Below are 57,671 nucleotides of genomic sequence, written 5' to 3'. Positions count from 1 at the left end.
TTTAAAATATTTGCTGCAATAATTACCATCCCATTATTTGCGATATTTTTATTTGGGTACAGCTTTATTATCTTTATGTATGCTGATGGGTTAAGCAACATTGAGCACTACTTCTTACTTGGTTTAGGTTTTATTGGTATTCTTTTGTGGGCAAAAATGTCCGTGAATATGATTAAAGACATAAGATTGATTAAAGTGTAATTTACATAAAAATATATCAGTCTTAATTATGCTAGGAAGCACGTGTATTTCTTTTACCGCTTTATTCAGTGCGGTCAATTCTAAATCAATAAAAATTCAATTTACTTTGTTTGCCTATGTGGTTATTAAACGAGTTGCATAAGGTAAAAACATTTAGGTGCGCTACATAGTAATCTCATAGTGTGATTCCATCTCAGTCAGGTCCATTGTTAGAGTAATATCGTAGAACCTAAAACTTACTTGAAGTAAATCTATAGCTGCATCTTCGCATTATTAAATATGCCCAACATTTGTTGGGCTTATGATGCACAGGCTTATTATATTAAAAGCGCCTGATTTGTTGCTATTAGTTTTTGCTTAATGCATTTTCATCGGCTCTTGAGTCAGAATGTTTACCTCAAGGTAAATACTTGCTCAACAGAAACAGAAAAATGAGCCGCTATTTTTAGTGCAATAACCACCGACGGTGTAAAACGCCCGGTTTCTACTGTGCTAATGGTTTTTCTAGAAACGCCTATGGCATCTGCCAACTCTTGCTGAGATATTTTATGTTGTAACCTAAGTTTGTGAATATGATTATCTAAATCTTCATTCATAAAGCTCTTCCTTGCCAAGTTTCCAGAAAATCAATGCGCCATGTGTAGCAGCTGCTAAGCAAAGCAATATTTGAAGTGCATCTGTGGGGTTGAAAGGGGCTATTAATTCCACAAACCACTTACTGTCGCCACTATAAGCGAGAAATGCTCCGCCAATTACCATAATATGACAAGTAGCGCGAAGGCTGAGCGAACTAACATAATCCACATACTCGTCGTTAAATTTATATGTCCAGAAACCAAGTTTTGATATGTGCTTAGCAAACTTCATCGATTTAGTACCTAACACAAGAAAATAGATAAAACTCGCAAATAAAGTTAAATCTACTAGTAAATATATAACTGAATCGGTTTTGCTGATTACTGTTGAAAGCAGCTCTGCTAACAAGAAAAACGCTAGAGCAATACTGGCTTTTCCAGTAATTGTTAAATATTGCTGTTCTTGTTCTGGTAGTACTGAGATTGATTTTGCCATTTGTTGTATATCCCTTTTTAGTGGCGACCAAATAATGTCGCGTTTTATTTACTCCACTTAAGGTTTTATGTGATACCTAAATACACCATATGTAACCCTTAGGTATCAATGATACCCAAAGGTTACATAAAGGCAACCTTTTTTTATTCTTTAATTCGCGTTAAGTGAGTACTGAGCCTGTACTAATCTAATACTTGGATAAAAATGAGAAAGAAAATTTAAAAAAAGTGAGAAAATATAATTTAAAAACAATGCTTTACTTTGTTTTTTCTAAATTTAATTAACAAGTTGAACCAAAGTAGGAACTCAGATATGGTTGTTTTATTAATAAAAATAAATTTAAACGAGTTAACCTAAAAGGAGCCTATAGTTACCTATGATCGAGAGCGCGGAGGAATTTAAAAGATTAAGAGAAAGCAATATTCCAGAGGAGTATTGTCGCGCTGCTCATGAAGGAGCCGACATTCAAGTATGGAAATGTGTGCTAGAAAAATACCCAGATATGGCATTTTGGGTGGCACAAAATAAGGCTGTTCCAATCGAAGTTCTCGAAGTGTTATCAAAGCACCCTGATCCAAAAGTTAGAGATATGGTTGCAAGAAAAAGAAAAATAACAGAATCTTTAATGCTAGCCTTTGCGACTGACAGTGACCCGTCAGTAAGAAACGCACTGGTAAATAATGGCAAGGTTACCGAGCGAGTTTTAAAAATATTAGTTAATGATTCGTGGCAAACCGTAAGTGAGCGTGCAGCTGAAAAACTACTAGCTCTAACAAAGTCATAATTTTTAGCGGGGTTAACAAGGAAGGTATGCGTTCAATTCAATTTTTAGGTTTATTGACATCAATAGTATCATTTTTGTGTTTGTTTTGGGCTTTAGCTCCGCTTTCGCCTGACAGTAGCGCTTCAGTAGAAGGTGCTATTGGCTTGTTTTTAATGTTTGGTGTAGCACCACTTTTTGGTTTTTCAGCCTTGTTGTTAATACCTTCATCTATCGCACTATTTAATGCTAAGTTAAGAGCGAACACTTATTTTTATGGTAAGTTTTGGTACGGTGTATGGGGCATTAATAGTTTGATATCTATAGGGTATGTGTTTGTAATTTTATATATTGGTTATATTTACTTAACTTTAAAAGTTAGCAGCTAGCACTAGTATTAAATCTCAGTAAAATGACGTTTACGTTTTGATGCCCGTTTACCCACTACTTTATACTTTAATCGCCGTTTTTCTAATGGTTTGTAATCAGCAGGTATTAAGCTCCTTGGTTTAATTAAGTCTTACAAGTTTCCCCGCTAGGTTAGGCTAAAAACTACTTAACACTAAATAATTTTCAACTAATTTGCTAACGGCAAACTCACTGTAAAAGTGACCCCATTATGTTGTGTGTTATTTTGCGCAGTTACACTGCCTTTATGGTAATCGCACACCAGCCTTACAATATAAAGCCCCAAGCCTAAATGCGGTTGTTGCTGCATGTGCTGGCTGCGCACAGACACCATAGAATCAAATATGTGCTCGCTCAACCCTTCGGGTAATAATGGGCCTGTGTTACTTACACTTAGAACTGCTTGTGTATCTTTGCTTTGTAACGTTACGTTAATCGCGGTATTAGCTTGGCTAAACTCTAATGCGTTATTAATGAGCTTATCAAGCAGCTGCGCTATAAACTCAGGTGCGCCTTGCATAGGTAATTTGTTTTGGCATACATCAAGCGTAAATAACTGGTTTGGGTAAGTAAGCTGATAGCCTTGCATGCAACCATTTATTACTTTTTGTAAATCAAAAGGCTCAGGCTCGTTACTTTGAATACTTTGCTCAAGGCGAGTAGCCTCACTCATGGTGGTAATTATTTTACCTAAGCGCTCTACGCCTTCACTGGCGCGATCGAGGTATTTTTGGCTAAGCTCGGTTTGTTCCAAACTTTGTAAGTTTTCAAGGGATGAACGCACCACGGCAACAGGCGTGCGTAGTTCGTGAGATAAACGCGACGACATGTTTTCTAAATAGTCGGTATAGCCGCCCAATCGGCTCACAATATTAGCAAAGCTACGCGACAGGTCGCCAATTTCATCATTAGAATCACTGTAACTAATACTGCCGGTAACACGCCCTTGTGCATCTATTGCTTGCTCTGCGGTATCGCGAAGGCGCCTAATACGGCTCGATATTCGTGATGCAAAAAAGAATAGAGTCACGGTACCAATCAGCATAACGGCTAAAATAACGTTAAATAACTTTTCGAGCGATTTATTACGAAGCGTACGCACACCATTTGTAGTTTCTTCTGCTATTACTGCACCAATGACTTTGTCTTCAATCCAAATAGGGTAGGCGGCAGATAAAATAACGGCTTTGCTATCGGGGGTAAGCCGCCAAGACGATGCAGGTTGGCCTTTTAATGCATTAGCTAAATGACTGCCTTGCATAGATGCTACATCGTGAAGGGTATCTATAAATTCGTTTTCAGGACGGGTTAAAATTTTATAATAAAGTGGGTGCAAATAGGTTTGCTCAAAGCGTTGCCAGGCATTTTTGGGTGGCTGATTTTTAAGGCCATCGGCCCATACTCCATCAGCGTTTTGAATCGTGCCCGATTGCGCAAGTACGCGGTGATGATTGTCTACAACCCATATACGGCTGCCACTGTGGCCCATCCCTTTTAAAATGCGGCTAATTTCTGGTGAAGGCACAAGCACTGAGCCTAAATCGCTTGGGTTATTTAAATTAGAGGTCGACATAACGTTAGCGTTAGGTAATTCGCTTAAGCTATCGGTATCTACAATAGCAAAACCCAGTTTGTTTCCTAGCATGGCTAACGGAAAGCGCAGTTCAACGGTGTAGCCTGTTTGGGTGCGTTTAAAATAGCCCTGAATTTTTGTAAGTGGTGCTTTGGTGTCTGCATTAAATGCGTTAACCCAGCCGTCTTGCCTAGGGGCGATGATATAGGTATTAAATTGGCCATCAGGGGCTTTTAAACCAATTTTTAAATGGTCGTTATTAGTAATGCTTAAGCTGTTTTTAGCACGATAAATAAGTGTGTTGTCGGTCACATTAAAAACGGCATATAAGTAGTTATCAAATTTGCCTACCATGTGGTCGAATGACAAATCGCTGGCTTGGTGGTTTTTATTGGTTTTTTGTAAATAGCGTTTATCGTAATGCCAAAATAGCGCTTTGTAGGGTTCCCAGTCGGTTAGTTTGCCGTCGAGCTGAATAGGATTTTTTAAGTTGTAGGCGTATAAATCGCGGCCTTTTATTACTTGGTCTAAAAAATTGGTTTGCTCGTCAAATAAGGCAGGGCGTTCGTGCAGAGCAGTGGCAAGTGCACGCGTTGTGCCTACGAGAGTTTTTTCTTGGCCTTGGCGTAAAAACTTTTCCATTTCCCATACGTACTCGTAGCCTAGCCACGGCAGTAAAAATAAAAAACAAGAAAGCACAATAAACTTACTACGTAGGCCAAATCTAAGCATTAATGTTGCTCCCACCTATAACCCATACCATACACGGTATCAATACAATCAAATTGGGAGTCGAGGGCTATAAACTTTTTGCGAATGCGTTTAACGTGAGAGGTGATGGTGCTGTCGTCCACATATATTTTTGCATCGCTCATTAAATCGTTACGGCTTTTTACATGGCCTGGGCGCTGCGCCAGTGAATGTAGCATCCAAAATTCGGTCACGGTTAAATCCACTAATTGCTGTTGCCAAAATACTTGCATGCGCTGTGTGTCGAGCGTTAACTGCCCGCGTGTTATAAGTGCATTGGCATCGGCGGGGTGTTCAAGGGCTTCCATTCTACGAAATAATGCACCTATTCGTGCTGCTAAGTGTGCCAAGCTAATGTCTTTTGTTAAGTAGTCGTCAGCGCCCATACGTAGGCCGCAAACCGTGTCTATTTCGCTATCGCGTGCGGTTAAAAAAATAATAGGGAGCGTTTTAGATAAGGTACGGAGGGTTTGGCACAGTAAAAAGCCGCCATCAATTTCGTGGCCAAGGCCTATATCAACGATGGCTAAATCCGGGAGTGCGTCTTTAAATGCATTTTCTGCCGTTATGCGGTCGCTGTAACCACTCACTTGGTAGCCTTGTGCGCCTAACATTTCCATGTAGTTTTCGCGAATGGCGGTTTCATCTTCAATGATGGCTATTTTTTTCATTCTACACACCCTTATTTATTTTAAAACGCACTATATCGAAGTTTTTCAGCTATGTACGGTTAAAAAGGCAATTGCCTTTTTTTTGCCACAATTGCTCAGCGGTTTGCCATTTTTGCTCCCCTTTGTTGCCACTTGGTGTTGTTTTAATGCACCTATCGAAACAAAACATCACAAAGTTAAATCAATTTTAAGGATCATATTATGAAGAAGACATTAATCGCGCTAACGCTTGTTGCTGGTTTTTCTACTCCGACATTTTCATCGGCATCTGAACATTCGCCCTCAAAAGAAGCAACTCAAGAAACCGCAATAGGTTTAGGAACAGGCGCTATTATTGGTGGTGTGGTTGGTGGACCAATTGGCGCGTTTATAGGCGCATTTGCTGGTGGCTTAATTGGGGGTGCAAAAGTCGCCGACAACAAAATTGACGAACAACAACGCGCTTTGGCTGTAATGAAACAAAAAACCAACGACTATCAACACGTACTTAATCATAACAATCTGTTAGAGCAGCAATTAGAGGTGCTAGCACAGCAAAACGAGCAGTTAACACAATCTCAAATTAATAACCTACTTGCGATGACCGTTCAATTTAAAACGGGTTCAAGCACTATAGCGCCTCACTTTGCTAAACAGCTTGACCAGCTAGTTGTACTTTTAAACAACCAACCTCAATTAGCCCTAGATTTAAGTGGCTTTGCCGATCAACGAGGCGATGAGCAAGCCAACCTTCTGCTCTCTAAAAAGCGTGTAAATGCAGTGCAAAGTTATTTAATAAAACACGGCGTTAGCCACAAACGTTTAAGTACGCAAGCCTTTGGTGAACAACACACATTGGCAAATAGCAATACCACAGAAGATAACTTTTTTGACCGTCGAGTAACGCTGACTACCCGTTCACTAGCGCCTGTAAATGGCCAAACGGCGAGTAACTAATTTTAGCATTCGATGGAGTGATTTTATGTTGAGTAACCCAACCAAAATGCTTGTTAAGGCAAGCATTTTTATATTCATGGCAATAGCGCTATTAGCAAGTAATAGCAGCTATGCGCAATCGCCAAAGCTTGAACTAACCGATACCTTAGGTAAGCCCGTTAGCCCTGCCATAATATTAAAAAGCGACGCTCATATGACAGTAACAGGGTTAATTAACCATGTTGTCGTTAAGCAAACTTATCAAAACGAAAACCCATTTGCGGTGAATGCTCGTTATGTGTTTCCACTACCCGACGAAAGTGCAGTGCACGCCATGACAATGCGTATTGGTGAGCGCGTTATTAAAGGGCACATAGATAAAAAAATTGAGGCCGAAAAAAAATACGCACAAGCTCAAAAGGCAGGAAAGCAGGCTGCATTGGTGCGTCAACAACGGGCAAATATGTTTGTCACTAATGTGGCAAATATTGGCCCTGGTGAACAGGTGGCCATTGAGCTTGAGTATCAAGAAATTATTAATTACCGCAGTGGCACTTTTACCATTCGTTTCCCTACCACAATTACGCCGCGCTACCATGCAATAAATGGCACATTAGAACAGCCTAGTTCAAGCCTTATGGATCAAAACTTAGCGCCCAGTGGTTGGCTAAGACCGGTATATAACGTTCAAAAAAATAATGATGCACCTAGCAGTGAGTTTACTTTAAACATAGACATAGATGTGGGATTAGAGCTTGTTGATATAACCTCTAAACATCACCGTATTAATGTTAATAATCCCGCGTTTGGGCAATATAAAATAGCACTGAACGATACAAATGGGGCTAATCGTGACTTTGTTTTAGCGTTTAAGCCGCTTCAAAAAGAAAACGCGCAAGCTGCCTTTTTTACCCAGCAGTTTGAAAACGCAGACCGCTATGGCCTTGCTATGTTAATGCCGCCTGGAGATCATTTTACGCAAACTCAGCGCTTACCCCGAGAAATGGTATTTGTAGTAGATACATCGGGCTCAATGCATGGGCAGTCTATTGAGCAGGCCAAAAAGGCATTATTTTATGCCCTGTCGTTACTTGAAAGCGACGACAGTTTTAACATTATTGGTTTTGATAATAATGTTACCGCCATGAGTGATAGGCCTCTTATAGCCAGTGATTTTAACTTACGCCGAGCAGAGCGTTTTATTTACAGCCTTGAAGCCGATGGTGGCACCGAAATCCAAGGCGCGCTTGATGCGGTACTTGATGGCAGTACGTTTGATGGCTTTGTACGCCAAGTGGTGTTTTTAACCGACGGCAGTGTAAGTAACGAAGCTACTTTATTTAAAAATATTCAGGCTAAATTAGGTGATAGCCGTTTATTTACGGTAGGAATTGGTAGCGCGCCTAATAGCTTTTTTATGCGCCGTGCAGCCGATATAGGCAAAGGCACATTTACTTTTATTGGCAGCACACAAGAAGTACAGCCTAAAATGCAGCAGTTATTTGATAAGCTCGCCCACCCAGCCATTACAGACCTCGCTTTAAGCGATGAAAACGGTAACAGCTTAGATTTTTGGCCGTCACCACTGCCTGATTTATATTTTGGTGAGCCAGTTATGGTTGCTATAAAGCTTAATGATGCTAAAAGTGTGATACTGACAGGGCAAACAGCACAAGGGCCTTTAAGTATTAAATTAAGCACACAAAATAGCTCTCAAGCCAAAGGCATAGCAAAACTGTGGGCGCGTCAAAAAATTAAATCGTTACTTTTATACAACGAGCAAAGTAGTGTTAAAGACGAGGTGCAAAAATTAGCTTTAACGCATCAGCTTTTAAGTCCATTTACTGCGTTTATTGCCATTGAACACACTCAAATTAAAGACGTTGCAGATCAAACAGCGCAAGCCGCTAACCAAGTACCGCAAGGGATGGAAATGCGTTTGCCGCAAACCGATGGTCAAAGTAGGCTGCATATAATGTTGGGTAGTATGTTACTTATAACGTTTGGTGCTCTTAAATTAAAAAGACGCGTTAAAACATGAAAAAGTGGTTAAGTGCAGGGCTATTAATTGCTGGGCTCAGCTTGTTTGGCCACGGTGTGTATATGCAAGCAAAGGCATGGCTTGCACAAGTGTTGATTGAGCATGCGTGGCAGCAAGCGCTTGCAGAGCCTGGTAAAAAAGTAAAACCGTGGTTTTATGCTGACAGTTTTGTAACCGCGCAGCTTCACTTTCCATCGCATAATAAAACGTTAAGTGTGCTTGGTGGTGCGAGTGGTCGAAATTTAGCATTTGCACCAAGCCATTTTTTGCCCGCGGGGGAATTGGGCAATCGCCAGAAGGGAGCGCTAATAGCAGGTCATAACGACACCCACTTTGCGTTTTTACAGCACGCCAAAGTAGGGGAGCAGTTTACTATGCAGTTACAAAGCGGGGAGTTACAGCAGTATAAAGTCACGGCGGTTGATATAATTCATCAATCGCAGCATGACTTTTTACGCACACCGGGGCTTTATTTACTTACCTGTTATCCCTTTGATGCATTAGCATCGGGCACCGATTTGAGGTTATTGGTATCGGCAGAAATATCTTCACCAGATTCACTAAGTGGTATATCAACAACAAGCTCTTGATGGCGCTGACTAACCATAACGCCAATAAATACCACAAAAATACTAAGCCACTGCCAAAGTGTAAGTACTTCTCCCAAAATAATGGCCGATAAGATAAGTGTAAAAATAGGAATTAAATTTGAATACGCCGCCGCAGTAAGCACCGATACCTTGCTAATTGCATAGTTGTACATACCGTAACCGCCTAAAGTAACGCAAGAGCCTAAATATAAAATACTCATAAGTGCCGTTAGGTCGTGTTGATTTTCGCTGGGTAGGTCAATAAAAAATAAAAAGGGGGCAAAAAACAAACTCCCGCTAATGCCTTGTAATGCAATTAAAGTCAGTGGTGAATACCGGTTTGCTAAGTGCTTAATACTAACAGTATAAAATGCAGCGCACACCATAGCCATTAACTCTAAAAAGTTACCCAAAATAGGATTAGGTGCTTGTTCTGAACTTGGCGAGAGTAGCGTAAGTAAAATACTGCCGCCAATACATAGCGTAAAGCCCACTACAATGGCTTTACTTATGTATTCTTTGAGCATAAAAAATGCTAAAAACGCCACTATTATTGGCAAGCACGACACAATAACACCCGCCTGAGATGCCGATGTATATTCCATTGCGTGCCCTTCAAATAAAAAGTACAAGCACGGCTCAGCAAGTGACATGCCCACTAAATACTTCCAATCACCTTTTTGATATTCAAAGCGAATAACATAACGCCATAAACACAATGAAATAACGAGCGTAGTAAGCATACGTAAAAATATCACTAACGCTGGATCGTAAATGGCAATGGCGTATTTAAGCGCTATAAACGAACTGCCCCATAAAAAAGTGGCAATAATTAAACATAAACTGGCAGGCATAAGACGTAATTTAAACAATAAAATATAGCGCGATCCTAGCATGAATATTTTTAACTTGTTCAAAAATACCGAGCTGGTATAAGTTAAATCATAATAAAATTTTAATAGCTAAAAACAATGCAAAGGGAACAGATAATAGTTGTAAAGTTAGGTACAAGCGTACTAACTGGTGGCACCGATAAACTAGATAAAGCTCATATGGTTGAGTTAGTTCGCCAATGCTGCGAGCTTAAAAAGCAGGGGCATCAGGTTGTTATAGTATCGAGCGGCGCCGTAGCTGCAGGCCGTGAGCAACTATTAAAATCCTGTGGTACGAGCTTAGCGGATAAACAAATGTTAGCCGCCATTGGGCAGGGCCAACTTATTCATATATGGCAAAGTTTGTTTGCCTTGTATGGTGTAAACGTAGGGCAAATGCTGCTAACACGCGCTGATGTTGATGACAGGGAGCGCTACTTAAACGCACGCGATACATTAACGGCCTTACTTAGTTACAACGTGGTGCCTATTATAAATGAAAACGATGCGGTGGCGACGAGCGAAATAAAAGTGGGTGATAACGATAACCTATCGGCCTTGGTGGCTATATTAGCTAATGCAGACAAATTACTATTACTTACCGATCAAGACGGCTTGTTTACCAGCGATCCGCGCACCAATGCCGATGCAAAACTTATTGACGAAGTAACTCACATAAACGATGAACTGCGTCAACTTGCTGGTGGCAGTGGTACTAACTTAGGCACTGGCGGTATGGCAACAAAGCTGCAAGCGGCTGATATAGCAAGGCGTGCAGGCGTTGAAGTTATTATTGCCAAAGGCGCTGGCAGCAACGTTATTTTAAAATGCATGAGCGAGCAATTACCGGGTACTCGCTTTTTAAAGTTGACAGCGCCTAAAGATGGTCGCAAAAAATGGTTATTAGCCGGGCCTAAAAGTAATGGGCAAATAGCAATAGACGCAGGCGCTATTCGTGCGCTGCAAAATAATGGGGCAAGTTTATTGGCCAAAGGAGTCACTTGTGCCTTTGGGGATTTTGAGCGTGGTGATTTAATAGATTTGATTGATACAAATAACCAAGTAATTGCGCGTGGTTTAACCCGCTTTAGTCGCTCGGAGGTTAATAAAATTAAAGGCGCACATTCAAAAAATATTGCACAGTTACTTAGTTATGACGCTGGGGCAGAAGTATTGCATAGGGATGATTTGGTACTACTTTAATGCTTAGCTAAAAAGCATGTATTTTAATTAACTGTCTAATTATTTAGTAAAGTTATAGATTACGTCTACAATGGTTAAAAATTATTCAAATTGGGTGTGGCAATGCAAGCCAATTCATGTGGCCACGAGTGGGTAGTCGAACTCACTTGTCAGGAAGACGAAAGCCATTTAGATTCGGCTTTAATAGACGTGCTAGGTGACTTACTAAGCGTAAATAATTTTGCGATTTACATAAACAAGCACGTTACCTTGCAAGCCCCACCAATACTGATAAACACACACAGCAACTTAACATACTTAGAGCCCAGTCAAGCCCAATTAATACTCAATAAAGCAACACCTAGTAAAACAAGGGTTATTCATACGACTGATGATGTAACAACATACATCCCGGTTAATCATAGCGATACCATTCTGGGTGTTTTAATAATTAAAACCAAGCAGTTAATAACCGATAGAATAAGTGCATTAGCGATGTACATTTTAAATGTGTATGCGAATCAATTATGGATTTTGCATAAGTCGCGGCTTGATCCTTTAACGGGGCTTTTAAATCGGCAAACCTTTGACAAAAAAGTAATGGAAATAGTCACCGGTAATGGCTTTTTATTACCCCGAGAGAAAGCAGATACAAAACGCTGTTGGTATTTAGCCATTGTTGACATTGATTTATTTAAAAATGTTAACGATACATTTGGCCATGTAGTTGGTGACGGTGTAATTGCACAAGTTGCTAAACTCATAAAAAATAATTTTAGAATTGAAGATTATGCTTTTAGATACGGAGGGGAAGAGTTTGCAATAGTGTTTCAGTCGCAAACAAATACGGATGCACTTAATGCACTCTCCCGTTTACGACAGCGAGTAGCCAGTCATGATTTTGAGCACATACAGCAGTTAACAATTAGCATTGGCTTTTTAGAACTACAAAGCGCTGATACCGTTTCAAGCATAGTAAACCAAGCCGACATAGCGTTATATCACTCAAAAAAAACAGGACGGAATAAGGTGACATCATGTCACGAACTTACGCTCAGCAAAGAAGTCAGGATTTCTCAATAGTATTGAGCTTTTTTGATTGTAAATTTGTGCTAAAATCTGGCTCCTTAAATTGTTGTAGTCAGAGTATTAAGCATGAAATTCGTTCGTTGGTTTTTAGGTTGTATAATTTTATTCTTTAATTTTATATTTACTCCTCGTAGTAAAAAGCGTGCAAGCGAAGAGCAAGCCAAGCTTGATCTGCAAACCTCTCATTTTAAACTTTACCAATTTAAAGCATGCCCGTTTTGTGTGAAAGTACGCCGTGCTATTAAGCGCGAAGGCTTAAACATAGAAACACGCGATGCAAAAGACAATGAGCAATATCGTCAAGAGCTACTAGAACAAGGTGGCAAAATAAAAGTGCCTTGTTTACGTATAGAGCAAAATGGCCAAACTCAATGGCTTTACGAATCTAACGATATTATTGCGTACTTAAATAAAGTAGCTGCTTAAACGATTCATTTAATTTTTATCTCACTTATTTAAAGAGACATTATCATGACAATCCGTACTCGTGTTGCCCCGTCACCTACTGGTGACCCGCATCTTGGCACCGCTTATATTGCATTATTTAACTACTGTTTTGCTAAGCAGCAAGGCGGCGAATTTGTTCTTCGTATCGAAGATACAGACCAAGTACGAAGCACACCTGAGTCGGAACAAGCGATAATGGATAGCCTACGTTGGTTAGGTCTTGAGTGGGATCATGGCCCTGATGTAGGCGGTGAATTTGGCCCTTACCGTCAGTCTGAACGTAGCGATTTATATAAAAAATACGCACACCAACTTGTTGAGCAAGGCAAAGCATTTTACTGTTTTGCAACAAGCGAAGAGCTTGACCAAATGCGCGAAGAGCAAATGGCTGAAGGTCTGCGTCCTAAATACGACGGTCGTGGTTTAAACCACACAGAAGACGAAATTAAAGCTAACCTAGCTGCAGGTAAGCCTTACGTTATACGTATGAAAATTCCAAGCGAAGGGACCTTTAAGTTCAACGACTACCTACGCGACGAGATTGAGATTCCGTGGGAAAACGTAGACATGCAAGTGCTATTAAAAGCCGATGGCTTCCCAACGTATTTCTTAGCAAATGTGGTAGACGATCACCACATGCAAATTAGCCATATTTTCCGTGGTGAAGAATGGATTAACTCAGCACCTAAATTATTAAAGCTTTACGAAGATTTTGGTTGGGAAGCGCCAGTTCTTGGGCACCTGCCATTATTACGTAACCCAGATAAGTCAAAGCTTTCTAAGCGTAAAAACCCTACAAGTATCAATTACTACAAAGAAATGGGTTACCTACCAGAAGCGGTACTTAACTACTTAGGCCGCATGGGCTGGTCAATGCCAGACGAGCGTGAAAAGTTCACACTTGATGAAATGATTGAACACTTTGACATGAAACGTGTATCGCTTGGTGGCCCAGTATTTGACGTAGATAAGTTAAGCTGGTTAAACGGGACGTGGATCCGCGAAAACTTGACTGACGAAGAGCTTGTGCAGCGCTTTGTTGATTGGAAGTTTAACGGCGAAATGCTAGCTAAAGTATTACCAGAAGCTAAAACGCGTATTAATACGCTGTCGGATATGGTTGATTTAGCAGGTCATTTTGTAGGTGGTATTCCAACTTACGACCCAGCACTGTTAACGGCGGGCAAAGCCGACGAAAATGTAATACGCCAAGCACTACAATTTTTTGTATGGCAATTAGAAGGCTTACGTAGTTTTGATAAGCCAGCTATTTTTGCCATTGCAAAAGAGGTTGCCACATTCCACGAGCTTAAAATTAAAGACTTTTTAGAGCCAATATTTGTAGCAATCACGGGTAAAACGTCATCAACGTCGGTACTTGATGCAATGGAAATTTTAGGCTCTGACCTATCACGTGCGCGTTTACGTGTAGCACTCGCTCATTTAGGTATTTCTAAAAAGCAGGCTAAAAATATTGAGCGTGCGTACCGCACATACCCAAGCGCATAATCTTTAGTCATACTTTTTAAAAAGCCGATCTTATTAAATAAGCTCGGCTTTTTTGTTTTAGGGAGCCAGTGTTAATTAGTTCTGGTATTACTGCATTTATTTCAAGTCGTAAGCTTGACCAGTACAAGTAACCGAAATGTCGCAATAAGATTGAGGAGTTTCTCTACAAGAATTAATAGTAAAGGCATTACCGCCTCTGCGCATTGCATCCGCTTTAAGTGAATCTATGGCACTTGATTTAGCGCGATTGTAACTAACGTTACTGTTTGCACCTCGGCCATCTCCATTACAGCTCTCGCCTTTAATTCGGCCTAATAATGAAGCACCGCTTTCATGGGCTTGTTGGTCACTATAAAATTGATGCAGATCTCTTTTCTTTACATAAGTACCAATTTCATCACCTAAAACATCGTTGTTTATATTGGTATGGTAAGTAACGCCAGAACACCCAGTTAGTGCAGTTAGCACACAGGTTACAGCAAAAATACGAAGCATAATGATTAATCCCTTAGTTATTGTTGGCTTAAGAGCAAATTATCAATAAAAACAAAAGCAAGCAAAACAAAAACAAAAGTAAGTTGTATCATTTTGTAAGTGATTCGACCTCTCTTTAAATTTTTTCTGGTAGTATGGGTAAGTTATAAGCAGTTTAAGCAGTGAACAAACTATGTTAAGTCCTTACTTTCAGCAGCACGCTGACTATGTTTCTATCTCTCGTGAGCAAGGGTGTCGTTTCGCAAAGTGCGTTGCAGATGATTACAATCCACTTCATGATAAAGATGCCAAAAAGTTTTGCGCGCCAGGAGACTTACTTTTTTCTTTAGTGTTAGACCGCTACGGTATAAGTGAGCGAATGGAGTTTACCTTTGCTGGCATGGTTGACGAAAATACCAAACTTAATTTTCCACAAGGGGATGATGAGTTTGATGTAACCAACGGCGATAAGGTAATTTTAAAGGTAAAACGCGAAGGCAAAACCAGCAAATGCCCAACACTTACAAATAGCCTAATAAAAAACTATGTTGAGTTTTCTGGTGCGGCATTCCCACATGTCATTATTCCGCTAATGGGTAAGCAAGATGTAATGATTAACCCAGCGCGCCCTATGGTTATTTACGAATCGATGATTATTAACCTTGATAACATTGAGATTAAAGCACCAACGCTTGAATTTGCAGAGCCAAGCTTTGAATATACAGGTAAGCGCGGCAAAATTACCCTGCGTTTTAACCTGTTAGAAAACGGCGAAAAAGTTGGTTTTGGTGAAAAGCACATGGTGGTTTCGGGTATTCGTGAATACTGCCAAGCAACGGTTGATGACTTAATCGCATTTTATAATGAGCGAAAAGCGACCTTAAAACCAGTTTAAAATCAGCATTTAAATGAGGCGCTATTGATAGCGCCTTTTTTATTGCTAAAGCTCAGGTATAATGGCGCTCTTTGTTATTTTAAAGCTAAGCCTATGTCTGCTACATCATTTTCATCACTTAATCTCGACCCGTTATTATTAACAGCGATTGAGCAAAATAATTACACTACGCCAACCGCAATTCAGATTAAAACTATTCCGCCAATTCTCGCGGGCAACGATGTAATGGGCAGCGCGCAAACTGGCACAGGTAAAACAGCCGCCTTTGTATTGCCACTACTACATAAGCTTTTAAATACACCAAAAAAAGATGAGCAAGGCATTGCCCGAGTGGTCATTTTAACGCCTACGCGAGAGCTTGCTCAGCAAGTGTTTGCAAGCTTTGAAAAATACGCTCAAGGCAGTAATGTTCAGGGTGCTTTAGCGTATGGCGGCGCAAGTATTGGCCCGCAAATTAAAGCACTTAAAACGGCGCAAGTGATAGTGGCAACACCAGGTCGTTTGCTCGATCATATAGTCAAAGGCAGTGTGGTGCTTTCTAGTGTTGATTCATTAGTATTTGATGAAGCCGACCGCATGCTCGACATGGGCTTTATTGATGAAATAAAACGTATTTTGCGCCATATTCCAGGCGATCGCCAAACGTTATTGTTCTCAGCCACATTCGATGACAGCGTGTTTGAGCTAAGTAAAAAACTACTTAAAAACCCCGAGCTGATTGAAGTTGATAAACGTAACTCAGCCGCCGTTGAAGTAGAGCAAATTATTTACGCTGTTGATGAAGACCGTAAGCGCGAACTTGTATCGCATATGATCGGCATGAAAAATTGGCGCCAAGTACTTATATTTACGCGCACCAAACAAATGGCCGATAAGCTTGCCAAAGAAATGTGTAAAGACGGTTTAAAAACAGAATCCATTCATGGCGATAAATCGCAAGGCGCGCGAGACCGTGCACTACAAAACTTTAAAGAAGGTACTACTCGCGTATTAGTTGCCACCGATGTAGCTGCCCGTGGTTTAGATATTCCGGCGCTTAAATACGTAATTAACTTTGAATTGCCATACATAGCTGAAGACTATGTCCACCGCATAGGCCGTACGGGTCGCGCAGGCGAGCAAGGCCTTGCAATGTCGCTTGTAAGTATTGACGAGCAATGGTTACTTGAAGAAATTGAAGTACTGCTTGATACGCGTTTAGCACCGCAATGGTTAGAAGGTTATGAGCCTGACTTAAACAAAGCCCCTAAAGATAACCGAAAAAACACCAACAAAGCGCGTAAAGATCGCGATAAAAAACGTATTACAGGAAAAAGGGCTCCAAGCAGGCGCCGTAAATAATAGCCAATAGCATGGGGCAGTTAATCGCCCCATTTAGTTAATAAAAAATGAGTTTTAAATAGTATTTAGCAATTTTATACACATCAGCTGCGCTTATTTTAATGGTCACTTTTACATAAAGCGGCAAAATAAATAATCCCCCCTTTAAATCGCAATACTTTGTAAGTGTTTTTTCTTCTTACAAATGTGCATTATTACAGTTTAAATCTATACTTAATCTACGACTAATAGATTGGTAGAGCGATGAAAGGTATTATTTTTACTGAATTTTTAGAAATGGTCGAAAGCACATTTTCACCTGCCGTTGCCGATCAAATTATTGAACAAAACGAACTTGATTCCAATGGGATTTACACCAGCGTTGGTAACTATAACAAGCAAGAGCTTTTAAAATTAGTGACTTCGTTGAGCAACATCGTCGATGTTCCAGTAGATGTACTGGTTAAAGAGTACGGAAAATATCTGTTAACGCGCTTCTTGGTTTACTATCCACAGTTTTTTGAAAACCTCACTACCACGTTTGATTTTTTAGATACCATAGATAGACACGTGCATATAGAAGTGGAAAAATTGTACACCGACGTTGAGTTACCTAGTTTTCAAACCAAGCGATTAAGTGATACTCAAATGCAGATGGTTTACCATTCGAGTAATCCCTTTGCAGTGCTCGCTGAGGGGTTAATAGAAGGTGCAGCCGAGCATTTTAAGGAAAATATCAGCATACGCAGCGATATCAGTGACGATCATCAAGTTGCTACATTTAACTTAACTCTGGTCGGTTAAATATGGATGTAGCTCTTTTACAGCGCAGATTAGAACGAGAGCGTTTGGCACGAAAAGAAGCTGAAAAACTACTTGAAGCCAAATCGTTACAGCTTTACGAAGCCAATAAGGTACTCAAAGGTGCGGCTGAAAATTTGGAGAAGGAGGTTGCTAACAGAACTCACGACCTTGAACTGGCTAAACAAGATGCAGAAGCTGCGAATGAGGCTAAATCAGACTTTCTAGCAAACATGAGCCATGAGATTCGCACCCCGATGAACGCCATAATAGGCATGGCTTATTTGGCTTTAGATACTGAGCTTTCGGAAAAACAGCGCGACTATGTTGAAAAAATTCATTATTCGGCAGAGTCTTTATTAGGAATAATTAATGATATTTTAGACTTTTCAAAGGTTGAAGCGGGTAAAATAGAGCTAGAACAAAAAGAATTCAATTTTAATACCTTCCTAGAAAATCTTGTAAATATTATTAGCACGCTAGCATCACAAAGAAAAATTGAAGTGGTGTTTGATATTGACCCCTTACTGCCTGACTTTTTTATTGGTGATGCATTAAGACTCAACCAAGTACTATTAAATCTGTTAAATAATGCACTTAAATTTTCAACACGGGGTAAGGTCATATTAGCTGTAAAACTAGTTCAGAAAGTAGATAGTTATTGCAGTGTTGCTTTTTCTATTTCAGATAACGGCATTGGGATGACCCAAACACAAGTTGACTCACTATTTAAACCTTTTACTCAGGCTGATGTATCGACAACCCGAAAGTTTGGTGGAACGGGACTTGGTTTGGTAATAAGCAAAACATTGGTCGAACTAATGCAGGGCGATATTACAGTAAACAGCAAATTAAATAAGGGAAGCTGCTTTAGTTTTACTATTCCACTCAATTATTCGACTAAGCAAAATGAGTTTGAAATATCACAAATTAGAGCCAAGCGAGCACTTGTTATTGAGAGTTCAGATAGTCAGTTAACATCATTACAAACGCTGCTTTTAGGTTTTGAAGTAAAATTTGACACTGTAAATAACATCAACCAAGTATTAGACCGGCTAGGCATGCCACATGATTACGATTTTATATTTATAGATTGGCGAACTTTAAATTTAAATCATGATAGTGCTGCGCAGTCTTTGCGCAATAAGCTTAAATTAAATGCAAAAAAGCTAATTGTAATAGCGCCTTGTGAAAATAAAGCGCTAAACGAAAGCCTACTAGGGTTTGGTAATAACACTTATAAAGTACTCATAAAACCAATAATTAAAAGTACTTTGCATAACGTACTTTTACAAATTATGCATATAAAAACACTAAAAAAACCAGAATCACAAGAGAGCTTAAATACACAAAACAACACTACAAAACTGCAAGGCATTCATATTTTATTGGTTGAAGATAACCCGCTTAATCAACAAGTAGCAACACAAATACTGCGTAAAAATGGCTTAATTGTTGATATTGCTAACGATGGCCTTGAGGCATTAGATGCGCTAAAACATAAAACTTACGATGGTGTGTTAATGGACTGCCAAATGCCTAGAATGGATGGTTATACGGCAGCCATAGAAATAAAAAAACAAGCAAAGTTTAAAAATTTACCCATTATTGCAATGACTGCTAATACAAGAGAAACGGATTTATTAAAGGCGCAAGACTGCGGTATGAATGGCTATATTTCAAAGCCCATTAAGGTTGAAAGTATGTTTGAAGTAATAGCAAAGTGGGTGTGTATTTAATTTTTTTGAGTTGTTTACTTAATAAGCTGGTGAGGTAAAAAAGGCAAGCATTAGCTTGCCAAGAAGGGTGTAAATTAGTTTAACTTTACGCTATTTGTTTCTCAGCTAGGTTGAGCTCCATAGTTGCTTTTAATAAACGGTATAGGTTAATTGATGCGTCAATTTCTTCTTTACGGTTTGTTAAGCTTTCAATGTTTAAACCTAGTGGCACGTCTAGGTGTGCACAGCTTTTTAAAATTGAATCGAGATTTTCGCGGCAAATACGCACCGATTCACTCAAGGTGTTGTCTGCGTCAAGCATGCGCCATTTGGTCGCCTCTGGTACTGAAATACCCAACCACTGCATAAACTCTAGGGTTTTTTCACCGCCACATGGTGTAAACGTGAGTATAATACGTTTTGGTATAACGCCTTGTGCCTTGCAGGTACGCGCGTAACTTGTTATTAAATCAATAGTAGCTTGAGCATTATAAACCGCTTGCGATATAAAAAATTGGCAACCTTGTGTTGTTTTTTCTATTAAGCGTTCGTGTTCATTGCGTTTGCTTGCATGTCGCTCTGCAATGGTTACGCCTCCTAAAAAGAAGTCATCACTTTGCTCAGCTAATGTTTTATAAGCGTCAGGCAGGCTTAGTTTAATATCACCTTCCGACGATGGGCTACCTACTAAAACGACATTTTTTAAATCAAACTCGTTTTTAGTTTCATCTAGCCACTCTTTAAATTCAGCCTCACCGCGTTGCGCTACGCTTTTGTAGGTAATTACATCTAGGCGTGATAAGTCTTTTAACAACTTACTGTATTCACGCGGATCAACAGTTTGCTTAAATGGAAACGGACGAGCCTGATTAGTACGGCTACTCTCATCTTGAATATCGTAAATAACAACACCGTCGTATTCAATTTCGTGTAAGCGGCCTAATAGTTTTTCTGCAATGGTTTTTAACTGCGCTTTATCAGTGCCTATTTTGGGTGGCGTTGTGCCAATAAGATAAACACCTTGATTAGTGTCCTCAATTTTCTCTTGAAGTGATAAAGCCATAATCCTCATTCCAGCTCAATGGTTGATGGATTAAATATAGCAGCCATTTAGACGTCTAGATAGATTTTTTAAGTGAAAGTTTTTCAAGCAACGTGAGGATTATTCATACAAAGGAGTTCCTAAATTAAGTGCATGACACAGTTGTTTACATAATAAAGCGACTGAGGGCTCTTATATTCATTGGCTTTGGGGCATAATTAGTAGTGAAATTGTAAATATTTTGACAACAACTTTGCTCAATTTACTAAAGGACAATTATGAAATTTAAACTATTAGCAACAAGCCTTGCGGTATCACTCGCTTTAACTGGCTGTGCAATGCAAAAAAATGAAACAACGCAAACAGCAAAACAAGAACAAATAAAAAAAGCTGATGACCGTGTTTTTTCACAAGATTACCTAATTGAAGAGCTTGAGAATGGCTTACGTGTAATGGTTGTAAAAACGGATTACCCTGATGTCGTTTCGCTGCAAATACCGGTTTCTGTTGGCTCGCGCAATGAAGTGGAAGCGGGTAAAACTGGTTTTGCTCATTTTTTTGAACATATGGTATTTAAAGGCTCTAAAAAATTTCCACAAGACGAATACACCGCCATATTCAAAAATGCAGGGGTTGATAACCGTGCATACACTACCAACGATTACACTAACTACCATTTAAACTTTTCAAAGCAGCACCTTGATAAAGTACTTGAGATTGAAGCTGATATTTTCCAAAACTTAACCTACACCGAAGAGCAATTTAGAACCGAAGCATTGACGGTAAAAGGTGAGTACTTAAAAAATAACGCCAGTCCAATTCGTAAGTTGTTAAGTGCTGTGCGTGCAGAGGCTTTTGAAAAGCACACTTATAAACACACCACAATGGGCTTTTTTGAAGACATAGAAGCCATGCCAGACCAAATGGCTTACGGTAAAGAGTTTTTTGATAAGTTTTATAAGCCAGAATATGTATCGCTAGTTATTGTGGGTGATGTTGACCCAAAAGCCACAATGGCAATGGTTAAAAAACACTGGGGTGGTTGGGAAAAAGGCAATTACGTTGCCGATATTAAAGCTGAGCCAAAACAGCAAGCTCCTAAATATTTGCATGAACAAAATAAAGCCTTGCCGGGGCATTGGCTATTGGTATCGTATAAAGGTGCTGCGTGGGAACCCGCAAAAAAAGACAGAGCTGCACTTGATTTAATCTCGCAGCTTTATTTTTCAAGTAACTCAGATTTATATCAAGAGCTCGTTGTTGATAAACAAATAGCGAGTCAAATGTTTACTTATAATCCAGAAACCAAAGATCCAGGCTTACTGCATGTATTTGTAAAAGTAGAAAACGCAGATGATTTAGCAAAAGCGCGTGATGCAATTAACCGCACTTATGCAAAAGCCAGAACAGAGTTGGTCGATGCACAAAAATTAAGTGACTTAAAGTCCAACCTTAAATATGGCTTTATTAATGGTTTAGATTCTTCGCAAGCAATTGCATCAACGCTTGCAAGTTACATGCATTTTGAGCGCGACCCTGAGGTTATTAACCAGCTTTATAAATCAGCCGACAACATCACAGCAGAAGATATTAAAGCGGTTGCTAATAAATACTTTGTAGATAACACGCGTACTACTGTAACTATGTCGGCACTTGATAAAGCACCGGGGTTTGCAGAAGAGGCGAGTTTAAGTGCAGTAGTTGCAAAACTTGAACAAGCCCCAGAGGCACCTGTATTTAAAGTGCTTGATAAAACCAATAGCTCGCCGCTGATTGATGTAAACTTTTTATTTAATACAGGGGCAGCTGCTGATCCTCAAGGTAAAAAAGGTGTAGCTGCGCTTACCGCCGCAATGCTTGCTCAAGGTGGGTCGCAAAGTACCAGCTACAAAGAAATTCAAAAAGCGCTTTATCCACTTGCAGGCAGTTTTAGTTATCAGATTGACAAAGAAATGCTGTCGTTCCAAGGGCGTATTCATAAAGATAACGCTGAAACTTGGTATGCACTTGTAAGCGAACAATTACTTAACCCAGGCTTTAGAGACGATGACTTTAAACGCCTTAAAAAAGAAATGATCGACGGTATTAAGTCGGGATTAAAAGCATCTAACGATGAAGAGCTAGGTAAAGAAGTACTCTACAGCACGCTTTACAAAGGCCACCCATATGAAAGCTACAACTACGGTGATATTTCTGATTTAGAAGGATTAACGCTTGATGATGTAAAAGCATTTTACAATTCAGAGCTTACTCAATCTAAACTAACACTGGGTTTAATTGGCGCCGTGCCAAAAACGCTTAAAGCAAATATTATGAGCGATTTAGCAACCTTACCTAAAGGCGAGCAAAGCCGTTTAAGTATTCCTGATGCACCAGTACTTAAAGGCCATCATGCAACGATTGTAGAAAAATCAGCGCAATCGACGGCAGTGTCGTTTGGCTTCCCAATTGATACTATTCGCAGCAGCGAAGATTGGACTGCCCTTTGGCTTGTGCGTTCGTATTTTGGTGAGCATCGTAGCTCTAACTCATACTTATATGAGCGAATTCGTCAAACGCGCGGTATGAACTACGGCGATTACGCATATATTGAATACTTCCCACGTGGTATGTTTCAAACTAAGCCTGATGCAAATTTAGGGCGTTCTGAGCAAATATTCCAAGTATGGTTGCGCCCACTTCGCTCTAACAACGACGCGCACTTTGCAACGCGTACCGCATTATTTGAGCTGGATAAGCTTATTAAAAACGGCTTAACCGAAAAAGACTTTGAGGCAACACGTAACTTTTTAATTAACTACGTGCCGCAGCTTGTAGCAAGTCAAAACCGCCAGTTAGGTTATGCACTTGATAGCGAATTTTATAACACAGAATCGTTTGTAAAATATGTAACAAGTAAACTTGAAAAGCTAACGCTTGCTGATGTGAATCGTGTGATTAAAGATAATCTACAAACCGATAACGTGCAGTACGTGTTTATTACCGGTGACGGTGAAGACATGAAAAAACGTTTAGTGTCAGAGCAAACATCGCCAATGGTTTACAACACAGAAAAACCAGCGGCGCTTGTTGCAGAGGATAAAGTTATTGCCGATTACGCATTAGCTATTCCGGCTAACAATATTGAAGTAGTGAAAGTTGACAGTGTTTTTAAATAAACCTTAAACAAAACGACTTGTAGATAATGAAAAGCCCCACGTTTGGGGCTTTTTTATAGCATTGAGCCAACGTTTATCCCTAACCCTAAAATTATTACTGCGCTTATTATGGCTATTAATGTGATATGGCCTCGTAATTCTTTTTCTTTACGTTCTGACATTTTTTAGCGCCTCAACTCATTATAAAAAATACAGTGATCATCCCCAATATAAAGCTGACTACTGACGATAGTGCTAAAATTGAGGTTATATTACGCGTCTTTAAAACTGGACTAACATCGCAAGAGTTAGTGTTATCTTCAAGTTTAATTAATTCACCTTGGCGTACTTCCAATACAGCACATAAAGCCATTGTTGTTTCTTTTGATGCTGCACCTTCTTTCTCTATCCGTTGAATTGTTCTTAAACTAACATCGCAGGCGTCAGCAAGTTGCTGCTGAGTCCAATTTAACTGGCCTCTGAGTGATTTAACAGTTGTAGGATTTAATTGCACGTTAAAGCTTCCCTACAAATAGTTCAACAATGGTTGCAGTTGCATAGCCAAACACTGCACCGCCTAATGCGCAACCAGCAATAAAAAAGAAAGCCTTTTTAGGATCGTCAGGAAGACTGCATTGAATTTGTTTGGCAACGACTTTTGTATCTTTATAAAGTGTGCACTCCATTCGGCCTGTGAGTATGTTGAGCATGTCAAACTTTACTTGGTACTGTGAGCTCTCAAAATCAAAAGAGTGGGTGCTTGTGCAATTTACATTGCGCTTTTTACTAAATAAATCATCATTTATGTACACCTCTTCTTTACCAGTAAAGTAACTTCCAAAACAGGCTATTTGATTGTCGCCATCTTGAAAATAAAATTTATAGCCGAGTTTTTTAGTATTTAATATGTCGTTTTTCATCATCGTTATCCTTGTTGAGTTGATGATGCTAATTTAGCGTTTATTATTATTTTTTACGCCGTCATGAATATGCCAGTGAGCAGTTTGGCATATGACACTGTGTATGTCATGTGTGTTTAACTACTGATTTTAATGTGTTTTATTTAATTTTCGTTCAGGTTTAAAATGAGTGTTGCTGTCGTATCATTTTTATTCTTTGATTGGGTAAATAATAAATTTAAAGAAAAGTACGCATTTATTTTTGTCAAAAAAACGCTAAGTACATATACTTTCAGACAATTATTCTTATAAGTCTGAAGGTAAGCGTGCTAGATGATAAATTATTTTTAAAGTTAGTTTTGGACACTATGCCAGAGCAGGTTGTTGTAATTAATAAAGAAGGAGAAATGGTTTTTATAAATAAAGGATGGCAAAACTTTGGTGAAGAAAATGACTGCTCATGCGGTGCTTGGGAAAAAGAAAATTATTTACCTGTAAAAAAGCAGCAGACAATGGTGACGAAATAGGCGAAAGAGCATTGAAGGGAATTAATGCTGTTATTAATGCAGAGCAAGAAGCGTTTTATTTAGAATACCCATGCCATAGTGATGATGAAAAACGCTGGTTTATGATGCGCGTAGTACCATTTAAGTACAGTACTGATTTTTATTATGTAATTACGCATCAAAATATTACAGAGCGAAAGCTCGCTGAAGAAGAAGTCCAGAAACTGGCAAGTATTGATGGGCTTACTGATATATTTAATCGTGGTTATTTTGATAGCTTTTTAGAGCAAGAATGGAATAGGTGCAAGCGTTTAAACATGCCTCTTTCATTGGCATTAATTGATTTAGATGACTTTAAGCTACTTAACGACACTTATGGTCATCAACAAGGTGATGAGTGTTTAAAACAAGTTGCGGCAGTCCTTAAGCAATATACAAAAAGACCCAGTGATATTTGCGCACGTTTTGGCGGGGAGGAGTTTGTACTTGTTTATGGCAACACAAACTCTGAGCAAGCAACAATAATTATTAATGCTATTGTTGAGCAGCTAAAGCAGCTTAATATTTGTAATGAGCTGTCATTACCAAGTAAAACACTTACTGTTAGTGTTGGGCTGGCAAGTGTTATTCCTTGTAACAGTTATAAAATACAAAATATGGTTAAAGAAGCCGATGACTTATTATACAAAGCAAAAACTGCGGGTAAAAATTTAGTATGTGCAGCCGATTTAACCGTGGTTGACTAAATTTTAAATACTTAGTTGTTAAATGTGCTTTGTTATACCTAATAACCAGAACAAATAACTAAGGCGTTAACACCTTGAGCTTTAAATCCGTTAGACTTAGCAAAAGGCTCTTTTTTATATCAATTTAAGGCAGTTCAGTATTATGCGTCATGAAATTTGGCAACAGCTTCGAAGTGAAGCAAATGAAGTCGTCACTCGCGAACCACTTTTAGCAAGTCATGTGTATTCATGTATTTTGAACCATGAGTGTTTAGGTTCGGCGTTAAGCTTTATTGTTGCTAACAAATTGGCCGATGCTGTTGTATCTGCATTTACTATTCGTGAATTATTCGATCAATCATTTGTAAAATGCGATCGCATGCTGTCTTTTGTCGCAGAAGACATTAAAGCTGTAAAAGATAGAGACCCAGCCGCAGAAACCTACCTGACTGTTATTTTAAATTTAAAGGGGTTTCATGCTATTCAGGCTCACCGTTTAGCTAATTGCCTATGGCAACAAAACCGTAAAGAACTGGCGCGTTTTATTCAAAGCCGTACCTCTGAGGTGTTTGGCGTAGATATTCACCCGGCGTGTCAGGTTGGTAAAGGCATCATGTTTGACCACGCAACGGGTATTGTTATTGGTGAAACGGCAGTCATTGAAGATAACGTATCGATACTGCAATCGGTTACGCTTGGCGGTACAGGTAATGAGCAAGGTGATCGTCATCCTAAAATCAGAGCGGGTGTGTTAATTGGCGCAGGTGCAAAAGTGCTGGGTAATATTGAAGTAGGTGAGGGCGCACGTATTGGTGCAGGGTCGGTGGTATTAACTGCTGTGCCACCTCATACAACGGCCGTTGGCGTACCGGCCAAAATTATTGGCAGGCCTGAATGCCCGTGTCCTGCGCAAAGTATGAACCAAAACTTTTTAGCTACACCAGAGCCAGAAAACGAATCGCATACCAGCGCTATGCTGTGACATAGAATAAAAAATAAAACTTAAAAGGAATTAATATGAACAAAAATAACGTTTTAACACTTGGAGTTGGTTTTATTGCTGGTGTGGGTTTAACTTGGGGATATTTTAGTTTGGCTTCAAGTGACTCAACTCCCGCAAAGGTACAGCATGCTGATACAAAGCAGCAGACCCCTCTTGTTCAGCCAGCTAAAATAAGTGAAGCAACAGCAAAGCGTGTTGTACCAGCTGCGCCTGAGCAAAGTGCTCGCTTAGAGCAAAAAGATATTTCCCCTAAACCAGATCCACAACCCCTTGATGAGCTTCCCCTAGAAGAGCAAGTTACACAGCTTAAGCTGCAATTAGCTCAGCAAAAGTCGGTAATGGAAAGTGTGGTCAAGCAGTTGCGAGCTCCAAATGATGTGCAAGCCGCTTTACAGGCACAGTTTGATGAACAACAACGTGATGAAGAGTGGGCTTATCAAACTGAAACCGCATTACAGGATTTTTTACTTACCGCAGATTTAGCATCGATACCTGATATTGTCAGCGCAGAATGTAAAACATCGGTTTGTAAATTTAAACTTGCAGCGCCAACGGATAACGATTCATTCGATCATACCCAATGGCGAGAGCTAAACGATAAGTTAATGAAGCAAAAGCTTTGGTTGCAATTTAAAAGAACAACCTCGACTTCAAGCGACACCGAACTAACGTTACTAATGGCAACAGAGCTTTAAAGCGCTGTTGACTTTATAGAGCCATCGACCAGCTCTGTAACTAAAACATCACCGGCTTTAATTTGACCCACAGATTTAACCACCTTCCCTTGTTGTGTTTTAGTGATGCTATAACCGCGTGCTAAAACATTAAGCGGGCTTACCGAATCTAGCTTACTTGCTTGTAATGCCAGGCTATTATTGGCTTGTTGTAATTGTTGTTGTATAGCTTGGTTTAATCTTGCTTGTAACTGCGAGAGCTGATGAGAAGCTTGTGCTAGCTTTTTGTCGGGAGATTGACGCATTAAACGTGGCGTTAAATTATTAAGCGTGCGCTCTTGTTGGTACAACCGGCTTTGCATAGCTTGTTGTAAGGCAATACTTAACTCATCTAATCGCTGCGCTTTTTGATTGAGCTGATTGCGCGGGTGGCATAGATTTAAACGATGCTGCAATTGGGTTGCGAGTGCTCGCTTATCTGCAATGCTATGTTTAAATGCATTATTTAAGCGGCTAATAAGCTGGGTTACTTTGCTATGCAACTCTTGCGTGTTAGGACTGACAAGCTCAGCCGCCGCAGAGGGGGTAGGGGCCCGCATATCGGCAACATAATCACTGATTGTGGTGTCTATTTCATGGCCTACGGCACTTATAATAGGTAAATCACTGTTATAAACAGCACGGGCAAGTTGTTCGTGGTTAAAACACCACATATCTTCAAGTGAGCCACCACCACGGCCCAAAATAAGCACATCAACCTCATTGCGCACATTGGCTAGCTCTATTTGGTTAATTAAATGTACGTGGGCTTCTTTACCTTGCACCATGGCTGGGTAAATAATGACTTCTAATTGCGGTGCGCGGCGTTTAAGTACGGTTAATATATCTTTTATAGCTGCGCCCGTTGCAGAGGTGATTACACCAATACGGTTTATATTTTGCGGCAGTGGTTTTTTGTATGCAGAGCTAAACAGTCCTTCAGCAGCAAGACGCATTTTTAGCGCATCGAACTCTTGCTTGAGTTGACCTTCGCCTGCCGGTTCCATATGTTCAACAATAAGCTGGTAATCGCCGCGGGGCTCATAAAGTGATACGCGTGCTTTTACTGTTACTTGTGCGCCGTTTTCTGGGCGGTAACTTTGGCTTCGGTTATTACCTCGCCACATAGCCGCTTTAATTTGTGCTTTGTCATCTTTTAACGAAAAATACCAATGCCCAGAAGCTGGCGCAATAAAATTAGAAATTTCACCAGTAAGCACTAATGAAGCAAAGCCTTGCTCAAGTACTGTTCTGATCTCTCTATTAAGACGCGAGACGGTATAAACCGTTTGCGAAGGCTTTGAAAACATAAAAAACAACCTAAAACTATTTATGAGGCAAGTTATAAGGGAAGTTTATCATAAATATTTGCGAAATATTATTTACGAATGCCTATAACGCTGTTAAAATTTGGCCGCAATTCCTTATCTTAGATCCACATGTGAGAAGTTGCCAAAATGCTTAGAATTGCTAAAGAAGCTCTTACCTTTGATGACGTACTTTTAGTACCAGGTCATTCTACTGTTTTGCCACACACGGCAAATATTTCAACTCGCTTAACGCGTGGTATCAAACTTAACTTGCCGCTTATTTCAGCATCTATGGATACTGTTACAGAAGCTCGTTTAGCTATTGCCCTTGCGCAAGAAGGTGGTCTTGGTTTTATTCATAAAAACATGACTATTGAAGAACAAGCGAAAAACGTACGAAAAGTTAAAACCTACGAAGCGGGTATTGTGTCTTACCCGGTAACAGTGACTGCTGATTTAACAATTGCAGATGCTATGGACCTTGCTGAAGAAAAAGGGTTCTCAGGCTTTCCTGTTACCGACCCAGAAAACACTTTAGTAGGTATTGTTACAAGCCGCGATATGCGTTTTGAGACAAAACTTGAACAGCCAATTTCGACTGTTATGACTAAAAAAGAAAAGCTAGTTACCGTTAAGGAAGGCGCAGCTCGCGAAGAAATTTTAGGTTTAATGCACGAACACCGCATTGAGAAGATTTTAGTTGTTGATGATGCGTTTAAACTTAAAGGCATGATCACCGTAAAAGATTACCAAAAAGCGCAAGATAAACCACATGCATGTAAAGACGAGTTAGGTCGTTTACGTGTAGGTGCTGCGGTAGGCGTTGGTGCGGGTACTGATGAGCGTATTGCTGCATTAGTTGAAGCGGGTGTTGATGTTCTACTTATCGATACTTCTCATGGCCACTCTCAAGGTGTTATTGACCGTGTATCTGCAACTCGTCAGGCTTATCCAGATCTTCAAATTGTAGCGGGTAACGTTGCAACTGCTGAGGGAGCAATAGCGCTAGCTGATGCCGGTGTTGATGCAGTAAAAGTAGGGATCGGCCCTGGTTCTATTTGTACAACCCGTATTGTTACCGGTTGTGGTGTTCCACAAATCACGGCTATTTCAGATGCAGTTGATGGCTTAAAAGGCCGCGACATTCCAGTGATTGCCGATGGTGGTATTCGTTTTTCAGGCGACATTGTGAAAGCGCTTGTTGCGGGTGCATCGTGTGTAATGGTGGGCTCAATGCTCGCAGGTACCGAAGAAGCGCCTGGCGAAGTAGAACTATACCAAGGGCGTTACTACAAATCATACCGTGGTATGGGCAGCTTAGGCGCGATGGACCAAAAAGAAGGTTCATCAGATCGTTACTTCCAAAAATCAAACGAAGCTGACAAGTTAGTACCTGAAGGTATTGAAGGTCGCGTAGCGTATAAAGGGCCAATAGCGACTATTATTCACCAGCAGGTAGGTGGCCTTCGCAGCGCAATGGGCTTAACGGGTTGTGCAACAATTGAAGAGCTAAACACTAAGCCTCAGTTTGTGCGTGTTACATCTGCAGGTATGGGTGAGTCGCATGTTCATGATGTGCAAATTACCAAAGAAGCACCAAATTACCGCTTAGGTTAAACAACGACTTGAAATTACGGGGCTGGCTTTACCAGCCCTCTTTAATAGCCACTAAGCAAATTAGTGGAATTTAGCATCTACTTTACGAGATACTCCATGAGCAAAGATATTCACGATTCACGAATTCTCATTTTAGACTTTGGTTCACAATACACTCAGCTAATCGCTCGCCGTATACGCGAAATTGGTGTTTACTGTGAGCTGTGGGCATGGGATGTGACTGAAGAGCAAATTCGCGAGTTTAACCCACAAGGTATTATTCTTTCTGGTGGCCCAGAGTCAACCACACTTGAAAACAGCCCGCGCGCTCCTGAGTATGTGTTTAATGCAGGCGTTCCTGTATTAGGCATTTGTTATGGCATGCAAACAATGGCTACTCAGCTTGGTGGTCGTGTTCACAGCTCTGATAAAAAAGAGTTTGGTTACGCGCAAGTTGAAAAGGTAGGCAACTGTGCATTGTTTGATGCAATTGAAGATCATATTACCGATGGCGGCAATGGCGTTTTAGACGTATGGATGAGCCACGGCGATAAAGTAATGGAAGTACCAGCAAGCTTTAGCACTACAGCTAAAACACCAACGTGTCCGCATGCTGCTATGTCTAACGAAGAAAAACGTTTTTACGGCGTACAGTTTCACCCAGAAGTAACGCACACTCACCAAGGTCAGCGTTTATTAGAGCGCTTTGCTATTGATATTTGTGGTTGTGAAAAACTGTGGACTCCAGCAAAAATTATTGATGATGCCATTGAGCGCATTAAAGAAACCGTTGGCGACGACGAAGTTATTTTAGGCCTATCAGGCGGTGTTGATTCATCGGTTGTAGCTATGCTTATTCATCGTGCCATTGGTGATAGATTAACATGTGTATTTGTTGATAACGGTTTACTTCGTTTAAACGAAGGTCAGCAAGTAATGGACATGTTTGGCAACAAGTTTGGTTTAAACATTGTTAAGGTTGATGCTGAAGATCAATTTTTAGCTGACCTTGCCGGTAAGTCAGATCCAGAAGATAAGCGTAAAGCTATTGGCCACACGTTCATTAATGTATTTGACGAGCAAGCTAAAAAACTTAAGAACGCTAAATGGTTAGGCCAAGGTACTATTTACCCAGACGTTATTGAGTCAGCAGCATCTGCTACAGGTAAAGCACACGTTATTAAATCTCACCACAATGTGGGCGGATTACCAGATGACATGAAAATGGGCCTAGTTGAGCCACTACGTGAGTTATTTAAAGATGAAGTACGTAAAATTGGTTTAGAGCTAGGTTTACCGTACGACATGCTTTACCGCCACCCATTCCCGGGCCCTGGTTTAGGTGTACGTGTACTTGGTGAAATTAAAAAAGAGTACTGTGATTTACTTCGCCGTGCAGATGCTATTTTCATTGAAGAGCTGCACAAAGCCGAGCTTTACCATAAAGTTAGCCAAGCGTTTACTGTGTTCTTACCAGTTAAATCGGTAGGTGTTATGGGCGATGCACGTAAGTACGATTGGGTTGTTTCACTTCGTTGTGTTGAAACTATCGACTTTATGACGGCGCGTTGGTCACATTTACCGTATGAGTTTTTGGGTGTGGTTTCTAACCGTATCATTAACGAAATTGATGGTATTTCACGCGTTGTTTACGATATTTCTGGTAAGCCACCGGCAACTATTGAGTGGGAATAATTTACCCTGCATTTAGTTTTGTAAATTAAAGTGATAAAAAACGGCGAATTAGCATGCTAATTCGCCGTTTTGTTTATTTAAAAAGCAGTTAAACTAAATGTGTGATTTTTCTCTTTACCTTTAGCGAAACTTCTCTATAATTCGTCGTCATTGCAGGGGCGTAGTTCCAATTGGTAGAACAGCGGTCTCCAAAACCGACGGTTGGGAGTTCGAATCTCTCCGCCCCTGCCATTTCTTCTTTACATCGTATTTATTAATTCTTATATTATCTTACTTCCTCATTTCATCGAGTCGTTATGCATTCACGGTACGCAGCTGTTTTTGATATTGAAAATCTCGAATTAAATACTCATTTTCGACCAGCAAATGCTGAACCTCTTACAAATAATGTTGAAAAAGAATTAACGCCTGCTTCATTTGAATCCCTCGAGCTTTCTAGCCAATTACTTGCAGATATTAATCGTGCAGCAGTGCCTGTAGCTATAAATAGCGTGGTGAAAAGCAAGCACATACAATTAACGGGTGATCAGCTTGAATTGCCATCCCCACAGCTAAATGCAACCGATAAACGTGCTTTGTGGGCTTTAATAAGTGAACACCTTGATAAACTTTAAACCTGTAAATAACGATGCCGTAGAAGCGCTTATGGCTATTGAAAACGCGTGCCATAGTCACCCTTGGACTTTAAAAACGATGAGTTCATGTATTGGTGGGCGTTATTTTAATTTAGCGGCTTTTGATAGTGACATACTCGTTGGTTTTTACATTGGTGAAAAAGCAGGGCCAGATTTTACGCTTATGGATATATGCGTGACGCCCAAGCACCAAGGTAAGGGGATTGCTAAGCAGCTATTGAGTAAATTTATAGAGCACGGTGAACAGCAAAATGCCGAAAATTTATTTTTAGAAGTTCGAGAGTCAAATACGCGTGCAATTAAACTTTATGAGCAAGCTGGGTTTATAGAGATGTCGGTACGAAAGAATTATTACCCAAGTGATGATGCAACTAAAAACGGTTTTGAAGATGCTATTTTAATGGGTATGGCATTAAGCTTAGGGTTTATGTAATTCTTTTTAGTTGCAGGCAGCCAACTGTTTTATTTTGATTCAATTGCCTGCTTTATTGCCACCATTACTGAGTTTATAATTTCATCTCTTTGTGATTTATCGCTACTTTTTAGGTTTTCTTCAAGGTTGCCTGCGCTTTTGTAAATAGCATCAAAGTTAAAACATCCTGCACTGCCTTTAACACTATGCGCAACTGCTTTTAGGCTTTCCCAATCTTGTGCATGGTGAAATGTTTTTATTTGTTCCAAATAACTGGGTAAGTTTGCTAAGTAATTATCAGATATCTGTTGAAACTTTTCACTTTTTAACAAGTCATCCCACTTATTTTGATTATCTTTTTCAAGGTGCAAGTAGCTAACAAGTACGTTTTCGAGGGCATCTTTATCTATTGGTTTTCCAAGTGCTTTGTCGCAGCCAGCTTCTATATAGGTACCAATATCGTGATTCATTACGTTTGCGGTAAGTGCAATAATGGGACCGTCGTAAGCAGCATGTCGTAGCATTTTGGTGGCTTCAAGCCCACCCATGACGGGCATTTGCATATCCATAATAATGAGTTGATAGTCGTTTACTAGCGCCATTTCTACGGCTTGTGCACCATTATTAGCTATGTCAGGCTCAAGCCCCCAAGTTTGCAACAGCAACTTAATCAGTAGCTGATTATCTGGGTTATCTTCAGCAACCAAAATATTTGCGTCAAAGCTGTTAGTCGCAAATGATAAAAGAGGGTCTTTTTCAGGGGTTAATTGTGCATGATCGACAAGCAACTCAAGCTCAGGTGTTTTGCCTTTTAAGTGGCAAGCAGCACTAATTGAAAATTCACTTCCTTCGCCCACTTCGCTTTCTAGTTTTATGTCGCCACCCAGTAATTGTGCCAGATTTTTGGATATACATAATCCTAACCCAGTACCACCAAAGCGACGTGTAGTTGTCGCATCTGCTTGTTCAAATGGTTTAAATACACGAGAAATTTGATGCTCAGACATACCAATACCGGTGTCGGTTATTACAAACTCAATGAGGTTGCTTTTAGCATGATAATGCACACAAATAGAGACATGCCCTTGCTCTGTAAATTTAACGGCGTTGTTGGCCACATTAATTAAAATTTGTTTTAAGCGTGTTACATCCGTGTATATAGTTTGCGGTATTGGTAAGTCAAAAATAATATTAAGTTCTAAACGCTTTTCTTGCGCCAGTGGCGTTATGATTGACTCAATATCATGGATTAACTGCACAACGTTCACAGAGACTTGCTCTACAGCTAATTTTTCAGCTTCAATTTTAGATAAATCCAAAATATTGTTAATGAGTTCAAGTAAGTGCTTTGAGTTTCGTAAAATAGTACTTAAATGTTGTTTGTCGTTTACTATTTTATCGTTATGTAGCAACTGCTCTGTAAAGCCCATAATAGCGGTGAGAGGGGTTCGTATTTCATGGCTCATGTTTGCTAAAAAACGACTTTTAAGTTGGTTAGCTTGCTCTGCTTGAGTAATAGCGAGTTCAAGTTGGCTATTCATAGACTCAAGCGCTTGAGTTCGGCTTTCCACCTTGTCTTCTAGGTGATGTTTGTACTCTTCGAGTTGTTGTTGATAGTGCCTAATTTGATTAACCATGTGGTTAAAGTCGTTAAACAGTATGCCTACTTCGTCATCGGTATGAGCGGGTAAGCTTACAGCTAAGTCACCGTCACCTACTCGGTGACTGGCCGCACCTAATAGCTCTATCGGATTTAACAATAAGTTACGTACAACAACAAATATTAAGATAGGTAATGAGATCACTGAAATAATAACAATCAGACCTGTAATTAAGCTAATGGCTTTGCCCGACTGGTGAAGCACCGCTTTGGGAATTGTTGATACGTAATAATAGCCTCCGCTCATTTGTACGGCAAAAATCATACGTTCGATTTTATCAATGCTCGATAACTCAATAGTAGAAAGTGAGCCTATGTCGGCCAAATCGTGAACCTTATTAAGTTCATATTCGCTAATGTATTGGCCTCGTAAATTATAATTAGAGCTAAATAGTATTTTACCGTCTTTGGTCAACAATAAATTGAGCGTATTGTTATAAGGCGCTTCTAAAATACTAGTATTTAAAATTGAAGGCTCAACATTTACAACAATAAACCCCAGTTGTTGTGGACGTTTTAGGTAATAACCCACGCTGTCTATTCGTTGCACAAAATACAGGCTGGTTGTGCCGTCGGGTTTTTGAACCATAAACTGTTGTTGGCTCAAATTGCTTTGTATAACCTGATTAAAAAAGGGGTAGTTTTTTGGCGCTATGGTTAAATTATTTGAATGATAGGCGTCACTTTTACCACTAGCCGACACTAGATTTATACTAATAATGTCAGGGTAGGCTTCGCTGTAACTGGCAAATACATCCATTAGAGCGCCAAGCCTGCGTGTATAATTTCCGTCTAAAAGGGCGTCATTGGCCAAAAAGTCGTTAAGTACCGGAGAGCGAGAAAGTAGCTTAGTGGTAGAGTGGAATGAGTCTATATAGTTAAACGCTTTTTGTTGTTGCTGCTCAACAAAGCGGCTCATGATTAGATCGGCTTGTTTTTGCGTAGAGTTAGTTACATTAGTTAACGTAAACCCACCTAAAAATAGCAGGGGCAATATAACAAGCGGAGTTATATACCATAATAATCTAATGCTTAACTTACTGGTTTTCATTAACTAACTAATATCCTTGACGCAATCTTTTTATAGTATGCGTTACAAGTTTATTAAACAAGCCTGCGTTTTACTCATCGCTAAAATATAAACTTTAGTTAGAGATAACTTCTCCTTTATGCATAGGTTTTAATTACCTAATTAGTTAAAAATTTTTATTTAGCTTGAGTCAAATTACAAACTAAACGGCCTGAGCTTAAATATTAATAAAAAAGATCAGTTAATAACTAACCATTGATTGTTTAAAGGGTCAAGATCAGCGAAAATAGTCTTTAATTACGATTAACATAACGGATCGCAAACTAGGAGCTAATTTACTCTTGGTTTTGGTGTGTTGAGGTTTCGGGGTTTAGCAGTTTTAGCCTTTAAACGTCTGCACACTTTATGGTGATATTATCCGTATTCAAACTATAAGAACTTTTTAATGGCAGACCAAAATCTCCTTAGCGAAATAAATAAACGACGTACTTTTGCAATTATATCTCACCCGGATGCAGGTAAAACCACCATCACCGAAAAAGTACTTTTGTTCGGACAAGCGATTCAAAAAGCCGGAACGGTAAAAGGCCGTGGCTCTAATCAGCATGCAAAGTCTGACTGGATGGAAATGGAAAAAGAGCGTGGTATATCGGTTACTACCTCTGTAATGCAATTTCCGTATAACAATGCGCTGGTGAATTTACTTGATACCCCTGGACACGAAGACTTCTCAGAAGATACGTACCGTACATTGACCGCGGTAGATTCGTGTTTAATGGTTATTGATGCCGCAAAAGGTGTAGAAGAACGTACCCGTAAGCTAATGGAAGTTACGCGCCTACGTACCACGCCAATTGTGACCTTTATGAATAAGTGTGACCGTGATATTCGTGACCCAATGGAACTACTTGATGAAGTAGAAACAGAGCTCAGTATTGCCTGTGCACCTATTACCTGGCCAATTGGTTGTGGTAAAGAGTTTAAAGGTGTTTACCACATTCATAACGACGAAGCGGTTTTATACAAAACAGGCCAAGGTCATACAATTCAAGAAGTTCGCACTGTTAAAGGCCTTGATAACCCAGAGCTAGATATCGCCATTGGTGAAGAACTCGCTGAACAACTACGTGAAGAACTAGAGCTTGTTATAGGGGCTTCAAACGAGTTTGACCTTGAACTATTTTTAGCGGGTGAGCTTTCGCCAGTATACTTTGGTACCGCCCTTGGTAACTTTGGTGTAGACCATGTACTTGATGGTTTAACACAGTGGGCGCCAACGCCACTACCGCGTGAAACAGAAGACCGCCAAGTAATCGCAACGGAAGAGAACTTTACTGGTTTTGTATTTAAAATACAGGCTAACATGGATCCAAAACACCGTGACCGTATTGCCTTTATGCGTATTGTGTCGGGTAAATACAGTCAAGGCATGAAGATGAATCATGTACGCCTTGGTAAACAGGTGAGTATTTCAGATGCAGTAACCTTTATGGCAGGCGATCGTGAGCGTGCAGCAGATGCATTCGCAGGCGATATTATAGGCCTACATAACCACGGTACTATTCAAATTGGTGATACCTTTACACAAGGCGAAAAGCTTAAATTTAGCGGTATTCCAAACTTTGCGCCTGAGCTATTTCGTCGTATTCGTTTGCGCGATCCGCTTAAACAAAAGCAGCTATTAAAAGGCTTAGTACAGCTTTCTGAAGAAGGTGCAGTACAAGTATTTAGACCGCTCATTAATAACGACTTAATTGTAGGCGCGGTAGGTGTACTTCAGTTTGACGTAGTTGTAGCGCGCTTAAAAGCTGAGTACAACGTAGATGCAATTTACGAAGGCGTAAACGTAAATACAGCACGTTGGGTAAGCTCAACTGATGTTAAAAAGTTTGAAGAGTTTAAACGTAAGTGCGAAAGCAACTTAGCACTCGATGGTGGCGATAACTTAACTTACATAGCACCGAGCCGTGTAAACCTTAATTTATCGACAGAGCGTTACCCAGAAGTAACCTTTAACCACACGCGCGAAAACTAGAATCGACTGACTAAAGTTAACTGAAAGCCTGCTATGGCGGGCTTACAAAGGTAAATAATATAATGAACATTCGTACTATTTTAGTAGAAAAAGCCATTGCCGCCATGACCGCAGCAGGCCTACCAGAAGACACAAACCCAGCTGTTACACAAAGCACACGCCCACAATTTGGTGACTACCAAATTAATGGTGCAATGGGCGCCGCTAAAAAAATGAAAAGCAACCCACGTGAGCTTGCGCAAAAAATTATTGATAACCTAGATGTAACCGACATCGCTGAAAAAACAGAAATTGCAGGCCCAGGTTTTATTAATATTCATTTAAAGCCTGAGTTTTTAGCCAACAGTGTAAAAGCAGCAAACAGCGATGCAAAACTGGCTGTAAACGAGCACGCAAATCCGCAAACTGTCGTGGTAGATTACTCATCACCTAACCTTGCAAAAGAAATGCACGTAGGCCATTTACGTTCAACCATTATTGGTGATGCCATTGTACGCGCCCTTGAATTTAGAGGCGACAAAGTAATTCGTCAAAACCACATGGGCGATTGGGGCACACAATTTGGTATGCTAATTGCCCATTTAGAAGATCAAATTAGCCAAGGCGTAGACTTAGAGTCGGTAGCGCTTGCTGATTTAGAAACGTTTTACCGCGATGCTAAAAAACGTTTTGACGATGAAGAGGGCTTTGCCGATAAAGCCCGTGACTATGTAGTTAAACTACAAGGTGGCGACGCGCACTGTGAAAAGCTATGGAAGCTATTTATAGCGACCTCTGTTAAGCACTCTGAAGAAGTTTACAAACGTCTAAATGTAACGCTTACTCAAGCTGACATTATGGCTGAAAGTGCTTATAACAGTGAGCTTAACGACATTATTAGCTTATTAAAAGATAAAAACATAGCGGTAGAGTCGCAAGGCGCACAGGTTGTGTTTTTAGATGAACTTGCAAATAAAGATGGCGAGCCTTCGGCGTTTATCGTGCAAAAATCTGGCGGCGGCTTTTTGTATGCAACCACCGATTTAGCCGCGTGTGATTACCGCTCAAATAAATTGGGTGCTGAGCGTATTTTAATATTTGTTGATGCGCGCCAAAGTCTTCACTTCAATCAAGTGGAGCTTACTGCACGAAAAGCTGGCCTTTTACGCGATGAAACAAGCTACGAGTTTTGCCCGTTTGGCACCATGATGGGCGCCGATGGTAAACCATTTAAAACCCGTACTGGTGGTACTGTTAAGCTTGCCGACTTACTTGAAGAGTCGATTAGTCGTGCAGCAACAAAACTTGCTGAGCGTGAATCTGATTTATCGGATCATGATCGCAGCGAAATTGCCCGTAAAGTAGGTATTGGCGCCGTTAAATATGCTGATCTTTCTAAACATCGTACCAGCGATTACATATTCAACTGGGACAGCATGTTAAGCTTTGAAGGCGCGACAGCACCTTACTTACAATATGCTTATACCCGTGTACGCAGCATTTTCCGTAAATCAGGTGTCGATGCCGCTTCGCTAAATGCTGATGTAGCCATAGCCGAGCCGCAAGAAAAAGCACTCGCGCTTAAACTACTTCAGCTTGAAGAAGTGCTTGATTTAATGATCTCAGAGGCCACTCCGCACGTATTATGTGGTTACTTATACGAGTTAGCTAGCTTATACATGACATTCTACGAAGCCTGCCCAGTACTTAAAGAAGGCGTAGAGCCAAACGTACGTGACAGCCGTTTAGTGTTGTGTAATTTAGTGGCAGATACGCTAAAAATAGGATTGGATTTGTTAGGCATTGAAGTCATGGAGCAAATGTAATCACCGTCGTATTTTAACCTAATACTGCGTTATCCACCCCGACTTACCCTAATCACATACAAACCGTATGCTCATAGGGATAAGTAGGGGTGAATGCCTTGTCTTAGGCTAAACTACTTAGGTGAACCTTCTGTTTCGTGTAGTTCGCTTTGGCTGCGTTGTCGTGCTTTTTTAGCCTAAGTCGCATACTAACTGTATGCTCCTTGGCATAAATAGTTTTACCGCCTTGCTAGCACTTCTACACTTGCAGATGGTAGGTTTGACCGTAGGTTGGGTTGAGTGAAACGAAACCCAACATTAACCAAGCACTAACCCAAAATATAAAATTGTTCTTATTACTGATTACTATTGATTGCCTGACCTTAACTTACCCACATACGCTTTAATAAACAGAGAAGGATTTGTTTATGAAACTCGAAGACATCCGCCGTGAATACCTGCAAGACGCGCTAAGCGAAGATAACTTGCAAGATGATCCATTCAAACAATTTGAAACGTGGCTTGAGCATGCTGTGGGCAGTAATATCCCAGACCCAACGGCCATGGTGGTCGCTACGGTTGATGAAACCGGGCAACCTTCACAGCGTATTGTATTGTTAAAACATTTAGATGATAACGGGTTTGTATTTTTTACTAATACCGGCTCACGCAAAGCGCAAGAGCTAAAAGGCAATAACAAAATATCGCTGCACTTTCCGTGGCACCATATGGAGCGCCAAGTGATTGTATACGGCGAGGCAAAACCATTACCTACATCAGCCGTGGCAAAATACTTTTTATCGCGTCCTAAAGAAAGCCAATTAGCAGCATGGGCGTCGCAACAAAGTAGGCCAGTGTCGTCGCGAAAAGTACTTATGGAAACCTTTGCTAATATGAAAAGCAAGTTTGCTAAAGGTGAAATTCCACTGCCTGATTTTTGGGGCGGTTACTGTGTTGTGCCTGCTAAAATTGAGTTTTGGCAGGGTGGTGCACACCGCTTACATGACCGTTTTATGTACCAGCGCCAAGCAGATAACAGCTGGCAAGTTACACGCTTAAACCCTTAATAAATTGATGATTGAGTAACCGTGCAATTTATTGACTCTCATTGCCATCTCGACTTTAGCGAGTTTGATTCAATTCGTGAATCGCTCATAAACGAGTGTATAGCAAAGGGAGTCAATCAGTTTGTTGTACCGGGTATTACGCTCGCCCAATCGCATACTCTTATCAAACTCAAAGCTACTTTTCCAAGTATAAAAATAGCTGCAGGGTTACATCCATATTTTTTAGATCAACATAAAGAATCGCACATAGAAGCACTTTTTGAGTTCGGGGTTGCAAATAAGCATCATTTAATAGCTATAGGTGAGTGTGGGCTTGATAGAAGTATCGAAGACCTTGCAAAACAAACGAGTTTGTTTGAGCAGCAAATAACGATTGCTAATGAGCTAAATTTGCCGCTTATTGTCCATCATCGGCAAAGTCATGATTTAATTGCGCAATCGTTTAAACGCTGTAAGCCAAAATATGGTGGAGTGATACATGCGTTTTCTGGCTCACTACAGCAAGCACAGTATTATATTAAACAGGGTTTTAAATTAGGCGTGGGTGGGGTTATAACTTACGAGCGCGCAGCTAAAACCCGTAATGTAATTACTCAAATTGAACCTCAGCACTTAGTGCTCGAAACCGATTCGCCCTCAATGCCACTAAATGGTCATCAAGGTGAGATTAATACGCCGATTCATATCCCTGATGTGTTCAACGCTCTGTGTAGTTTAAAACAAAGTAGCGATAAAGAGGTGCTAGCTAAAATGCTCTACGACTCTTGCTCTGAGGTTTTTCGTATATAGCGGTTTACTTGCCAACGCTTTAAGCCACGCCCCAATTGCCATGTAAAAATACATGCAATAACTAGCATTAATAAAACCTGACGACCCAAATCATGAAAATGGCTGTGGCTGTCTGAAATAGCAGCTCGTGTTAAATAGGTTACCGAAACAAACCCTAGAGGGCGATCATCATCGCTTATAACGGGTTCAACAAATGGTGTTTTGAGTTTACTTATTCCTGGAGTCGATTCTGGAAGTTGACCTAAAATATGGTGTGACTGCCAATTATCACTGCTGGCGACTAGAATCCCCTGATGATCATAAATGGTAGCCGACAGTACAAATTCGTCTTTAGCTATGTCGTTACAAATAGTGTTTAACTGAGGTTTGTTTTTTTCTATCAGTGGTGTTTTAACATTTAAAGCCATAAATTGAGTTAAGCTTTGTGCTGTGTTGTCGGCGCTATCATATAATAACTGATGGCTTTGAAAGCTACTATTTACACCTACCCAACTAAGCAATACAAAACAGCCAGCAGCTAATAATAACCGTAAAAGTCGTTTCTTTTGTGATGCCGATATTGGATTTTTAAGATGGTTATTTTTCATAGTCACCGTATATGCTACTGACAGAATTTTGATTTGATGTTACAACTACTACTATAACCTTAAATTAACCCCGATGGCGAATTTAGCATTAATATTACCGCTTCAATTCGTTTTATATCAGTGGAATAAAAATAAACACGGAGATCCTATGTCGCAAATCAGCATGGCACAGCTTACTTCTCAGCAATCATTGTCAATGTTAACGCTCAACCAATGGTTTGCTCATAACAACGGGATTTTTACACTATTTGATGGTGTTCCAAATACACAAGAAGGGTTGTTTAGTATTGCATTTGCAGGTGACTTTAATGCGACAAGTATAGATACGTTTATTCAGTTTTTAGCTCACCACGGGCAAACGGTCACAGCATTATGCCAATACCAGCCTGATTTAGGCTTATCTCCAGCACTGTGTTTTTATACTCAAAATACAACGCAATCTATTAATCCATTAACGCTTAAAGCGTTTTCAGAAACACTAGAGTGCCAATTAGTACAAATTAATACACCGCCTAACCTTTACGAGCCGGGTTTGTTAGTGATGGATATGGATTCAACAGCGATTACTATTGAATGTATTGATGAAATAGCACGCTTAGCAAATGTGTACGATGATGTGGCATCTGTAACTGCCCTCGCAATGGCAGGTAAACTCGATTTTAGTGAAAGCTTAAATCAACGCGTAGGTAAGCTTAAAGGCATTGAAAAAAGCCTTATTGAAGAGTTAAAAAATACTTTGCCACTTATGCCTGGCATAAAAGCCTTGTGCCAAGTACTTAAGCATCACAATTGGTATTTAGCAATTGCATCGGGCGGTTTTGTACCCTTTGCAGAGCGTGTTAAGCAGCTAATTAATTTAGATGAAGTACATGCAAATGTGCTTGAATTTAAAGATGATAAATTAACTGGTAAGGTACTTGGTACGATTGTGGATGCACAGCAAAAAGCGGTTATTTTAGAGTCTTTGCAAGCTAAGCTCGGACTTGAAAAAATACAAACAGTGGCGATTGGCGATGGTGCAAATGATCTCGTTATGATGGCAAAGGCTGGGCTTGGGGTTGCTGTTCATGGTAAACCAAAAGTAGTTGAGCAAGCGCAAGCAGCTATTTGTAAAGGCTCGTTATTACAGTTACTTTATATGCTCGCTATTCCGTTAAACAAAAAATAACGATGGTATATTAGCGTTAAACCGCTTAGCGAGAGCGGTTTAACCAAAGCAGTTTACGACGGCCCATTTGGTCAACCTTTTGTTGATCTAACTCAAAATGACTTAAAGCTTCTTCTGTAATATCAACAACATCACCCACACCCGTTACTGACCATAAAGCCTCTTCCAACTCTTTAGCTTTATGTAACGCGTATTGACTCACATAGCTAAGCTCGTTGGACAGATAATCTGTATCTGGGCGACCAGTACGCGAAATATATAATCGCATAACAAATATAATTTGAGACTTAATCCCCTTGCTAATTTGTTCATTAAAGCTGCTGTAATCTTCACCTAATATACACTGGCTTTGAATAGCTTCGGTGACTTTATCTTGTCGGGGGTCAAAATTGATTGCCAGTGTAAACGCAAGTGGCGGATCTTGTCTGCTGCGATCTTTTATATTTGGAGTGATCACATTTAAAATTTGCTCGTTAGTTATTATACTAGACACGTCCGTTTTATTGCTCAGTAAACCAAAGTTTTGTAAAAGTACATGCAGCGGACTTGAATATAAACCATAACCAATTGCACCCACTTTAAAATGTGCCGCTTCTTTGTGTAAATACAGCGGAAATTGGCAAACGCTTTTTGTTACCATGTTTCTAAGTGCTGTAGAAAGCCCTTCAATTTTAGGAGCCTCTTCACTTACCTTTAATTTGTCTTTGTTATTTTCAATCAATTGTGTGAAAAAACTAACGCCAGCATGGGGTAAGTCAGCCACTCTATTGGCTTTTAAGTTAACAGTGGTCAGTGACTTACTGATAGCCATAACCTCGTACTTGAGTTCGTTTAATGCATGCTTTTTAGTTATTTTTTGTAAATCAGGGAATGTTAAAAAGACAATGTCGCCTTTTTTAAAGCTAACAGGCTGATCGCACTCTAGTTGTAGTCCCATGACTGAAAAATCGCGTGTATGTCCACTCAATACCGTATCATTTTTATGTAATTTAACGTCGGTTTTATATAAATAGCGTTTATGCGAGCGTAAATTTACATACTCAAGCGCAACAATGTCTAAATAGGGAGCCGTTTTATGTTTGGCATGCCCAAAAAGTTTAAGCTGATTGACCAAAGCTTTATCGTAAGTTATTTGTTTATAACGCGATTGCTCAACGCTATTACCTACACTAGTTAGTACAACAATATATTTTACGTCTTTAACTAATCCTTCAACGCGAGGCGAAGGAGGTTTGTTAAGTTTTTCAATCTTACTACCAGCAGAATTTGGCAGTGAAAGTGGTATGTAAGCATCGTCAGGATGACTCGGCATTATTTGAATTTTAAAGCATTGCCAGCTTTCTTTTTGACTACCAAACCCTAAAAATAAATCACGTAGTTTGGCATTATTGTTTAATTCAGTGCGGGTTGCTGAATAGTAATAAATCTTTCCAGAGGACACATGTGTAAAGGTGTACAGGTAATCTTCTTTAACTGCTGTTGGTTGTGTTAATAACCCACTGACCCGTTTATGGTTAAGCACGTTGTATAAGCAAGGTACACTTCTTTCATCGGTAAAGTAGCGCTGAATAAAAATATTATTTTCGGTTGTTAGGCTTAGGCTGGGGTAATATTGCTCGTCTTTTTTGCTTAAAAATACATACAACGAAGTAACACGAGGTATGTAATATTGCTCATAACCTTTTGATACAACCGCATCGAGTGTGTTATCTAAATTAACTTTGTAGCGGCGTTTATTTCCGTGAATAAAGCTTTCTAAAAAGTTATCAAATGCTTCATTATTTTCAACGTAAGTTCGCTTTAAACGAATATGATTAAATTCACGTGAGATATTCTCAACGGCAACTACTTCATATTGAATGCCATTTTTTAAACCCAGTTCAAAGTCTTGCTCTAGACCCACCAAACGCATTGCTATTAGTTGGCCTTTTCTGATTATGTTGCGCTTTGCCAACTTTATTTTACAGCCACTCAAAGAAATATCAGAGGTACTTGCTTTAATATTTTTCTTATCGTTATATTCAATAGTAACTTTTATTGAATAATTCATCCTTTCTTCTGCACGGCTTTCGTAAGATGCAAATTTAATAACACTGGTATTTAGTAAATCTTCTTGCTCTTGCTTATTCCCTTTTTCGGCGGCTTCTTTTTGCATTACGCGGTGATTATTTTCCGTATTCATAACCGCTTCGTAAACAGCAAGTGTGTATTTACCATGCTGTTTTAATGCGCTTTCAAACACTTCAATGGCCGTTTCATCCATAAAGTGCTGTTTACCATTATGCTCGTAAGGTTTTACTTGTCCTGTAACTAAACCGCGTAGATCAATAAAGCGCTCGACAGGCTGAGAAAGGCGCGACATTTCCATTTTAATTAAAAACTGTTCAGGCTTCGTAAGCTCTGCTGTTTTTGATTTAAAAATTAGGTCAAACTTGGCGTTGCCTAAATATTGTTTTAGCTCATTAACGAGGGACTCGTGTTTGAGCATGATGTCATCAGCCATTTATAAAACCATCACCGTCTCTTTGAAAAAGTAGGTATACTATTAAATCCATTTATTAGAAATTCAATAAACGTAAAGCGTGCTATGTTGTTAATATAGGTACGATTTTTAGAGCAACTACCATTTAGTTTTTGTTATTATGTGTTATGTGCCATTTTATTGGCAAGTTACTTTTATTCAATTTTAAAGCAAAAACTATGCCCTAAGATATATAAAGGTAAAACAGTTAATTAGGTAATGATTGTGGCTTAAGAAATTTGCACAGGCAAGCTATGTTGCTATGTAAATAGATGAAATGGCAAAATAACAACAAAACAGTACGCATTTTTAAATTCAATGATTAATAAATAAGGTTATTAATGGCTAAAGCGGCAAAAGTAGAGTTTGTTTGTACAGAGTGTGGCATGAACTATCAACGTTGGCAGGGGCAGTGTCGTTGCGGTGCGTGGAATACATTAGCTGAATTTAAACCTTCAGCAGGGCAAAGTAAAAAAGCAACTGCACGCTCAAGTGTTGGCGGTTATGCCGGAGGTATTGGTGGTGGTTCTAAAAAAATTAATGACATAGCGACCGTCGAAGCCGAAAAACAACTCACAGAAATAGGCGAGCTTGACCGTGTTTTAAGTGGTGGTGTTACTACGGGTTCTGTAAATATTATTTCGGGCGATCCTGGTGCGGGTAAAACAACGCTTTTATCTGACTTGGTGGCAAGAATGTCAAAGCGTATGCCGTCTCTTTACTGTACCGCTGAGGAGTCTTTGTCGCAGTTTAAAAATCGTGTTAATCGCTTAAAGTTAGACTATAACGCCGATGAGCTTTATTTGCTTTCAGAAACCAGCGTTGAGACCATTATTGAAGAGCTTGATAAAAATAAAATAAAGTTTGCAGTCATCGACTCCATTCAAGCCGTTGTTACAGATACTGCAAATGGCAGCCCAGGTTCGCCTTCGCAAGTTAAAAGTGCAGCTCAAGCATTAACTCAATATTGTAAGCAAAATGACGTGACCATGTTTATTATTGCTCACGTGAATAAAAATAACGAAATTGCAGGCCCGCAAACCTTGGTGCACATTGTTGATGCGCTATTACACATAGACACCAATGATGGACAAATTCGTACCTTACGTGCCAATAAAAACCGCTTTGGTGACATTGATACTGTGGGTATTTTTAAAATGTGTGAGCGTGGAATGTTAAGCGTAGACAACCCGAGTGAGATATTTTTATCGGGCTCGACGACTGAATCCCCGGGGTCGTCTATTACCTGTATCCGTAAAGGTAATCGGAATCTATTGCTTGAAATACAATGTTTAACAACAGAAACCGAGGCTGAATTTCCACAGCGTGTTTGTGTAGGTTTAAATATGAACCGCATAAAAATGCTCACAGGTATTTTACGCAAACATACAAAAACAAAAATATTTCACGATACCTTTTTTAATATTGTGGGTGGTTTAAAAATTGATGAATCAGAAACCTGTATAGATTTAGCCCTTGTTACTGCGTTACTAAGTAGCTTGAACGAATTTGTTGTGCCTCGAACCACTTGTATTATGGGGGAGTTGAGTTTAAACGGTGATGTGCGACCAATAGACAGCGGCGTACCACGAGTTAAAGAAGCTGCACAGCATGGTTTTACAGAAATATTTATCCCATTTCGTAACTACCATAAATCAATGGAAGGCCTAGGCGCTAAAATAACTCCAGTAAAAACGGTACATGAGTTATTGAGCCTGATTAATTAACGCTTACAGCGACTGGTATGCAATGTTACTCTTGGGTTAATACAATTTTTATAAAAATAGAATAAGGAAATAATATGAAAAAATTAATTATAGCCGCAGCGATTATTGCCGCAGGTGTTGGCGGCGTTAGCTACGTTAACTATGTTGCAACCCAAGAGGTTCGTGCTGAAGTAGACAAGCAGCTGGCCATGGTGAGTGAGCAAACGGGTGCAACATTTAAATATGCTGGCTTATCTGCAAGTGTTATTTCAAAAAGTGTTGAAATTACAAGTATGGAAGTAATAAGCCCTGAGGGCGAGAGCGTAGCCAACGTTCAAAGTATTGAAGTTAAAGGCTACGAAACCGATAAAATTTCGCCGCATACATCGCTTGATGTAAAAAATCTGACGCTCAGTAAAGACTTTATTGCCACACTGCCTGCTGACACAAATGCCATATTAGCATCAGCAAGTTACAATCTGCATTCATCTTTAGATTATAATGAAGAGTCGGGTGAAAGCGATATGGTTGTAAAGCTCAATGCTAAAGATGTAATCAGTTTTAATATGGACTTAGGGCTAGCTAATTCTAAACCGCTTATGGATACGTCGCTTGCGATGAGCAAAGAACAAAAGCAAGCGGGTGATACCCCATTAACTTATGAGCAGCAACTGCAACAGCAAACACGTATGATGCAAGCAATGAGCAAGCTTGAACCCCGTAACGCAAGCTTTGTTATAAATAATCAAGGTAAACTTAAAGATTTATTAGAAAGTGAGCTTTCAAAGCAAGGTATGACTATTGAGCAAATGCAAGCAATGTTAGCCCAGCAGTTAGAGCAAGCGCCTGTAACTGAAGAAATAGCGAATGCGTTAACCAGCTTTGCCAGCGGTTTAAATTCGTTAACTGTTTCAGCAAAATTGCCTGAAGGCCAAACTATGATGGAAGTTAACCAGCAATTAATGATGCTAGCTGGTAAGCCAGAAGAACTGGTAAAGTTTATAAATTTAGAAGTTAAAGGCGAGTAAATAACTCGAGTTTTGAACCGTTAAAGCGTGATTAGTACTCGCGCTTTTTCACTTGCATTGGTTAGTTTTTAGATTTCAAATATTTAACAGAGTAATTGATAATTTGATTTAAGTTTTATTCGGTTACTTCAATATAATTAAACCAGCAGTGCTTTGTTTACAATTTGCTCTTTTTTATTGTATATTATTTAAAATACATACGGAAATGGAGCTAGTAATGCGCTTATTGCTAATTATCACTCAGGTCATCATATTATTTATTTCTTATACTTCGTCAGCCAAAACTAACTTTGAGCAAAATATTAATGTCGAATCATGCTCTACAGATAAGTGTAAACAAGAATTTCAAAAGTTAAGAGGTTATGTTCGTTTGGATGTGCCTCTTGCACATGAAATGATTGGCACTTTTTATTACAATGGCTATGGTACAGAACAAAACTTAGAGAAAGCGCGCCGATACTTTTATAATGGATCACGCTATGGCTTGCCAAATAGTAAATTCAAGCTTGGAATTATGATGCTTGAGGGACAAGGTGGTGAGGTGAATACTACTCTTGGACTTACAAACCTTCGCCATGCTGCCAAGACTCTACCAAAAGCTAATTACTTTATTGCTTTATACTTACTAACTAATAACCCATCACAAGCGGAAATTTTAGAGGCTAAAGAAAAGCTCGAACTAGCAGCACATAAAGGGCATCCAAGGGCAAACTACTTATTAGCTAAAATTTATGAATCGGCAATTCTGGGTGAGGCTGATAAAGAAAAAGCGATTGAACTTTATAAAGTGGCTGCAATTAAAGACCCAAGAGCAAAACAAAAGCTTATAAATTTAGGTGTTGATTTACTCAGAGAACCCGATAATAAAGACATCGAACGCATAGCTGTCGTTAGAAAAAAACAAACGATTGATCTATTCATATCCGGTTTAAAAAACATGCCAAATGTGAGGCACGGAACATCAAGCCGAATAAAAGGTGCAGCGTGCAATGTTTCTATGAATTGTGAAAGCGTTAGTGGAGATGAAGATATAAAACGGTTTATTCAAGGCGCTTCTAAAGGTTTATAAATTTAAGTGGTACATGATTTTTTGACAAATCAAAATTTGTGTTGGAGATAGACAACTCGCTTATCATAGTAAGTCTGTAAAAGCGCTTTATTGATAAAAATCAATAGAGCGTATTTTTCTAATTCTCCCAATAATACTAATCTAAAACTTTCTTTAAGTAGTTGTTAACCAGCATAATTAAGCTTTAAAGGCACACCCCAGTCCTATATTAAATATTAATTTTGCTTGTTTAATTGATCTATAAAGCTATTTAGGTGATAAATAGCTAAGCATTTAAATATACTTAAAATTTAACCGTACCCAGAGGGCACGGCTAAATAATGTTTAGTGAAGAATACGCGCTCTAATTGTTCCTTCAACTGCACTTAGCTCTTTAAGCGCTACTTCAGAGTGGTCGGTATCAACGTCAATAACCACATAACCAATTGCTTCATCAGTTTGTAAGTACTGAGCCGCTATATTGATACCGTGCTGCGCAAACGCTTGGTTAATTTGCGTTAACACACCTGGGCGGTTGTGGTGAACATGCAATAAGCGACTACGGTTAGCAAGCTCTGGCAGTGATACCTCAGGGAAGTTAACGGCGGTAATTGTAGAGCCGTTATCTGAATATTTAGCCAATTTACCTGCCACTTCAATGCCAATATTTTCTTGAGCTTCTTGAGTTGAACCACCAATATGCGGCGTTAAAATAACGTTATCGAAGTCGCGTAGTGGCGATACAAACTCTTCATCGTTAGATTTAGGTTCAACAGGGAACACATCAATTGCTGCACCACTTAGCTTTTTCTCGCTAAGTGATTCTGCAAGGGCATCAATATCAACAACGGTGCCGCGAGAGGCGTTAATTAAAATAGCGCCTTGTTTCATTACCGCAAGCTCTGCCGAACCGATTAAGTTTTTGGTTTGTGGTGTTTCTGGCACATGCAAACTAATTACATCAGAGCGCTGAAGTAGCTGAGTCAAGTTATGCACTTGTTTTGCATTACCCAGTGTTAGCTTATCTTCAATATCGTAAAATTCGACGTTCATACCAATATTTTCAGCCATAATACCTAGCTGAGTACCAATGTGGCCATAGCCAATAATACCCAACGTTTTACCACGTGCTTCAAATGAACCCGTTGCTGTTTTTAGCCACTCACCACGGTGAGCCGCAGCATTTCGCTCAGGTATACCGCGAAGTAAAAGTAGTATTTCACCAAGTACTAGCTCTGCAACAGAGCGTGTATTTGAAAATGGCGCATTAAATACAGCAATACCACGCTGGCGAGCGTTACTTAAGTCAACTTGGTTTGTGCCAATACAAAAACAACCAATGGCAATCAGCTTCTCTGCAGCATCTAAAACAGCTTCGTTAATATGAGTACGAGAACGCAGACCTACAAAGTGAGCGTCTTTAATACGTTCTTTAAGCTCGTCTTCAGGTAGCGATGTTTTAACGTAGTCTATATTGCTGTAACCATTTCGTTTTAGCGTTTCAACTGCGCTTTGGTGCACACCTTCAAGCAAGAGAATTTTAATTTTGTCTTTTGCTAACGATACCTTACTCATAACCTCATCCTATTTAATTTGAGGCCCATTTTTAGTGCCGATAATTACTTTATCAGCACCACGCATCGCAAATAGGCCATTGGTAACTACGCCAACAATTTGATTTATATCTGTCTCAAGTTGCTTAGCATTGGTAATATTTAAATTATATACGTCTAAAATAACGTTACCGTTATCGGTAACCACACCTTGGCGGTAGACTGGGTCGCCGCCTAACTTTAATAACTCACGTGCTACGTAGCTGCGCGCCATTGGAATAACTTCAACTGGAAGCGGAAATTCCCCCAATGTGTCCACTAGTTTGGTGTCATCAACAATACACACAAACTGCTTAGCAACTGCAGCCACAATTTTTTCACGGGTAAGTGCAGCACCACCGCCTTTAATCATTTCGTTTTGAGCGTTAATTTCATCCGCGCCGTCGATATAAACATCGAGTACATCGATATCGTTTAGCTCAAATACTTCAATACCGAGCTCTTTTAAACGCGCTGTAGAAGCTTCAGAGCTTGATACTGCACCTACTAAAGTGTCTTTAACTGTGCCAAGGGCATCAATAAAGTGATTAACGGTTGAGCCTGTGCCTACACCTACTATCGTGTTTTCTTTTACAAACTCGAGTGCAGCCCATGCTGCTGCTTTTTTTAATTCGTCTTGTGTCATTATTTTGTGCTCATGTATGTCAAACGTGTGCTGCAAGTATGCGAATAATCACATCACCAGCAGTAATTTTTGTTGGGTGTTATTATGGTTTTAAGCGGTACGTCCCAAGACTCTATTGGCAATACATCAACTTTTTGGCACTCATGTGCAAGGCCTATAAGTCGTGGTTTTTGCCAGTTTTCATCGTGTAAACGAGCCAGTGTTCTATCGTAAAACCCACCTCCCATTCCTAAGCGATTACCTTGATTATCGAATGCAACTAATGGCATAAGTAAGTAGTCCAGCTCGGGTAAAGGGCATATTTGACTGCAATTTAGCTTAGGTTCAAAGATACCATAGCGATTTGCCTTCATGGGTGAGTTTTTCTCATAGCGCTGAAACAGCAAAGTGGCGCCATTAAATGGGTGTATTATTGGTAGGTAAATAACGTGATTTAAGTTCCATAATTCTTTAATTAACAAGGAGGTATCAAGCTCTCCGTCGTTACTTAAATAAATGGCGATATGTTGGTTTTTAGCTGTTTTTTTTGTTTTTAAGTATTGAATAAAATTCATACTTAAAGATTGAGATGCTAAATTTTGCTGTTCATTAGACAAATTATTACGTAATTCGCGAATAGATTTTCTTATTTGGGCGCGTGAATCGCTCATTTTTCAAACTTACCAACTAATTAAAAAGCAAATAAAGCAGGAAACGCCAAGTACACCGCAAGTATAATAAGCAACGTAACAACCGTAGCTATTAACGAATAAAGCAATGCATTACTGCGTTTTTTAGGCTGAGTTATTAGGTCTTCTTCAAGTAATAGCTCTTCGTTTTGCCATTCGTCTTCATCTACTTCAGGGTTTTTTGTTTGGTTTTCAGGTAAGCGCTGCTCAAGGTCTTCGAGTTTTTCTTCTAGCCTGATTAAACTGCTGGTTATGTAGTCTAATGCGTCAAAAATACGCTCATCTCGCTGGCTATCACTTACCGTTTGAGTGGTTTTTTCAGTATTTGTCGATACAGCTTGAAGCTTACTTTTAATACCCATTCCAACAAGTAGCTTAGCTTGTTTTAATGCTTTGTTTTTATCGCTAGGCGCAAATAAAGGCTTACCTTTAAAAAATAAGGCTACTTTTTCTTCTGAGATCTTTAGTTTTGCCGCCAGTGTTGTACACGCTGTTTTTGAGTCAACGTTATCAGCGAGTCCAGCAAACATAACGCGAAAGTTATCGGTCATTTAAATATCCCTAAAGCTTTATAATTAAATGAGTATATACCTAAAGTATAAAAAAGTTCGAGGACCAATTAATAGTTATTTTTTAAACTATGAATTAGCGTTGCGTTACATAATTGCTAGCTATAAAAAAGGCCCTTAAAAGGGCCGTTTTTTTGCTTTAGTCTTAAAGACCCGCTGCTGCTCGAAGTGCGTCAGCTTTATCTGTGCGTTCCCATGGGAATTCGTCACGGCCAAAGTGGCCGTAAGCTGCAGTAGGAAGGTAGATAGGGCGCTCTAAATCAAGCATTTGAATTAAGCCGTAAGGGCGTAGGTCAAAATGTTCACGAATTAATTCGATTAAACGTGCTTCTTCTAATTTACCAGTACCAAACGTTTCAACACTAATAGAAGTTGGCTCTGCAACACCTATTGCGTAAGATACTTGTAATTCACACTTATCAGCAAGGCCAGCAGCCACTACGTTTTTAGCCACGTAACGTGCAGCGTATGCAGCTGAGCGGTCAACTTTTGATGGATCTTTACCAGAGAAAGCACCACCACCGTGACGTGCCATACCGCCGTATGTATCAACAATGATTTTACGACCTGTTAAACCACAATCACCCATTGGACCACCAATTACAAATCGGCCTGTTGGGTTAATAAAAAACTTAGTTGCGCTTGTGATTAGTTCAGCAGGAAGTACTGGCTTGATGATGGTTTCCATCACAGCTTCTACTAAATCGTTTTGAGAGATGTCTTCGCTGTGCTGAGTTGACAGAACAACCGCATCAATACCTACTGGCTTACCGTTTTCGTATGCAAAAGTAACTTGAGATTTTGCATCTGGACGTAACCAGTTAAGCTCGCCGCTTTTACGTACTTGTGCTTGACGTTGAACTAAACGGTGAGAATACGTGATAGGTGCAGGCATTAACACTTCAGTTTCGTTACATGCGTAACCAAACATTAAACCTTGGTCGCCAGCGCCTTGCTCTTCTGGGCTAGTACGGTCAACACCTTGGTTAATGTCTGGAGACTGTTTACCAATGGTGTTCAAAATTGCACACGAGTCAGCATCAAAACCCATATCTGAGTGAGTGTAGCCAATTTCACGTACTGTTTTACGCGTAATCTCTTCTATATCAACCCATGCGCTAGTAGTGATTTCACCACCAACCATAACCATACCTGTTTTCACGTATGTTTCGCACGCAACGCGGGCATGAGAGTCTTGCTCTAGGATAGCATCAAGAACCGCATCAGAGATTTGGTCGGCGATTTTATCCGGATGACCTTCAGAAACAGATTCAGAAGTAAATAAATGTTTTGCCATTGTAATTATGCTCACAAATATTGCGCTTCACAAACGTCGGTATTAGCGCTAAAAAATTAAGGGGCGTATTTTATCTAAAACGAAACACCTTGCATAGTGTTTTTACGCCTAGACGTCTAAATTAAATTAGTTATGACATTATGGTCTTAAAAAATATTCATAATACCTCATTTTTATAGGGTTTTTAATTGCACACAGCCCCCACAATAAGTAAGAATGGTCGCAATAAAAGTGCTCTTGTAACTTGAGTACATAAACGAACACATAAATACCCGCGCAAATACATATATAAGGTAGGAGAATTCATGCCATCTCGCAAAGAACTTGCAAATGCTATTCGCGTCTTGTCAATGGACGCAGTACAAAAGGCCAAATCTGGTCACCCTGGAGCCCCTATGGGCATGGCTGATATCGCAGAAGTATTATGGCGCGATTATCTAAAACATAATCCATCAAATCCAGAGTGGGCAGACCGAGATCGATTTATACTGTCAAACGGCCACGGTTCAATGCTTATCTATTCTTTATTGCACTTAAGTGGTTATGATTTACCGTTGGACGAAATTAAAAACTTCCGTCAAATGCACTCTAAAACACCAGGCCACCCAGAATACGGTTATGCGCCAGGTATCGAGACCACTACGGGCCCACTAGGCCAAGGGATCACAAATGCGGTAGGCATGGCAATTGCTGAAAAAGCGCTTGCGGCACAATTTAACCGTGAAGGTCACGACATTGTTGATCACCATACCTATGCATTCATGGGCGACGGTTGTTTAATGGAAGGCATTTCGCATGAAGCCTGTTCGCTTGCCGGCACATTAGGCCTAGGCAAGCTGGTTGCTTTTTGGGATGACAACGGCATTTCTATTGATGGTGAAGTTGAAGGTTGGTTTAGCGATGACACACCTGCACGTTTTAAAGCGTACGGCTGGCACGTAATTAGTGACGTTGATGGCCACGACAGCGATGCAGTAAGTGCTGCAATTAGCGAAGCAAAAAGCGTGACTGATAAACCAACACTAATTTGTTGTAAAACAATTATTGGTTACGGTTCACCTAATAAATCGGGTAGCCACGACTGTCACGGTGCACCACTTGGCGATGACGAAATTAAAGCATCGCGTGAGTTTTTAGGTTGGACGGGCGATGCCTTTGAAATCCCTGAAGACATTTACGCACAGTGGGATGGAAAAGCTAAAGGCCAAGAGCTTGAATCAAGCTGGGACGAAAAGTTTGCAGCCTATGCAAAAGCATTCCCAGAGCTTGCAGCTGAGTACAAACGCCGTACAAATTCAGATCTACCTGCCGATTGGGCTGAAAAGTCACAAGCGTATATTGAGCAGTTACAAGCAAACCCGGCAAATCCAGCATCTCGTAAAGCGTCACAAAATGCATTAAATGCATTTGGTCCATTATTACCAGAATTTATGGGTGGCTCTGCCGATTTAGCGGGTTCAAACTTAACAATTTGGGAAGGCTCTAAAGGCCTAACAGCTGACGATGCAAGTGGTAACTACGTTTACTACGGTGTGCGTGAGTTTGGTATGTCGGCAATTATGAACGGTATTGCACTTCATAAAGGCTTTATTCCTTACGGTGCAACGTTCTTAATGTTTATGGAATATGCACGCAACGCGGTTCGTATGGCTGCATTAATGAAGCAACCAAGCATTTTTGTATACACGCACGATTCGATTGGTTTAGGTGAAGATGGTCCAACTCACCAACCAGTAGAGCAAATTGCCAGCATGCGTTTAACGCCTAACCTTTATAACTGGCGCCCGTGTGACCAAGTTGAGTCAGCAATTGCATGGCAACAAGCTATTGAACGTAAAGACGGTCCTACATCGTTAATATTCACACGCCAAGGTCTTGAGCAACAGCCGCGTGACGCACAACAGTTAAGCGACGTCAAAAAGGGTGGTTACATCCTTAGCTGTGACGGCAACCCAGAGCTAATTATTATTGCAACCGGTTCTGAGGTGCAATTAGCACAAGATTCAGCTACTGAATTACGCAGCCAAGGTAAAAAGGTACGTGTTGTATCTATGCCATGTACTGATGCATTTGAAGATCAATCGCCTGAGTACAAAGAAAGCGTATTACCAGCAAGCGTTTCTCGTCGCGTAGCGGTAGAGGCAGGTATTGCTGATTACTGGTACAAGTATGTAGGCCTAAATGGCGCCGTAGTCGGTATGACCACCTTTGGTGAGTCTGCACCAGCTAACGAGTTGTTTGAGCACTTTGGCTTTACGGTTGAAAACATTGTAAGTAAAGCAAACGCACTTTTTTAATCGTTTTTGATTAAATAAGTTAAGTAACTTAAAAACCCGCCAATGTGCGGGTTTTTTTATGCCCATATATGAAACAACTTCATCTTATACCAATCCGCTTAATTAAGTGATCTATTTTGAGGATAGATAAACGTGTTGATAGCTAGGCAAAAAATTCGTTATTTAGTTGTTCTAAATGAGGGTTTTTAACGCAGATAGCGACACTTTTAGCCCCTAAAAATGATTAAGTATTATTGCGAATTGGTATTAAGCGTTACTGCTTTTCTTGCAAGAAAGTAAGCTATCAGGCAAGGTAGTGCGATAAAATTTATAAATAAAGATCTTTAAATTAATAGCAGGAGCTAAAATGTCTCAGTTTGAAAATGTAAGCGTAGTTAAAAAGGCCAACGTGTATTTTGACGGTAAAGTGTCAAGCCGTACGGTTGTATTTAGCGATGGAACTACCAAAACATTAGGCTTTATGCAGCCGGGTGAGTTTGTATTCGATACCAGTAAAAAAGAACTCATGGAGCTTTTAGGTGGCCAGTGGGATATTTTATTACCAGGGGCAAGCGAGTGGAAAACATTTAATGCGGGCGAGTCGTTTAATGTAGACGCTAACGTAAGCTTTAAAGTAAAAGTAAGTGATTTTGCCGACTACTGTTGCTCGTACACAGATTAATAGCTAGCACAGCTAGACGTCTGAAAGCCCATGGTTTATGGGCTTTGCATAAACTTTGCGCAACACATGATTTAAATCACCAAAAACCGCAAATAAACCTCAAATATCTCTCTTTTTTCCTTGTGTTAATCTAAATAGCCCCCAATACTATTTATGAGGTAACAAATAAAAGGATACCCTATGAAAATTAATCTTTCTGGTCACCATGTTGAAGTTACTGACTCTATTAGAGAGCACATCAACGAAAAATTTTCTAAAATTGAGAGCCACTTTCCATCACTTATTTCTCTCGATATGATCTTGTCTAAAGAGCATCATAAAATCCAAGCCGAAATTAGCACTAATTACGAAGGTGCGCGAATATCAGTAAAAGGGGAAAACGAAGTAATGTACCCAGCTATTGCAAGCGCAGCTAAAAAACTCGATGCAGCACTAAAACATCGAAAAGGGCAAATAAAAGCAAATTTACACGAAAAGCCTGTAAGTACAACGCCAGAAATAGCGCACGAAATCATCCAAGAGATGGAACTAAAATAATATTTAGTCCCAAAGTACTAT

Annotated in this window: 52 protein-coding genes and 1 tRNA gene (1 of these 53 running past the window's edge); 35 read left to right on the top strand and 18 right to left on the bottom strand. The window is 39.9% G+C overall.

Features of this window, described 5'->3' with window-relative positions:
• On the top strand, window positions 1-201 hold the 3' portion of the coding sequence (locus P20480_RS07275; RefSeq protein ID WP_008130428.1) for a hypothetical protein. Its footprint begins 21 nt before the window's first position; the window shows 201 of its 222 coding nt (coding positions 22-222); its start codon lies beyond the left edge, outside the window; its stop codon occupies window positions 199-201.
• A 392-nt stretch (window positions 202-593) separates the two neighbouring features.
• Here the strand turns inward: P20480_RS07275 and P20480_RS07280 are convergent, their stop codons facing one another.
• Window positions 594-797 carry a helix-turn-helix transcriptional regulator gene (locus P20480_RS07280; RefSeq protein WP_008130424.1) on the bottom strand — a complete coding sequence of 68 codons (204 nt, stop codon included), beginning with the start codon at window positions 795-797 and terminating at the stop codon, window positions 594-596.
• Window positions 790-1,272: a hypothetical protein gene (locus tag P20480_RS07285; protein WP_008130422.1), complete on the bottom strand. Its 483-nt coding sequence runs from the start codon at window positions 1,270-1,272 to the stop codon at window positions 790-792. Before P20480_RS07285 ends, P20480_RS07280 begins: the two co-directional genes overlap by 8 nt.
• 376 nt (window positions 1,273-1,648) lie before the next feature.
• Between P20480_RS07285 and P20480_RS18245 the strand changes: the two genes are divergently transcribed.
• Together P20480_RS18245 and P20480_RS07290 are read left to right on the top strand one after the other, a co-directional pair.
• The gene (locus P20480_RS18245; protein WP_033025552.1) at window positions 1,649-2,056 is read left to right on the top strand and encodes a HEAT repeat domain-containing protein; all 408 of its coding nucleotides are present in this window, start codon (window positions 1,649-1,651) and stop codon (window positions 2,054-2,056) included.
• 26 nt (window positions 2,057-2,082) lie between these two features.
• On the top strand, window positions 2,083-2,421 hold the full coding sequence (locus P20480_RS07290; RefSeq protein ID WP_008130418.1) for a hypothetical protein: 339 nt from the start codon (window positions 2,083-2,085) through the stop codon (window positions 2,419-2,421).
• Window positions 2,422-2,609: 188 nt separating this feature from the next.
• Here P20480_RS07290 and pdsS read toward each other — a convergent pair whose 3' ends face one another.
• Together pdsS and pdsR are read right to left on the bottom strand one after the other, a co-directional pair.
• Complete coding sequence (pdsS, locus tag P20480_RS07295) at window positions 2,610-4,745, bottom strand: proteobacterial dedicated sortase system histidine kinase (RefSeq protein ID WP_008130417.1); 2,136 nt, start codon at window positions 4,743-4,745, stop codon at window positions 2,610-2,612.
• Complete coding sequence (pdsR, locus tag P20480_RS07300; RefSeq protein ID WP_006791901.1) at window positions 4,745-5,434, bottom strand: proteobacterial dedicated sortase system response regulator; 690 nt, start codon at window positions 5,432-5,434, stop codon at window positions 4,745-4,747. Before pdsR ends, pdsS begins: the two co-directional genes overlap by 1 nt.
• Window positions 5,435-5,635: 201 nt before the next feature.
• On the opposite strand from pdsR, the gene pdsO reads away from it, so the two are divergent.
• Genes pdsO through P20480_RS18235 form a run of 3 tightly spaced genes read left to right on the top strand, consistent with a single transcriptional unit; the run spans window position 5,636 to window position 8,980 of the window.
• Entirely contained in the window at window positions 5,636-6,370 is a 735-nt protein-coding gene (gene pdsO, locus P20480_RS07305; RefSeq protein WP_008130413.1) for a sortase-associated OmpA-like protein PdsO, read from the top strand.
• Window positions 6,371-6,395: 25 nt separating this feature from the next.
• Window positions 6,396-8,390 carry a marine proteobacterial sortase target protein gene (locus P20480_RS07310; RefSeq protein ID WP_008130412.1) on the top strand — a complete coding sequence of 665 codons (1,995 nt, stop codon included), beginning with the start codon at window positions 6,396-6,398 and terminating at the stop codon, window positions 8,388-8,390.
• Window positions 8,387-8,980, top strand: a complete 594-nt coding sequence (locus tag P20480_RS18235; protein ID WP_033025547.1) for a class GN sortase — start codon at window positions 8,387-8,389, stop codon at window positions 8,978-8,980. Before P20480_RS07310 ends, P20480_RS18235 begins: the two co-directional genes overlap by 4 nt.
• Here the strand turns inward: P20480_RS18235 and P20480_RS07315 are convergent.
• Window positions 8,875-9,834, bottom strand: a complete 960-nt coding sequence (locus tag P20480_RS07315; RefSeq protein ID WP_008130411.1) for a DMT family transporter — start codon at window positions 9,832-9,834, stop codon at window positions 8,875-8,877. The genes P20480_RS18235 and P20480_RS07315 overlap by 106 nt on opposite strands.
• A gap of 117 nt (window positions 9,835-9,951) precedes the next feature.
• Between P20480_RS07315 and proB the strand changes: the two genes are divergently transcribed.
• The 4 genes from proB (at window position 9,952) to gltX (ending at window position 14,079) form a co-directional block, all read left to right on the top strand.
• The gene (gene proB, locus P20480_RS07320; protein WP_008130410.1) at window positions 9,952-11,055 is read left to right on the top strand and encodes a glutamate 5-kinase; all 1,104 of its coding nucleotides are present in this window, start codon (window positions 9,952-9,954) and stop codon (window positions 11,053-11,055) included.
• A gap of 102 nt (window positions 11,056-11,157) precedes the next feature.
• Entirely contained in the window at window positions 11,158-12,117 is a 960-nt protein-coding gene (locus P20480_RS07325; RefSeq protein WP_008130409.1) for a GGDEF domain-containing protein, read from the top strand.
• Between the two features lie 72 nt (window positions 12,118-12,189).
• Window positions 12,190-12,549 (top strand): glutaredoxin family protein, encoded by a 360-nt coding sequence (locus tag P20480_RS07330; protein WP_006791909.1) that lies wholly within the window; start codon window positions 12,190-12,192, stop codon window positions 12,547-12,549.
• A gap of 45 nt (window positions 12,550-12,594) precedes the next feature.
• The gene (gltX, locus tag P20480_RS07335) at window positions 12,595-14,079 is read left to right on the top strand and encodes a glutamate--tRNA ligase (protein WP_008130406.1); all 1,485 of its coding nucleotides are present in this window, start codon (window positions 12,595-12,597) and stop codon (window positions 14,077-14,079) included.
• Between the two features lie 96 nt (window positions 14,080-14,175).
• Here the strand turns inward: gltX and P20480_RS07340 are convergent, their stop codons facing one another.
• Window positions 14,176-14,574 carry a hypothetical protein gene (locus P20480_RS07340; protein ID WP_008130404.1) on the bottom strand — a complete coding sequence of 133 codons (399 nt, stop codon included), beginning with the start codon at window positions 14,572-14,574 and terminating at the stop codon, window positions 14,176-14,178.
• 172 nt (window positions 14,575-14,746) lie between these two features.
• On the opposite strand from P20480_RS07340, the gene P20480_RS07345 reads away from it, so the two are divergent.
• The 4 genes from P20480_RS07345 (at window position 14,747) to P20480_RS07360 (ending at window position 19,308) form a co-directional block, all read left to right on the top strand.
• On the top strand, window positions 14,747-15,448 hold the full coding sequence (locus tag P20480_RS07345) for a DUF3581 domain-containing protein (protein ID WP_008130402.1): 702 nt from the start codon (window positions 14,747-14,749) through the stop codon (window positions 15,446-15,448).
• A 93-nt stretch (window positions 15,449-15,541) separates the two neighbouring features.
• A complete protein-coding gene (locus P20480_RS07350; RefSeq protein WP_033025545.1) occupies window positions 15,542-16,789 on the top strand; it encodes a DEAD/DEAH box helicase in 1,248 nt (415 codons plus the stop codon).
• Window positions 16,790-17,032: 243 nt separating this feature from the next.
• Window positions 17,033-17,572, top strand: a complete 540-nt coding sequence (locus P20480_RS07355; protein ID WP_006791914.1) for a heme NO-binding domain-containing protein — start codon at window positions 17,033-17,035, stop codon at window positions 17,570-17,572.
• A 2-nt stretch (window positions 17,573-17,574) separates the two neighbouring features.
• Window positions 17,575-19,308 carry a response regulator gene (locus tag P20480_RS07360; protein ID WP_008130397.1) on the top strand — a complete coding sequence of 578 codons (1,734 nt, stop codon included), beginning with the start codon at window positions 17,575-17,577 and terminating at the stop codon, window positions 19,306-19,308.
• Between the two features lie 85 nt (window positions 19,309-19,393).
• Here the strand turns inward: P20480_RS07360 and P20480_RS07365 are convergent, their stop codons facing one another.
• Window positions 19,394-20,350 (bottom strand): methylenetetrahydrofolate reductase, encoded by a 957-nt coding sequence (locus P20480_RS07365; RefSeq protein WP_008130394.1) that lies wholly within the window; start codon window positions 20,348-20,350, stop codon window positions 19,394-19,396.
• 257 nt (window positions 20,351-20,607) lie between these two features.
• Between P20480_RS07365 and P20480_RS07370 the strand changes: the two genes are divergently transcribed.
• Window positions 20,608-23,487, top strand: a complete 2,880-nt coding sequence (locus tag P20480_RS07370) for a M16 family metallopeptidase (RefSeq protein ID WP_008130388.1) — start codon at window positions 20,608-20,610, stop codon at window positions 23,485-23,487.
• 172 nt (window positions 23,488-23,659) lie between these two features.
• On the opposite strand, the gene P20480_RS07375 is transcribed toward P20480_RS07370, so the two are convergent.
• Entirely contained in the window at window positions 23,660-23,980 is a 321-nt protein-coding gene (locus P20480_RS07375) for a helix-turn-helix transcriptional regulator (RefSeq protein WP_008130386.1), read from the bottom strand.
• 1 nt (window position 23,981) lies between these two features.
• Window positions 23,982-24,389 carry a hypothetical protein gene (locus P20480_RS07380; RefSeq protein WP_008130384.1) on the bottom strand — a complete coding sequence of 136 codons (408 nt, stop codon included), beginning with the start codon at window positions 24,387-24,389 and terminating at the stop codon, window positions 23,982-23,984.
• A gap of 302 nt (window positions 24,390-24,691) precedes the next feature.
• Between P20480_RS07380 and P20480_RS19830 the strand changes: the two genes are divergently transcribed.
• The 4 genes from P20480_RS19830 to P20480_RS07390 all read left to right on the top strand — a co-directional run bounded on the left by P20480_RS19830 (window position 24,692) and on the right by P20480_RS07390 (window position 27,294).
• Entirely contained in the window at window positions 24,692-24,892 is a 201-nt protein-coding gene (locus tag P20480_RS19830) for a hypothetical protein (protein WP_238530303.1), read from the top strand.
• Window positions 24,893-24,903: 11 nt separating this feature from the next.
• A complete protein-coding gene (locus P20480_RS18230) occupies window positions 24,904-25,617 on the top strand; it encodes a GGDEF domain-containing protein (RefSeq protein ID WP_008130381.1) in 714 nt (237 codons plus the stop codon).
• A 142-nt stretch (window positions 25,618-25,759) separates the two neighbouring features.
• The gene (gene cysE / locus P20480_RS07385; RefSeq protein ID WP_006791922.1) at window positions 25,760-26,578 is read left to right on the top strand and encodes a serine O-acetyltransferase; all 819 of its coding nucleotides are present in this window, start codon (window positions 25,760-25,762) and stop codon (window positions 26,576-26,578) included.
• 35 nt (window positions 26,579-26,613) lie between these two features.
• Window positions 26,614-27,294, top strand: a complete 681-nt coding sequence (locus tag P20480_RS07390; RefSeq protein WP_008130380.1) for a hypothetical protein — start codon at window positions 26,614-26,616, stop codon at window positions 27,292-27,294.
• On the opposite strand, the gene xseA is transcribed toward P20480_RS07390, so the two are convergent.
• Window positions 27,291-28,622, bottom strand: coding sequence for an exodeoxyribonuclease VII large subunit (gene xseA / locus P20480_RS07395; protein ID WP_008130379.1), 1,332 nt, complete (start codon window positions 28,620-28,622; stop codon window positions 27,291-27,293). The two genes, P20480_RS07390 and xseA, sit on opposite strands and share 4 nt — an antisense overlap.
• A 147-nt stretch (window positions 28,623-28,769) precedes the next feature.
• Here xseA and guaB point away from each other — a divergent pair, with 147 nt between their 5' ends.
• From guaB to rimI, 5 genes are all read left to right on the top strand, one after another.
• Window positions 28,770-30,239, top strand: a complete 1,470-nt coding sequence (gene guaB, locus P20480_RS07400; RefSeq protein ID WP_008130378.1) for an IMP dehydrogenase — start codon at window positions 28,770-28,772, stop codon at window positions 30,237-30,239.
• A 96-nt stretch (window positions 30,240-30,335) separates the two neighbouring features.
• The gene (guaA, locus tag P20480_RS07405; RefSeq protein WP_008130377.1) at window positions 30,336-31,913 is read left to right on the top strand and encodes a glutamine-hydrolyzing GMP synthase; all 1,578 of its coding nucleotides are present in this window, start codon (window positions 30,336-30,338) and stop codon (window positions 31,911-31,913) included.
• Between the two features lie 154 nt (window positions 31,914-32,067).
• A tRNA-Trp gene (locus P20480_RS07410) sits at window positions 32,068-32,144 on the top strand.
• Window positions 32,145-32,209: 65 nt separating this feature from the next.
• Window positions 32,210-32,527 carry a hypothetical protein gene (locus tag P20480_RS07415; RefSeq protein WP_008130376.1) on the top strand — a complete coding sequence of 106 codons (318 nt, stop codon included), beginning with the start codon at window positions 32,210-32,212 and terminating at the stop codon, window positions 32,525-32,527.
• Window positions 32,514-32,981, top strand: a complete 468-nt coding sequence (gene rimI, locus P20480_RS07420; RefSeq protein ID WP_008130375.1) for a ribosomal protein S18-alanine N-acetyltransferase — start codon at window positions 32,514-32,516, stop codon at window positions 32,979-32,981. The genes P20480_RS07415 and rimI overlap by 14 nt, the downstream gene beginning before the upstream one ends.
• A 29-nt stretch (window positions 32,982-33,010) precedes the next feature.
• Here rimI and P20480_RS07425 read toward each other — a convergent pair whose 3' ends face one another.
• Window positions 33,011-35,671 (bottom strand): hybrid sensor histidine kinase/response regulator, encoded by a 2,661-nt coding sequence (locus P20480_RS07425; RefSeq protein WP_008130374.1) that lies wholly within the window; start codon window positions 35,669-35,671, stop codon window positions 33,011-33,013.
• A gap of 424 nt (window positions 35,672-36,095) precedes the next feature.
• On the opposite strand from P20480_RS07425, the gene prfC reads away from it, so the two are divergent.
• The 4 genes from prfC to P20480_RS07445 all read left to right on the top strand — a co-directional run bounded on the left by prfC (window position 36,096) and on the right by P20480_RS07445 (window position 41,325).
• Window positions 36,096-37,685 (top strand): peptide chain release factor 3, encoded by a 1,590-nt coding sequence (gene prfC / locus P20480_RS07430; protein WP_008130373.1) that lies wholly within the window; start codon window positions 36,096-36,098, stop codon window positions 37,683-37,685.
• A 62-nt stretch (window positions 37,686-37,747) separates the two neighbouring features.
• Window positions 37,748-39,490 (top strand): arginine--tRNA ligase, encoded by a 1,743-nt coding sequence (gene argS / locus P20480_RS07435; RefSeq protein WP_008130372.1) that lies wholly within the window; start codon window positions 37,748-37,750, stop codon window positions 39,488-39,490.
• 407 nt (window positions 39,491-39,897) lie between these two features.
• Entirely contained in the window at window positions 39,898-40,536 is a 639-nt protein-coding gene (gene pdxH, locus P20480_RS07440; protein ID WP_008130371.1) for a pyridoxamine 5'-phosphate oxidase, read from the top strand.
• Between the two features lie 21 nt (window positions 40,537-40,557).
• A complete protein-coding gene (locus P20480_RS07445) occupies window positions 40,558-41,325 on the top strand; it encodes a TatD family hydrolase (RefSeq protein WP_008130369.1) in 768 nt (255 codons plus the stop codon).
• Here P20480_RS07445 and P20480_RS07450 read toward each other — a convergent pair.
• Window positions 41,292-41,912, bottom strand: a complete 621-nt coding sequence (locus P20480_RS07450) for an AhpA/YtjB family protein (protein ID WP_006791934.1) — start codon at window positions 41,910-41,912, stop codon at window positions 41,292-41,294. The genes P20480_RS07445 and P20480_RS07450 overlap by 34 nt on opposite strands.
• A gap of 148 nt (window positions 41,913-42,060) precedes the next feature.
• On the opposite strand from P20480_RS07450, the gene serB reads away from it, so the two are divergent.
• On the top strand, window positions 42,061-43,080 hold the full coding sequence (gene serB, locus P20480_RS07455) for a phosphoserine phosphatase SerB (RefSeq protein WP_008130368.1): 1,020 nt from the start codon (window positions 42,061-42,063) through the stop codon (window positions 43,078-43,080).
• A gap of 25 nt (window positions 43,081-43,105) precedes the next feature.
• On the opposite strand, the gene P20480_RS07460 is transcribed toward serB, so the two are convergent.
• The gene (locus P20480_RS07460; protein ID WP_008130366.1) at window positions 43,106-45,583 is read right to left on the bottom strand and encodes a PilZ domain-containing protein; all 2,478 of its coding nucleotides are present in this window, start codon (window positions 45,581-45,583) and stop codon (window positions 43,106-43,108) included.
• A gap of 359 nt (window positions 45,584-45,942) precedes the next feature.
• Between P20480_RS07460 and radA the strand changes: the two genes are divergently transcribed.
• The 3 genes from radA (at window position 45,943) to P20480_RS07475 (ending at window position 49,404) form a co-directional block, all read left to right on the top strand.
• Entirely contained in the window at window positions 45,943-47,328 is a 1,386-nt protein-coding gene (gene radA / locus P20480_RS07465; protein ID WP_008130364.1) for a DNA repair protein RadA, read from the top strand.
• A 74-nt stretch (window positions 47,329-47,402) separates the two neighbouring features.
• The gene (locus P20480_RS07470) at window positions 47,403-48,335 is read left to right on the top strand and encodes a hypothetical protein (protein WP_008130362.1); all 933 of its coding nucleotides are present in this window, start codon (window positions 47,403-47,405) and stop codon (window positions 48,333-48,335) included.
• A gap of 217 nt (window positions 48,336-48,552) precedes the next feature.
• Window positions 48,553-49,404, top strand: a complete 852-nt coding sequence (locus P20480_RS07475; RefSeq protein ID WP_008130360.1) for a tetratricopeptide repeat protein — start codon at window positions 48,553-48,555, stop codon at window positions 49,402-49,404.
• A 324-nt stretch (window positions 49,405-49,728) separates the two neighbouring features.
• On the opposite strand, the gene serA is transcribed toward P20480_RS07475, so the two are convergent.
• The 5 genes from serA to metK form a co-directional block, all read right to left on the bottom strand.
• Window positions 49,729-50,958 (bottom strand): phosphoglycerate dehydrogenase, encoded by a 1,230-nt coding sequence (gene serA / locus P20480_RS07480; RefSeq protein WP_006791939.1) that lies wholly within the window; start codon window positions 50,956-50,958, stop codon window positions 49,729-49,731.
• Window positions 50,959-50,967: 9 nt separating this feature from the next.
• Window positions 50,968-51,621 (bottom strand): ribose-5-phosphate isomerase RpiA, encoded by a 654-nt coding sequence (rpiA, locus tag P20480_RS07485; RefSeq protein WP_006791940.1) that lies wholly within the window; start codon window positions 51,619-51,621, stop codon window positions 50,968-50,970.
• A gap of 53 nt (window positions 51,622-51,674) precedes the next feature.
• Window positions 51,675-52,271 carry a 5-formyltetrahydrofolate cyclo-ligase gene (locus P20480_RS07490; RefSeq protein WP_008130357.1) on the bottom strand — a complete coding sequence of 199 codons (597 nt, stop codon included), beginning with the start codon at window positions 52,269-52,271 and terminating at the stop codon, window positions 51,675-51,677.
• A 20-nt stretch (window positions 52,272-52,291) separates the two neighbouring features.
• Window positions 52,292-52,840 carry a hypothetical protein gene (locus tag P20480_RS07495; protein WP_008130355.1) on the bottom strand — a complete coding sequence of 183 codons (549 nt, stop codon included), beginning with the start codon at window positions 52,838-52,840 and terminating at the stop codon, window positions 52,292-52,294.
• Between the two features lie 163 nt (window positions 52,841-53,003).
• Window positions 53,004-54,155, bottom strand: a complete 1,152-nt coding sequence (gene metK, locus P20480_RS07500) for a methionine adenosyltransferase (protein ID WP_006791943.1) — start codon at window positions 54,153-54,155, stop codon at window positions 53,004-53,006.
• 305 nt (window positions 54,156-54,460) lie between these two features.
• On the opposite strand from metK, the gene tkt reads away from it, so the two are divergent.
• From tkt to hpf, 3 genes are all read left to right on the top strand, one after another.
• The gene (gene tkt / locus P20480_RS07505) at window positions 54,461-56,452 is read left to right on the top strand and encodes a transketolase (protein ID WP_008130353.1); all 1,992 of its coding nucleotides are present in this window, start codon (window positions 54,461-54,463) and stop codon (window positions 56,450-56,452) included.
• A gap of 346 nt (window positions 56,453-56,798) precedes the next feature.
• Entirely contained in the window at window positions 56,799-57,113 is a 315-nt protein-coding gene (gene ppnP, locus P20480_RS07510) for a pyrimidine/purine nucleoside phosphorylase (RefSeq protein ID WP_006791945.1), read from the top strand.
• 180 nt (window positions 57,114-57,293) lie between these two features.
• Entirely contained in the window at window positions 57,294-57,650 is a 357-nt protein-coding gene (gene hpf, locus P20480_RS07515) for a ribosome hibernation-promoting factor, HPF/YfiA family (RefSeq protein WP_006791946.1), read from the top strand.
• Window positions 57,651-57,671 lie beyond the last annotated feature (21 nt).

Origin of the sequence: Pseudoalteromonas sp. BSi20480 (genome assembly GCF_000241365.1) — a bacterium.
GTDB classification, from domain to species: Bacteria; Pseudomonadota; Gammaproteobacteria; order Enterobacterales; family Alteromonadaceae; genus Pseudoalteromonas; species Pseudoalteromonas marina.
This window is presented reverse-complemented; position numbering and strand designations above follow the sequence as displayed.

Bases quoted from the DNA above. Each gene is read 5' to 3' on its own strand.
- P20480_RS07425 (WP_008130374.1), bottom strand. From the start codon at position 35,671: ATGAAAACCAGTAAGTTAAGCATTAGATTATTATGGTATATAACTCCG.
- P20480_RS07460 (WP_008130366.1), bottom strand. From the start codon at position 45,583: ATGGCTGATGACATCATGCTCAAACACGAGTCCCTCGTTAATGAGCTA.
- P20480_RS07330 (WP_006791909.1), top strand. From the start codon at position 12,190: ATGAAATTCGTTCGTTGGTTTTTAGGTTGTATAATTTTATTCTTTAAT.
- serB (WP_008130368.1), top strand. From the start codon at position 42,061: ATGTCGCAAATCAGCATGGCACAGCTTACTTCTCAGCAATCATTGTCA.
- ppnP (WP_006791945.1), top strand. From the start codon at position 56,799: ATGTCTCAGTTTGAAAATGTAAGCGTAGTTAAAAAGGCCAACGTGTAT.
- P20480_RS18235 (WP_033025547.1), top strand. From the start codon at position 8,387: ATGAAAAAGTGGTTAAGTGCAGGGCTATTAATTGCTGGGCTCAGCTTG.
- P20480_RS07365 (WP_008130394.1), bottom strand. From the start codon at position 20,350: ATGGCTTTATCACTTCAAGAGAAAATTGAGGACACTAATCAAGGTGTT.
- P20480_RS07390 (WP_008130380.1), top strand. From the start codon at position 26,614: ATGAACAAAAATAACGTTTTAACACTTGGAGTTGGTTTTATTGCTGGT.
- gltX (WP_008130406.1), top strand. From the start codon at position 12,595: ATGACAATCCGTACTCGTGTTGCCCCGTCACCTACTGGTGACCCGCAT.
- P20480_RS07340 (WP_008130404.1), bottom strand. From the start codon at position 14,574: ATGCTTCGTATTTTTGCTGTAACCTGTGTGCTAACTGCACTAACTGGG.
- pdsS (WP_008130417.1), bottom strand. From the start codon at position 4,745: ATGCTTAGATTTGGCCTACGTAGTAAGTTTATTGTGCTTTCTTGTTTT.
- P20480_RS07290 (WP_008130418.1), top strand. From the start codon at position 2,083: ATGCGTTCAATTCAATTTTTAGGTTTATTGACATCAATAGTATCATTT.
- rpiA (WP_006791940.1), bottom strand. From the start codon at position 51,621: ATGACACAAGACGAATTAAAAAAAGCAGCAGCATGGGCTGCACTCGAG.
- pdsO (WP_008130413.1), top strand. From the start codon at position 5,636: ATGAAGAAGACATTAATCGCGCTAACGCTTGTTGCTGGTTTTTCTACT.
- P20480_RS07280 (WP_008130424.1), bottom strand. From the start codon at position 797: ATGAATGAAGATTTAGATAATCATATTCACAAACTTAGGTTACAACAT.
- serA (WP_006791939.1), bottom strand. From the start codon at position 50,958: ATGAGTAAGGTATCGTTAGCAAAAGACAAAATTAAAATTCTCTTGCTT.
- P20480_RS07350 (WP_033025545.1), top strand. From the start codon at position 15,542: ATGTCTGCTACATCATTTTCATCACTTAATCTCGACCCGTTATTATTA.
- P20480_RS07345 (WP_008130402.1), top strand. From the start codon at position 14,747: ATGTTAAGTCCTTACTTTCAGCAGCACGCTGACTATGTTTCTATCTCT.
- P20480_RS07325 (WP_008130409.1), top strand. From the start codon at position 11,158: ATGCAAGCCAATTCATGTGGCCACGAGTGGGTAGTCGAACTCACTTGT.
- P20480_RS07360 (WP_008130397.1), top strand. From the start codon at position 17,575: ATGGATGTAGCTCTTTTACAGCGCAGATTAGAACGAGAGCGTTTGGCA.
- pdxH (WP_008130371.1), top strand. From the start codon at position 39,898: ATGAAACTCGAAGACATCCGCCGTGAATACCTGCAAGACGCGCTAAGC.
- P20480_RS18245 (WP_033025552.1), top strand. From the start codon at position 1,649: ATGATCGAGAGCGCGGAGGAATTTAAAAGATTAAGAGAAAGCAATATT.
- P20480_RS07380 (WP_008130384.1), bottom strand. From the start codon at position 24,389: ATGATGAAAAACGACATATTAAATACTAAAAAACTCGGCTATAAATTT.
- tkt (WP_008130353.1), top strand. From the start codon at position 54,461: ATGCCATCTCGCAAAGAACTTGCAAATGCTATTCGCGTCTTGTCAATG.
- xseA (WP_008130379.1), bottom strand. From the start codon at position 28,622: ATGTTTTCAAAGCCTTCGCAAACGGTTTATACCGTCTCGCGTCTTAAT.
- prfC (WP_008130373.1), top strand. From the start codon at position 36,096: ATGGCAGACCAAAATCTCCTTAGCGAAATAAATAAACGACGTACTTTT.
- P20480_RS07475 (WP_008130360.1), top strand. From the start codon at position 48,553: ATGCGCTTATTGCTAATTATCACTCAGGTCATCATATTATTTATTTCT.
- P20480_RS07370 (WP_008130388.1), top strand. From the start codon at position 20,608: ATGAAATTTAAACTATTAGCAACAAGCCTTGCGGTATCACTCGCTTTA.
- radA (WP_008130364.1), top strand. From the start codon at position 45,943: ATGGCTAAAGCGGCAAAAGTAGAGTTTGTTTGTACAGAGTGTGGCATG.
- pdsR (WP_006791901.1), bottom strand. From the start codon at position 5,434: ATGAAAAAAATAGCCATCATTGAAGATGAAACCGCCATTCGCGAAAAC.
- guaA (WP_008130377.1), top strand. From the start codon at position 30,336: ATGAGCAAAGATATTCACGATTCACGAATTCTCATTTTAGACTTTGGT.
- metK (WP_006791943.1), bottom strand. From the start codon at position 54,155: ATGGCAAAACATTTATTTACTTCTGAATCTGTTTCTGAAGGTCATCCG.
- P20480_RS07315 (WP_008130411.1), bottom strand. From the start codon at position 9,834: ATGCCTGCCAGTTTATGTTTAATTATTGCCACTTTTTTATGGGGCAGT.
- P20480_RS07310 (WP_008130412.1), top strand. From the start codon at position 6,396: ATGTTGAGTAACCCAACCAAAATGCTTGTTAAGGCAAGCATTTTTATA.
- P20480_RS07355 (WP_006791914.1), top strand. From the start codon at position 17,033: ATGAAAGGTATTATTTTTACTGAATTTTTAGAAATGGTCGAAAGCACA.
- hpf (WP_006791946.1), top strand. From the start codon at position 57,294: ATGAAAATTAATCTTTCTGGTCACCATGTTGAAGTTACTGACTCTATT.
- cysE (WP_006791922.1), top strand. From the start codon at position 25,760: ATGCGTCATGAAATTTGGCAACAGCTTCGAAGTGAAGCAAATGAAGTC.
- P20480_RS07285 (WP_008130422.1), bottom strand. From the start codon at position 1,272: ATGGCAAAATCAATCTCAGTACTACCAGAACAAGAACAGCAATATTTA.
- P20480_RS07450 (WP_006791934.1), bottom strand. From the start codon at position 41,912: ATGAAAAATAACCATCTTAAAAATCCAATATCGGCATCACAAAAGAAA.
- P20480_RS07470 (WP_008130362.1), top strand. From the start codon at position 47,403: ATGAAAAAATTAATTATAGCCGCAGCGATTATTGCCGCAGGTGTTGGC.
- proB (WP_008130410.1), top strand. From the start codon at position 9,952: ATGCAAAGGGAACAGATAATAGTTGTAAAGTTAGGTACAAGCGTACTA.
- P20480_RS07495 (WP_008130355.1), bottom strand. From the start codon at position 52,840: ATGACCGATAACTTTCGCGTTATGTTTGCTGGACTCGCTGATAACGTT.
- guaB (WP_008130378.1), top strand. From the start codon at position 28,770: ATGCTTAGAATTGCTAAAGAAGCTCTTACCTTTGATGACGTACTTTTA.
- argS (WP_008130372.1), top strand. From the start codon at position 37,748: ATGAACATTCGTACTATTTTAGTAGAAAAAGCCATTGCCGCCATGACC.
- P20480_RS07490 (WP_008130357.1), bottom strand. From the start codon at position 52,271: ATGAGCGATTCACGCGCCCAAATAAGAAAATCTATTCGCGAATTACGT.
- P20480_RS07415 (WP_008130376.1), top strand. From the start codon at position 32,210: ATGCATTCACGGTACGCAGCTGTTTTTGATATTGAAAATCTCGAATTA.